Origin of the sequence: Pandoraea anapnoica, assembly GCF_902459765.1 — a bacterium.
In the GTDB taxonomy this organism is placed as follows: domain Bacteria; phylum Pseudomonadota; class Gammaproteobacteria; order Burkholderiales; family Burkholderiaceae; genus Pandoraea; species Pandoraea anapnoica.
Genome location: NZ_CABPSP010000016.1, coordinates 1 through 57,671 on the forward strand (window position 1 = coordinate 1; position 57,671 = coordinate 57,671).

Here is a 57,671-nt window from a genome sequence, read left to right on the forward strand (position 1 = left end):
TTGTCCGGCGGCGAGCAGCAGATGCTCGCCATGGCGCGTGCGTTGATGAGTCAGCCCAAGCTGTTGCTGCTCGACGAACCGTCGATGGGTCTCTCGCCGATCATGGTGGAGAAGATCTTTGAGGTGGTGCGTACGGTGTCAGGCGAGGGTGTGACGGTGCTGCTCGTGGAGCAGAACGCGCGTCTGGCGCTGCAAGCGGCACACCGTGGCTACGTGATGGACAGCGGGCTGGTCACCATGACCGGCGACGCGAAGGACATGCTCGACGATCCGAAGGTGCGCGCAGCGTATCTGGGGGAGTGAGTGTCGAACTCGCGTGACCGGCTGACGGCGATCCGTCGCCAAGTCGGTCGGTGAATAAGCAAAGGGCGCCGAAGGCAACTTCAGGCGCCCTTTGTCTTTTCACGACATTCGATGACTGCGAGACGCAGCGCTTACTGCGCCGTCGCCGCTAGTGGCAGCCGCTTGCCGAGGCTTACGACATCGTCGGCGGCGTAGCCGTGTGCGTTGTAGAACGCGAGGGCTTCGCGCGACTGCGTGAGCACTTGCAGATTGAGCTTGAGACAGCCGCGTGCGGCCAGCGCGATCTCGGCGTGATGCAGCAACGCGCTTGCCACACCGCGACGTCGCAACGCATGCGAGACGGCCAGCGAATAGACCCAGCCGCGATGTCCGTCGTAACCGGCCATGACAGTGCCGACGATCTTGCGTTCGCGCACGGCGACGAAGAACAGGTCGTCCTGCATGGCCACCTTGTTGGCAATCGAGCGACGTGGTTCGCGATGCGGCTTGTCGGCGCGGTTGTACTCCGGAAAGGCTTCGCGCCAGAGCGCGATGACGGCGTCGGTATCCGCGTCGCCGAACGTGCGGATATGGATGTCGGCGGGCATGCGATTCATGGCGCTTCCTGTTGGCCGGTGTAGATGTCGGGCCGGTGAATCTGCATCATCTTGTTCACCGCGCCGAGCGGTTCGAAGCCATAACGCGAGTAGAGACTGGCGGCATCGGTCGTGGCGAGTAGAAAGCGGCGCAGCCCTTGCAGTGCCGGGTGCGCGAGCACATCCTCGCACAAGCGCTTACCGATCCCCAGTCCTCGCATGGACGGATCGACGAACACGTCGGCCAGATAGGCGAACGTGGCGTGATCGGTGATCACGCGGGCGAAGCCGACCTGACGCGCCGGGCCGCCCTCGACCTGCGTTGCATACGCGCCGAAACAAAGCGAATGCGTGATTGCGCGCATGAGCGTATTGCGCGGAATGCCTTGCGCCCATGCCGTTTGCGTCGACAAGGCGTTGTGGATGAAGCCGATGTCGAGCCGTGCGGGATCGGCCGAAATTTCGACGATGGCGTCGGCGGGCGGTGTCGGGTGGCCCTGGCTCATGTCGTTCATCGATGGAGTCTCCATGAGAATGTCGTTCGTACTCGCCCGGGCAAAGGTCAAACGAAGTCCGGGCAAGTGTCGTGATGCGATGGTTGAGTTCAGGCGTGCTTCGCGAGCAGCGTGTCGAGCATCGAGAGCATCTGGTCGATCTCCTCGCGGCTCACATTCAGTGCGGGCATGAAGCGCAGCAAGTTCGGACGCGCCGAGTTGAGCAGTAGCCCGTCGGGTGTCATGTCGCGTGCGGCTTCGACCAGTTGCGGACCGATGTCGCGACCGAGCAGCAACGCACGCAGCAGGCCCGCGCCGCGTTCCCCCTGACCGCCGTAGCGCGACGACAGATGCTGCAATCCGGCGCTCAGATAATCCGCTTGAGCGCGCACGAATTCGAGGAAGCCCGGCGAGCTGACCGTGCGCATCACGGCGAGGCCGACGGCGCACATCAGCGGGTTGCCGTTGTACGTGCCCCCCTGGTCGCCCGGTTGGAAGACGGCGAACTCGTCGCGGCACAGCATGGCGGCCAGTGGCACACCGCCGCCGATGCCTTTGCCGAGCGTCATGATGTCGGGCACGATGCCCGACTGCTGGTACTGGAAGAGGGTGCCGGTGCGTCCGCAACCGGTCTGGACTTCGTCCACGATCAGCAGGAGCCCGCGTGCCGTCGTCAGCTCGCGCAGCGCCTTCATGAACTCAGGCGTTGCGGGCACGACACCGGCTTCGCCCTGAATCGGTTCGAGCATCACGGCCACCGTCTCCGGCCCGATGAGGGCTTCGACCGATGCGATGTCGTTCAGCTCGGCCTTCGGAAAGCCCGGCACCTGCGGCGCGAAGATCGTATCCCAGCCGGGCTTGCCGCTTGCGGACATCGTCGCGAGCGTACGGCCGTGGAAGGCGTTCTTGAACGTGATGATTTCGAAGCGTGCCTTACCCGCGTTGTTCGGGTGCAGTTGTCCCCACTTGCGGGCGAGTTTGATGGCGCTTTCGTTGGCTTCCGCGCCGCTGTTGGCGAAGAAGACCTTGCCGAGGCCGGAGAGATTGGCGAGCAGGTCGGCCAGCTCGATCATCGGCAGGTTGTAGTAGGCGGGGCTCGGGTTGAGCAGCAGCGAGCCTTGGGTGGCGAGGGCGTCGCGCATGACCGGGTGGCAATGGCCGAGGCTGTTCACGGCCCAGCCCTGAATGAAGTCGAGATATCGCTTGCCTTCGTGGTCGTACAGCCAGCCGCCCTTGCCGTGCGTGAACACGAGTTCGGGACGCGTAGTGATGGGCAGCAGTGCCTGCGTGGGCAGATCGGCGAACCTGGCGTGGCGTGCCGCCTTGGGCGAGGTTGACGATACGGCGGCGGACGGTTGAGCAAGCGACATGACGGTCTCCGAAGGTAGGTGAGAAGAGACTGGGGGAATAAAAAAAGCCACGGGGGGTGCCCGTGGCTTCGCTGTGCTTGAGAACTTGCGTGTTATCGCAGTCGATAGCGTGCCGCGCGGCATCCCGGTTGGGGCAGCGTATGGCGACGTCGGATCGAGGCGATGGTAATCAGGTTCATGTCGGCAAGCATAAGGCGGTGACGCGGCGCTTGTCAAAGGGAATGCATGCGGTGTGGTTTGCATGCATCTTTTGCGCATCCCTTCGATGGCCGCCGGTCGTCACTGCCCGATGGTCATAAGGTCATTGTCCGCCGCCGGGGTTATCCGCTTCGGTGGTGAAGGCATCTGCGAAGAAAGCGTCCTCCGGCAACTGGTGATGAGCGATGAAGTCGCGACGGGCCGATTCCACCATCACGGGCGCACCGCAGGCGTAAACCTCGTAGCCCGACATATCGGGCAGGTCTTCGGCGACGGCGCGGTGTACGAAGCCCGTACGACCTTGCCAGGCGTCTTCGGGGGCGGCTTCGGAGAGGACCGGCACGAACTTGAAGCCGGGGATCTCACGGGCCCATTGCTCGGCCAGTTCGCGCAGGTAGATGTCTTTCAGCTGACGAGCGCCCCAATAGAGCGTCATCGGGCGGTCAAGGCCCTTGTGCGCGGCGTGTTCGACAATGGCCTTGATCGGCGCGAAACCGGTGCCCGAGGCGAGCAGTACGATCGGCTTCTCGGAGTCTTCCCGCAGGAAGAACGTGCCGAGCGGGCCTTCGAAGCGCAGGATTTCGCGCTCCTTCATGTTGTTGAACACATGATCGGTGAAGACACCGCCGGGCATGTGGCGCAGATGGAGTTCGAGGAAGCCTTCCTCGTGGGGCGCGGTGGCCATCGAATAGCTGCGGCGTTTGCCGTCTTTCAGGATGAATTCGATGTATTGACCGGCGAGGTACTGGAAGCGCTCGTTGGCGGGCAGTTGGAGGCGCATGACGATAACGTCGTCGGCGCGGCGCTCCAGCGCGTTTACACGGCAGGGCAGGCGCTTGACCGGGATGTCGCCGATGCCCTTGACCTCACGCGACTCGATGACGAGATCGCCTTTCGTGTGGGCGCAGCAGAGCAAGGCGAAGCCACGGGTTTCCTCGTCCTTTGAGAGAGCGGAGCTGGCGTGTGCGCCGTGTTCGACGGTGCCTTCCACCAGTTTGGCCTTGCACGAGCCGCAACCGCCGTTTTTGCAACCGTAGGGCAGGCCGATGCCCTGGCGCAGTGCGGCGGAGAGGACGGCCTCGCCATCTTCGATCTGGAACTCGCGCCCGCTCGGCACGAGGGTAACGTTGTAAGCCATACTACAATCCGAAAAATGAAAAAACCGTCCAAACCTCTCGGTCGCCCGCGCCTGCTGGTCGTGGGCTGCGGCGACGTCGGCATGCGCGCACTGCCGGCTCTCGTCGAACGTTTTCGTGTCTTTGCCGTGACGTCCAGCGACGCGCGCCATGCAGCGTTGCGTGCGGCGGGCGCGGTGCCCGTCGTTGCCAATCTGGATGACGCTGCGAGCTTGCAACGCGTGGGCCGTCTGGCCTCACGGGTGTTGCATCTGGCACCGCCTGCCGGGGTCGCAGGCAGCGGCACGCAGGACCTGCGTACACGCCGTTTGCGCGCTGCGCTGAACCGGCCGTCGAAACGCAATATTGTACCCGAGGGTGGGCTTCATACCCTGTCAGCCCTGGCTCGTCTGGCCCCCGCGCCGCGCCGGATTCTCGTCTACGCGAGCACCAGTGGCGTCTACGGCGATTGTGGCGGCGCGCGGGTGGACGAGACCCGCACGCCGGCCCCGCGTTCGCCTCGTGGGCAGCGTCGTGTCGATGCTGAGCGGACCGTTCGCACGCTGGGCCGTCCTTCCTTCCACGGCCGTCATCCGCGACGTGTATTGACGACGGGGGCTGCGCGCGCGCGTGCGGCGTCGGTGTCCGGTACGAAGGCGTCGTGGCGTCGGACGGTCCATGCACGGGTGTCCTGGCGGGCGTCTGTGATACGGATTCCGGGGATCTATGCGGCCGAGCGTCTGCCGCTGGTGCGTTTGCAGAAAGGCACGCCTGCGTTGGTCGCGTCGGACGACGTCTTCACCAACCATATCCACGCCGACGATCTCGCGGCGATTCTGGTTCGCGCGATGTGGCGGGGCAAGGCGCAGCGTGTGGTGCATGCGAGCGACGACACCGAATGGCGTATGGGTGAGTACTTCGATCACGTCGCGGATGCGCTGGGCTTGCCCCGGCCACCGCGTGTGTCTCGTGACGAGGCGCGCCGAGTACTGGAGCCGACGTTGCTTTCCTTCATGTCCGAGTCGCGACGCCTCGCAAACACCCGGCTCAAGCGCGAACTCGGGTACGCGTTGAAGTATCCCGACGTAGCGGCGCTGCTGTCGACACTGCCGCCGCTTGCGTCGCCAGAGCTGACGCTATCGTTGCCATCCGCGTCGCCTGTCGACATTCCCCCGACCGGCGCGACCGCCTGACGACGAACGTCACACGGACGCCTCAGCTATCGTTCCCCAACGTCCCACCAAGTGCTTTGACGAGCGAGAGCGTTGCGTCGATCTGCGCGAGGCGGGACTGCGCGGCGTTGCGGCGGGCTTGCCGCGCGAGGCGTTGGGCGTCGAGCCACGATTGCAGGTCGATGTCGCCTGCGCGATAGCGAGCCTCCGAGAGTTCGGCCGCTCGTTGCGCCAGGGCGGCGGCGCTGGCGAGCGACGTGTACTGCGACGTCGTTCGCGCGCGTGCCGACAGGGCGTCTTCGACTTCCGTCAGCGCGGTGAGTAACGTGTTGCGAAACGTCGCAACCGATTGCTCGTAGTCGTTGCGGGCGAGCGCCGTCGTGAAGCGTGCCGTTTGCACCTGAAGGAACGGCATCGCAATCGAAGCGGCAAGGGTGCCGACCGGATTAGCGAGCAGACGCGAAAGCGACTCGCTGGTGGTTTGCGCGGTGCCGGTGAGCGTGAGCGACGGATAGAACGACAGACGTGCGGCGTCGACATCTGCCAGACGTGCGCGAACGCGCGTCTCGGCGGCGGCGAGGTCCGGGCGCTGTGCGAGGAGCGACGCAGGCAGACCGGGCGCGACCTCGGGCAACTGCGCGACGACGAGCGAACCGCGCTCAGTGAAGCGTGTCTGCGCCGGACGTCCGAGGGCATTCGCCAGCGAGTGCCGGGCGGTGTCGCGCAATCGTTCCCATTCTGCAAGTGCGCCTGCGACGGCGTCGCGATCCTGCTGTGCCTGCACGGGATCGAGAGCCGACACCGACCCGGCGCGACGACGTGCGGCGACCAGCGCAACGGCGCGCTCAGCTGCGGCGAGGTCTTCCGTCGCGCTGCGCACATTCTCGTTCAGATAGGCGACGCGCCAGTAGAGCGAGGCGACCTGGCTAGAGAGCGAGAGGGCGGCGGCGCGGCGGTCCCATGCGCTGGCGGCGGCTTGCCAGTTGGCGGCGTCGCGTTGCGCGGCGAGTTTGTTCCAGAGATCCACTTCGTAGCTGATGCCGACGCTTGCGCCGGATGTCGTCTGAGTCTGTCCGTTCAGACGTTGTGCTGCCTGTCCGCCGTCGAGCGCGCGCGACTTCGAGCCGGTGATATTGGCGGAGAATTGCGGCCAGCGATTGGCGTCCGTCAGTCCGGCCTGGAGCGCGTCGCGATCCGCTTGCAGGGCTTTGAGAGCGAGTGCGGGGTTGGCCGCGAGCGCCTGAGAAATGAGCGAGTCGAGCTGAGGTTCGCGAAACGCGCGCCACCACGGGGCAATATCCGCGTCGTCTGTCGTGCGTGTGCTTTCCCCTTGCGCTGTACCTGACCGGGTGCCGTCGATGGGCGTCTGGAATTGCGACGGGACGGGCAACGCCGGGCGTTCATAGTCTGTGCGGGTCAGGCTGCAAGCGCTGAGCATCATGCAAACGGCGACCGCAACGAGCGACGGAGCGACGCCCGGATGCTGCCGGAAAAATCCTGAAGGGCAATTCATCGAATCTGTCAAAAAGACCCCCGCGCGCGACACCGAATCGCGCGCGGGGTATAAAAGCCATCCCGAGCCTAAAGGGGGGCGCAGCGGGACGGCGGGGGCAATCATTCACGGGCCAGTGCATCCACCGGATCGAGACGTGCGGCACTGCGTGCCGGGAGCCAGCCACTGAGCATGCCGATGGCGCAGGCGCAAGCCACGGCTGCCGCAAACGTATTCGTCGAAAAGACCACCGAGACCTGCGGCACGAACGTCGCGACCAGCCAGCCGATGGCGTAAGACAGCACCACGCCGACCGCACCCCCCATCAGACAGACCAGTACGGCTTCGATGAGAAACTGTCGGAGGATGTCCTGACGGCGCGCGCCGATCGCGCGACGGATGCCGATCTCACGAGTGCGTTCCGTCACTGAGACCAGCATGATGTTCATCACGCCGATGCCACCGACCACGAGTGAGATGAGGGCGACGAACGAGAGCAGCAGCGTGAGCATCTGACTCGTGCGTGAGATGGACTTCACGATCGTGTCCATGTTGAACGTGAAGAAATCCTTCTTGCCGTGGGCGCGCGTGAGCAGGCGAATGATTCCGGCTTCGGCGGCGGCGGGCGGGTGCCCGTCGAGAATGCGGACCGTGATCGATTCCAGATGTTGCTGACCCGCGAGTCGGCTCGCGACCGTCGTCCACGGGACGTACACATTGAGCGAGCGGCTGACAAACATCGACGCGCGATCGCGCACAACACCGATCACGCGTAGCGGCAGCGAGCCCGCGAGCACGATTTGGCCGATAGGATCGCCGCCGTTAGGCAACAGCTTGCGAAGCGTGTTTTCACCGAGCAGGGCAACTTGTGCCTGACGCTCTACTTCGCTGGCGTCGAAGCTGCGTCCGCGGGCGAGTTTCAGACCGTTGGCGCGCATGAAGTCGGCGCTTTCACCGTGAACTTGCGCGTCCGTATCGATGCGACCGAAGCGCATGCGGGCCGTGCGCGGGCCGACTTGTGCCGTCACGCTGTCCGTGTAGGGCTGGGCGGCGAGCAGATCGGCGTCGCGGGGCAGGAGCGTACGAATCTCTGCGGCTTTGTCGTCGTTGAAGTCCTTGCCGCGCAGCACCGTGATCGTGTTCGGGGCGATGTTGCCGATATCGTCGAGTACGCGCCGTTTCGTCCCTTCGCCGATGGCTGACAGCGAGACGACCGAAGTGATGCCGATGACGATGCCGAGCATCGTGAGACCGGTGCGCAGACGGTGCGAGGCGAGTGCGTGCCATGCCATCGACAGGCTTTCCGCAAACGTCGGCCAGCCACTCATCCAGCGAGTCAACGAATTACCGCGCGACATTTCCGGCGCATCGGCTACGCGTGAGTCCACTGAGCTTTCGGGACCGGACGACACATTGGGCGTCTCGCGCGTCACCGATGCCTCGGCCGCGTGGAGTGTGTCGTTCATGCGATCGCACTTGATGCGTCCGTCGGCGATTTCAATCACGCGTTGCGCCCATGCGGCGACGTTCGGATCGTGGGTGACGAGGATGATCGTGTGCCCGCGCGCGTGGAGTTCGCGCAGGATGTGCATCACTTCCAGTCCGCTGTGGCTGTCGAGTGCGCCGGTGGGTTCGTCGGCGAGGATGATGTCGCCGCCGTTCATGAGGGCGCGGGCAATACTGACGCGCTGTTGCTGCCCGCCGGACATCTGCGAGGGCCGGTGCGAGAGATGCTTGCCGAGCCCGAGACGTTCGAGCAGCGCGGCGGAGCGCGAAGACCTTTGCGAGCGCGGGATACCGGCGTAGACGGCTGGCACTTCCACGTTGCCCTGCGCCGAGAGATGGCCCATCAGGTGGTAGCGCTGGAAGATGAAGCCGAAGTATTCGCGGCGCAGTTTTGCGAGCGCGTCGTCCGAGAGTGAGGCGACATCGTGCCCGTCGATTTCGTAGCGTCCCTGGGTGGCACGGTCGAGGCAGCCGAGCACGTTCATGAGCGTCGACTTACCCGAGCCGGACGGCCCCATGATCGCGACCATTTCACCGCGCTCGATGACGAGTTCGACGTCACGCAGGACCGTGACGGCACCGTCACCCTCGCCGAAAGCGCGAGAGATGCCGGAGAGCCGCAGGAGCGGGGCGGAGGCGATCGTCACAGGAGCGTTCCTGCGTCGTTGCTACCGGACGGCGGCGCGTCGGTCGGATCTGCGGTCACGACGCGGTCGCCTTCGGCGAGTCCGTCGAGGGCTTGCGCGGTGAGGCGGTTGTCGAGGCCGACCTTCACCCAGCGTGGGTGGGCGACACCCTTGTCATCGAGCACGCGAACGCGATATCGGCCGTCGGCGCGCTTCTCACCGAGGGCGACGGAAGGAAACGTCAACGCATTCGAGATACGAGCACTCACGATAGACACTTGCGCGGTCATATCCGGGCGGAGGACACCGGCTGGATTGGGCACATCGAAGAGCGCGTTAAAGAAGATCGCGTTATTGATCTTCTCGGGTGAGGGTTGGATGACGCGAAGCTTGCCTTCGTAGCGCTTTTCGGGAGCACCGAGGATCGTGAAGTAGACGGGAAGACCTGCGCGGATGCGTACGACATCGGCTTCGGAGACCTGAGCGCGAATCGTCATCATCGAGAGGTCGGCGACTTTCAGGATCGTCGGGATTTGATAGATCGCGGTGACCGTTTGTCCTTCCTGGGTGGTGATGGCGGTGACCGTGCCGTTAATGGGCGCGGTAATACGCGTATAGGACAGATTCGTGCGTGCCTTATCGACTTTGACCTTTTGTTGGCTTATCTGAGAGTCGAGTGAGGCGAGTTCGGCGGTGAGGGCATCGGCTTCCGTGCGTGCCTTCTCCAGGTCGCGGGGCGAGGTAGCGTCGTCGTGGGCGAGTTGTCGTTGACGGGCGAGTTCGCGAGCGGCTTGTGCGTGGCGAATGGCTTTGGCGCGTCGGTCGGCGGCGAGTGTGGTGAGTCCGGCGTTGGCTTCGCGCAGATCGTTATCGCTGGATGTCGGATCGATTTCAGCGAGCAGTTGCCCTTTCGAGACGGCATCGCCGAGCACCACCTTGAGAGAGCGAAGTTGCCCGTTGGCTTGCGAACCGACCTCGACTTGCTTAATGGGTTGCAGGACGCCCGTGGCGAGGACGGCGTCTTCGAGATCGGCGCGGGCGACCTTAGCGGAGAGATAGGCGGGCGGCGTGGGTTGGGGCCATTGCCAAGCAACGAGGGTTGCGAACAGGACGACGACGACTGCGCCGATCTTGCGACGTCGGGTAAAGCGAAAAGAGGAGAAGCGAGAAAAGAGGCGCGTCATCGATGGAAAGAAATGGCGAAAGCCGTCGCGGGGTGAAGCGAACGTGAGGGGGATGCTAAACAAAGGAGTGGGGACAAACTGTTTTCAGTTGTTGAGACTTTGTGAACAGAGATAACGGGAAAGAAAAAACAAAGAAAAGCGATCGAAGGAGACAAAAAGAAAGAAACAAAAGAGGGGGGGAGAAAAGAGGGGGAAATGAAGTGATTGAAGCGCGCAGAGGGACTGAGAGCAAATGGGGTGGGTAGTGCGTGCAGAGGTACAGGAAAGGTGTGAGCGGCGTCACGTCCGTCCCGCAGCAGTTGCGGAGCACGTGCGGGGCGGATGTGGCGTCGCGATGGTGCTGGAGAAGAGCGGTGTCGACGGGACCAAGTGCTTCGGTCAAGGAAGCGAGAAGCGGGCGGTATCGGTTGAGGCACTGAGTGCATCGAGGGAGACGGACCGGGGCCCCTTTCTGCAGCGAGTTGGGTTTATGTCTGAGCGGCGGAAAGGGGCCCCGGTCCGTTAGGGGGAGGGTGTTAGGGGGGAATGTGGAGAGAAGGAAAGGGGGAGGAGCGGGTTGTGGTTTTGGTGTGGGAAAGGGCTTGAGCGCCTTATTCCGTAAGGGCGAGAGGGGTATCGGGGGAGCTGAGGACGTGGTGACGGAATGTCTGCACAGTGTGAAGATTGTGAGTCGTCGTCGGGGGGGCGGCGTCGATCCGCGGGGAGTCATGCGAGGTGGCCGAAGCGATGTGGGGTCACTAAATTGGCTATAATTTCGTCTTAAATCGCTTAACGTCGACGAAATATCGATTCTCGAGCCTTCGGTGCCGTCATAAGGTCCTGAGATGGCCTCAGTCAACCTTACCAATCCTTTCTGAAATAAGGATTGGACGCCATTCTGTTGGATGCTTCGGTCAACGCTTCGCTGGACGGGCGCGCAAACTGCGGTGTATCTCGTCACGCAGAGGTACAAAGCATGGCCATTACCATTGGTTCGCCGGACGCGGCGGTGCATCGTGCCTGGCGCTTGCCGGGACAAGGGGCGGCTTCGACGGTCGGCACACACCGTGCGGCGTCGGGAGCAGATCGATATGCCAACGCGCTGCGGGCGCTCTCCAGTACGCCGGAGCCCGTGTCCGTCACGCAAGACGATGCAGTGAAACTGTCGCAAAACGCGACGGCATCGCGCGCAACCTAATTTACCGAGAAATATTCATGAGTCTGCATGTTCTTCTGGTCGATGACGATCCCGTCGTTCGCGACCTATTGCGCGAATTGCTGCACGCCAATGGCATGCAGGTCTCGGTGCTTCACAACGGCGCGTCGTTGCTGCGCCGGTTAGAGCTCGAACGACCGTCCGTCATTTTGCTCGACATCATGATGCCGGAGCGCGACGGCCTGCGTGCATTGCAGGACTTGCGTGCGGCGGGCGAGGATATCCCCGTCATCATGTTGTCGGCGCGTGGCGGCCCGCTCGATCGCGCGCTGGGCCTTGAACTGGGTGCCGACGATTACCTTGCCAAGCCGTTCGACCCGCGCGAGTTGCTGGCGCGGATCCACGCGGTGCTGCGCCGCCGCGGCCCGGTCGTGGCCAGCGCGCCGGACGCCCGTGCACCGTACCGATTCGGCCCGTTCGAGCTGGATTACACGCTGCGTACCCTCCAGCGAGAGGGCGAGCGCCTGCCGCTGCGTGATACCGAATTCGCGATGCTCAAGGCGTTCACCCAGCATCCCATGCAGGTGCTGCCTCGCGTCAAACTGCACGCCATGCTGTATGGCGACGGTATTGCTTTTCGCGACCGTAGCCTCGATGTGCCTGTGTGGCGCCTGCGTCGCCTCATCGAAACCGACCCGTCGGAGCCGCGCTACATCCAGACCATCCGTGGCAAAGGCTACGTGTTCGTGCCGGGCGGCGAGCTGACCGAGGGCGCGACGTCCGAGGCCCGCGAGCGCGCTGACGGAATGGGCGACGCCGGTGATATCGGCAGTGTCGGCGACGACGGTATGTCGCTGGCTACCACGGCTTCGGCAGGCAAGCGCACGGTGCGCGGCTGGCGGGAGTCCGCTGCGTGAATTTGCGTTGGTTGCTGCGCGACTCCCTGTTCGCGCGCATGGCTTGGCTGGGCATTGCCGTCTTGCTGGTGATGCATCTCGTGTGGAGCGCGCTGGTGTTCTACCAGCGCCCGCGTCAGCAAGTCGACGGCTTCGCCCGAGGCTTGTTGGTGGCCATTCAAAGCGTCGATCAGCGGGCTGTCGATCCTGGCAGCCTCGCGCCGCCGCATGCCGTACGTCGCGTCCCTGTGGCGCAAACGCCGACGTTCACCAACGAAGTCGACGACGAGCGCGGTACGCGTCTTCGTCACGAACTGCTCTCGCGTCTGCCGCCAGGCACCCAACTCCATATCGTCAACGAACGCAAACGCAGCAACATCTGGGTGCTGCTGCCGCAGCGTGATGAGTGGATCGTCATCGGACTCGATCTTCCGCCGATGCCCCCGTTCGTGCGCGAGACCGTTGGTATTCTTATCGGTGCCGTGCTGCTCGCGCTGCTGGTCGCGTGGCAGATGCAGCGCCCCATTGCCCGGCTTGCGCATGCGGCCCGGGTGATCGCTCGCGGGCGGCGTCCCGCATTGTTGCCCGAGCAAGGACCGCACGAGCTGCGTGACCTGACCCACGCGTTCAACGAGATGGCCAAGCGGCTGGCTGAAGCCGAAGACAATCAGGCCATCATGCTCGCGGGCATCGCTCACGATCTCAAATCGCCGCTCACGCGTTTGCGCCTGCGCGCCGATCTCATCGACAGTGAGCATTCACGCGATGGCTTCGTGCGCGACATCGCGTCCATCGACCACATCGTTCAGCAATTCCTCGCCTATGCGAGAGACGAAGCGGACACCAGCCCGATGATCGGCGTCGATGCGTTCCTGCGCGAGCAGTTTCCGGCAGACGAAGAAACCTCCGATTCCGCCTCTGTCACCAGCCCCATCGAGCGCACCACCGAAGCGACCGATGATGCCTCGCTATTCGTCAGCAACTTGCGCGCAGGGCCTGAATTCATGCTGCCGCGCACGCTGCTCGACCGGGTGATGTCGAACCTCGTCGACAACGCGCTGGAGCACGGTGAGCCCCCCGTGCGTTTGGCGACGTGGCGCGACGAGGCGACGGGACACATCGAAATCAGCGATTGCGGCAAGGGCATTCCGGACGATCAGGTGGCGCTCGCCATGCGCCCGTTCGTGCGGCTCGATGCCTCGCGCGGTGGCGAAGGCCACTGCGGTCTCGGGCTGTCGCTCGTCGTGCGGCTCGTGGAAGGGCTGGGCGGCGCGGTGCGTCTCGACCGATCGCCCAGCGGAGGATTGCGTGTGACGCTCAAACTGCCGATGTTCAGTAAATCTCCGGCACGATGATTTCCGACGGCACAGGGTGACGCATGTAGCTTTCGCTACGGGCGCGCTCGGGTAGCACCACCTGCGAGCGCTCCACGTCGTGATACGGCACCTGGTTGAGCAGGTGATGAATGCAGTTCAGACGCGCGCGCTTCTTGTCGTCGGCCTGCACCACCCACCACGGCGCTTCCGGAATGTGCGTGCGCTCGAGCATCACTTCTTTCGCGACCGTGTACTTTTCCCAGCGCGTGCGGCTCTCCAGATCCATCGGGCTCAACTTCCACTGCTTGAGCGGATCCTGAATGCGGGCCATAAAGCGCGCTTCCTGCTCCTCGTCCGAAATCGAGAACCAGTATTTGACGATCTGGATGCCGCTGCGCACCAGCATTTTCTCGAACTCCGGCACCGAACGGAAGAACTCCTCGTACTCGTTCTCCGTGCAAAAGCCCATCACATGCTCGACACCGGCGCGGTTGTACCAGCTACGGTCGAACAGCACGATCTCGCCGGCGGCCGGCAGATGCTGGACATAACGCTGGAAATACCACTGCGTGCGTTCGCGATCGTTGGGCGCGGGCAGTGCAGCTACACGGCACACGCGAGGGTTCAGACGCTGCGTGATGCGCTTGATCGCGCCGCCCTTGCCTGCGGCGTCGCGGCCTTCGAAGATCACCACGAGACGGTGACGGCTGCGGATCACCCAATCCTGCAACTTCACCAGCTCGCCCTGAAGGCGGAACAGCTCGCGAAAATAGTGCAGACGGTCGTCGCGCGCCTCCGCGCTCAGATCGTTCAGGCCGGGCAGACGCAGATCGTCGATTTCCATCTCGATCTCTTCGTCGTAACTGTCGATCAGGTCATCTTGGAGACGACGCGCAAGCATTGCGTCGTGGTCGGCGTCGGAATCGAATTTAGTCATGGCGACGATCTCTTACGGCCAATAAACACAAAAGGCACCCCGTATTGTCCGGGGGATGGCGAACGGACAAAATACGCGCCCGATGATGCGTTTCAGTATGCGACGATTTTATGACACCAGCATGGCGTTGACGAATGCTATGTGACGTAGTTCCCGCGTGCGCCCCGCCCGACGGTGCTGCCACCGTATTCAGTAGGTTTCGCGAGTACGCCGAAATTGTCACAAAAATGAAATATGACATTGTCATGATGGCAAGCCCCACCGTGCTGCGGTGCGGTTCACGTCCGTCCCCCACGCCTCGCCACAGATACCGCGCGCATGTTCGCCGAATTAGCTCACAACGCATATGGCTGCGATCAGGCTGGCCTGATCTACGGCTATCGTTTCACCGATGGCGCGCCGCCGCAACCGGTCGATTCGACCGAGGCGCTGGCGTGGCTAGCGAAGGGCGAGCGGGCCGACGGCTTCCTCTGGCTGCATTTCAACTTCGCGCACGCCGCGTGCGAGAAGTGGCTCAAGCAGCAGATGCACCTGCCCGAAGAGTTCTACGAGAGCCTGAGCGAAGGATCGCGCTCCACGCGCATCGAACATTCTGACGATTGGCTGCTAGCCGTCATCAACGACGTGATTTTCGCGTTCGACATCGCGCAGTCCGAGATTTCGACGCTGCGTGTGGCGGCCAACGCCCGCCTGCTTGTGACCGGACGCGTAAAACCGCTGCGCTCCATCGACAAGCTGCGCGCGTCCGTCAAACGTGGCGACGCTTTCCGCTCGCCGCTCGCTTTGCTAGTGCACCTGCTACGCGATCAGGCGGACGTGCTTGAGCGCATCGTGCGCGAGACGAGCCGCCGCGTGGACACCGTCGAAGACCGCCTCTTGCAGCAGCGTATCGAGAGCAACCGAGCCGACCTCGGGTCGTTGCGCCGGGTGCTCGTGCGCCTGCAACGTCTGCTCGCACCGGAGCCGGCGGCGCTCTTTCGTCTGTTGAGTCGCCCGCCGATATGGGGCCACGCCGACGACGTTCAGGAATTCCGTCAGGCAACCGAGGAATTTGCCGTCGTCCTCAACGACTTGTCGGCGTTGCTGGAGCGCATCAAGTTGCTTCAGGAAGAAATTGCGGCAATGGTCAGCGAGCGCACCGACCGCACCATTTACACGCTGACGGTCGTGACCGTACTCGCGTTGCCCATCAACATCGTGGCGGGTTTTTTCGGGATGAACGTCGGCGGCATTCCGCTCGCGGATCATCCGCATGGCTTCTGGGTGCTCGTTTTTATCGTCGCGACAGGCACTGCGGCCGCTGGCTGGTGGGCGTTCCGGCGGCGGCCGGACTGAGGTCCAGACCGCCGCTGCCCGAAGGGATGGGGGACTCCGGGGACTAATTGCACTGTCGCATCAATGCCAGAACTTCATCAACAGCGTTGCGATCACCACCATTCCGGCACCGCCGATACGCGTGGAAATCTGCGCGAACGGCATCAGTCCCATGCGATTGGACGACGACAGAATCGCCACGTCGCCCGTGCCGCCCAGACCGCTATGACAGGCGGTGACGATGGCAGACTCGACCGGGAACATCTTCAGCCACATGCCGACGAAGAACCCAGAGACGACCATCGCGATCACCGTCGATGCGCAGATCACGAAATAGGCGGTCGAGAACGCGCCGACGAGTTTGTCCCACGACACGAACAACGTCCCGAGTCCGACCAGAATCGCAAACGTCAGGTTCGTCGACATGAACTTGTACATCTGATACGCGCCGGTCTCCATGCTCTCCGGTATCAGGCGCGAGACCTTCAGCACCGCTGCTGCGACGATCATCAGCACCGGCCCCGGAATGCCGGTCACGGGCGCAAGCAATGCGCCGAGAATGAACAGCGTGCAGGCCAGCAGCAAACCGTGTCCCATCAGACGCAGATCCAGCGCTTGTTCTGCGTTTTGCCCTTCGAGCAGCGCGCGATCTTCACCACTGCGCACGAGCATGCCGTTGCCGTTGTACTGCGGACGCTTTTCGCCGAAGCGCTTGAGCAGCCCCGCCGAAAGAATCGCCACGACGTTGCCGATGAGCGCGGCGGGGACCATCGTCGCAATCAGATGCCCCTGCGTTTCGCCCGTAATCTCCGAATAGCCGATCGACAACGGAAGGATGCCCTCGCCGATACCGCCGCCGAGAATCGGCATCACGATGAAGAAGAACGTGTGACGCGGGCTGAAGCCGAACAGCAATCCTGTGAGACATCCGGCGGCAATCGCGGCGAGCGTGCCGATCAGCAGCGGCACGAACATCTTCAGAAAGCCCTGAATCAGGATCTTCCGATTCATGCCGAGCATGCTGCCCGCGACCAGACACGCGATGTAGAGATATTGCAGATTGGCCGTCTTCATCGTGACGGTAATGGCTTTGAGGATCGCGTCGTCCATCAGCCCATTGCCGAGCAATGCGGCCGGTACGAACAGACAGAGGATCGCGGGGCCGCCGATGTGCTTGAAGACCGGAATCGCGCCGCCGATCTCGCCGAGCAACATGCCTGCGATCATCAGCACCGCGAAGCCGCCGATCATGTCGGCGGGCAGGCGTCCGGTGACTGCCGCAAGACCGGTGATGACGGCAATGGCGACGAACATCGGCAACGGTGCGCCACCGATGGTGAATTTCGACATCGGAGAGGGGGTGGCGAGCGACGTCGCGCTCGCCTGAGCGGCCTGGCTTTTCATGGTGTCTCCTGAAAGGATGGAATACCTGTCCGGGTGAGGGCGCTTGCGGCACTGACTCAATGCCGTGCGCCTCTTGTCACTCAGGCGGTACGTTGTTGTCTGGGCAGATCGATTTGCATCCAGGGGAAATCGGTGCGGTGACGGGCTTCGAATGCGGCGATGGCATCGCTGTCCCTGAGCGTCAAGCCGATCATGTCGAGGCCTTCCACGAACATGCGTTTCTGACGCAGCGGCAGATCGAATGCGAACGAGTCGCCGCTTGTCGTCACCACACACTGGCGCTCGACGTCGATGCTCAGCGCGTTCTGCGCGGGATCGCTCACCGTCCCGGTCAGCTTTGCGATGTCCTCCGGGGCCAGCACGATCAGCAGCAGACGGTTGTTCTGCGCGTTGAAGTAGAAGATCTCGCCGAAGCTCGGTGCGATGACCGCGTCGATCCCCGATTGCTGCAAACCCCACACTGCGTGCTCACGGCTCGACCCGCAACCGAAGTTGGCCCCGGCCACCAGGATGCGAGCGTTGCGATACGCGGGACGGTTCAGAACGAACGTGTCGTTGGGCGTGCCGTCGGCATTCGTGCGCAGGTCGTACAGCACACCGCGCGCGAGGCCGGACTTGTCAATGCCGAGCAGAAATTGCTTGGGCATGATCTGGTCCGTATCCAGATTGTTCAACGGCAGCGGGGCGGCCGTACCGGCCACGATCGTGTGCTCAGCCATGAGCGGTCTCCTTGCGAATATCGACGATGCGGCCAGCGATGGCGGCAGCGGCGGCCATGGCGGGGCTCATCAGATGCGTGCGTGCGCCGCGACCCTGACGTCCCTCGAAATTGCGGTTGGTGGTCGACGCGCATCGCTGACCGGGCTTGAGAATGTCGTCGTTCATGGCGAGGCACATCGAGCAGCCCGGCTGGCGCCATTCGAAACCGGCGTCTTTCAGCGCGTCGGCAATGCCTTCACGCTCGGCCTGATCACGTACGCGGCCCGAGCCCGGCACGACCATCGCCCGCACGCCGTCGGCCACCTTGCGACCCCGCACGATCTCGGCAATCGCGCGCAGGTCTTCGATACGCGCATTGGTGCAGGACCCGATGAAGACATGATCGATGGGCAAGCCGTCGAGCGATTGACCGGCGTCGAGCCCCATGTAGCCCAGCGCCTTCGACGCGTTGTGCCGTTCGACCTCGTCTTCCGACAGCGAGGGAATCCGCGCGTTGATCGCAATGGCCTGATCCGGGCTCGTGCCCCACGTCACGAAGGGCGCGACGTCGGTGGCATCGAAACGGTGTGTGACGTCGAACGCCGCATCCTCGTCGGAGCGCAGCGCGAGCCAGCGGGTTTTGGCATCTTCCAGCGCGTCGCCGGACAGATCGCGAATGTGATCGCCGACGTATTGCAGCGTGGTGGCGTCCGGTGCGATGAGCGCGCCGCGGGCGCCCGCTTCGACGGTCATGTTGCACAACGTCATGCGAGCTTCCGAGGACAGCGCCTCGATGGCCGCGCCCGTGTATTCGACGACGAAGCCGCGCGCGCCTTGCGCACCGATACGGGCAATGATGTACAGCACGAGGTCTTTCGAGGTGGTACCGCTCGCCAGCGCGCCGTCGACGTGGATGCGCATGTCGCGTGCCACGCGGTAAATGAGCGTTTGCGTCGCCAGCACGTGCTCGACTTCCGATGTGCCAATGCCGAAACCCAGCGCGCCGAGCGCGCCGTAAGTGGTCGTGTGGCTGTCGCCGCAAAGCACCACCATGCCGGGACGGATCAGCCCCAGTTCGGGGGCCACGACGTGTTCGATGCCTTGCTCCGGGTCCGTCACGTCGAACAGGTGAATGCCATGTTTCTGGCAGTTGCGTGTGAAGTTCGCCGCCTGATGGGCTGCGGCGTCGATCACGATGGTGCGTTTGTCTACCGGTACCGGGTGCGTGGGAATGACGTGATCCACGATCCCCATCTGCTTCTCCGGGCAGCGCACCGGCAGGCCCTTCTCGGCCAGTCCTGCGAAGGCTTGCGGGCTCGTGTACTCGTTCATGATGTGCAGGTCGGCATAGAGCGCGACGTGCTGCGCATCGACGTCGAAGGCCGTGTGGCTTCGCACGATCTTTTGGTAAAGCGTTTGTCCCATGAGGTACTCCACGAAGGGGGCGGTCGTCGTTTTGCTATGTCTCGCAACCTTGCGTGCAGTCTAATTCGTTCATAGAATCGCAAAATGTATATTCGCTTAACCTATTTTTAAGTTTAATTTAATAATGGATGCCATCGCCGATCTGGAATTCTTCGCCCGTCTGGTGACCTTAGGCAGCCTGTCGGCGCTGGCGCGCGATCTTGGCGTGACGCCGCCGGCAATCAGCGCGCGGCTGAGCCAGTTGGAGCGACGGCTGGGCGTCAAGCTGCTGAACCGCACCACCCGTCGACTGGCGATGACGCACGAGGGTGAGCTGTATCTCGGAACCGGATCGAAGATCATCGAACAGGTGCAGGAGCTGGAGCGCATGGTGTCGAGCAGCCGCGATTTGCCGCGCGGATTGCTAAAGGTGAATGCCACGTTCGGCTTCGGACGCCGCCACGTCGTGCCCGCGCTGTCCGAGTTTCGCGAGCAGTATCCCGAGGTCGAAGTGCAACTCGATCTGACGGATCGTCCGATGAATCTGGCCGAGTTCGCGTTCGACGTCGGTATTCGCTTCGGCGAACTACCCGACCAGCGCGTGGTGGGACGCCGCATCGCGGCGAACCGGCGGTTGGTGTGCGCGTCCCCGAAATACCTCGCACGCCACGGCGTGCCGAGGGTGCCCGACGATCTGCGCAATCACCTGTGCATCGTGCTGCGCGAGAACGATACGGCGTACGGCACGTGGCATTTCACCAAAGGTAAGCGCCACGAGTTGGTGAAGGTGCACGGGGCGATGAGCAGCAACGACGGCGAAGCGACGCTGCGTTGGGCGCTCGACGGGCACGGTGTGCTCGTGAGATCGGAATGGGATGTGCAATCCGCATTGGCTTCGAATGCCCTGAGGCAATTGCTGAGCGACTGGGCGTTACCGGCCGCCGATATCTACGCGATCTATCCGGAGCGGCTCAATCTCTCGGCCAAGGTACGGCTTTTTGTCGAGTTTATGGAGCGCTATCTGGCGCGTGAATTGAATCGGGATGTCGGCGGCACCGCGCATTGAATTAAAAGCATTCGCGTATATCGATTACGCAAATGGTGCGTGACATGCTTCGTGATTTGCATGCAATTCCCAGGTTCAAATAAAAATTCCAAACGGTCGTGTGAATGTCTGGTGGGAGCATTTGAGCGGGGCGGCGGCGTGGCTTGTCACCATTGGGCACTGCGCCTCAGATGTTAACGAACCGGTATCGGAATCCGTCGGTAATAAGATTTGTATAACGAACAATCCGAAGGCATGAATTCCGGTCTTCCCCTTATAATCCGCTGAATCGGACGTCGAATATCCGGGCGGTCGCGCGCAAACCTGCGAAGTCATCACGGGGTGCATGGCGTTGCGCGCATCAATCACCGGTTTAAGTGACGCGGAATAACACCGAGCTGAACTTGGTGCTCGTGTTTTGCGCGTCGTCATAACGGCACCCGAAGTTGTCCATCAAGCCGCTTTCAGGCGAGGAGACCGACGATGAAGTGTCCCGCTGTATTGCCCATGGAAACGGAAAGGCTGGCTGCACTGGCGGATTATGGCCTGGGCAGTGAACGCCCGCTTCCGAGCCTCGATGCCGTTGTGCATATTGCAGCGCACATGTTTGGCGTGCCGGTGGCGGCCGTCAACATGGTGGGCAACGATCACGTATTTTTCGCGGCGGCCACAGGTTTTTCATGCACCAACACCGATGTCGACATGAGCCGCGACGCGTCTTTCTGCGCGCACGCGATTATTGGTGACGGTGTGATGGTGGTGCCAGACGCCGCGGCCGACGAGCGCTTTCACGACAACCCGCTGGTCACCGGCCACGCGCAGGTGCGCTTCTACGCGGGCGTGCCGCTTATGTCGGTGGACGGTCACGCACTCGGCGCGCTGTGCGTCATCGACAACAAGCCGAATCACACATTCTCCGAAGTGGATCGCGAGCGTTTGCGCGAGCTGGGACGCATGGCGTCCGACCGTCTGGAGTTGCGTCGCGTGGAGCTGTTCATCGAGCGCGAGCGGCGCACCTTTGCCGAGCCGGAGCGCTATTCGCCCACGGCGATGATCCGCTTCGACGCCTTGGGCGAGATCCTCGACTGGAACCATGCGGCAGTGACGATGTTCGGCCACGCGATGACCGATGGCCCGGGCCGCTCGTTGGAGACGCTGTTCGCCGGGCGCAGTCGCTCGGCGCTGCGCGATCAGATCACACAGGCTGTCAGTGCTGGCTCTGTCGACGGCATGACGATGCCCTCGGAGGTCTACGGTCTGCGTCGCGACGGGCGTGAGTTTCCAATGAGTCTCTCGCTGTTCTGCTGGGTCGAGAACGATGTGCAGACGTTCAACGCGCACGTGCATGACCTCAGCACGTTGCGCGAGGGCGGTGAAGTGTTACGCCGACTCGCGAGCACCGATGTGCTGACGGGCATCGCGAATCGCGCGAGCTTCTATCGCGACGCGGAAGTGGCGTCGGTCTGTCTGCGAGGCGCAGCCGTCGCGATATTCGATCTCGACGGTTTCAAGGACATCAACGATACGCTGGGCCATGCGGTCGGCGACGGCATTCTGTGCGAAGTTGCGCGACGTTTGACGTGTCTCGTGCGCACGGTCGACACGGTGGCACGCATCGGTGCGGATGAGTTTGCGTTGCTCCTGTGGGGCGTGACGGATGCGGTGGAGGCACGTCGCCGCGCCGATGCAGCGCTGGCGGCCATCGCAGAACCGATGGTGATCGACGGGTTCGACGTGCGCGTGAGTGCTTGCTGTGGCATCGCGGTCGTCCCGCAGCAGGCGGAGGAGGCGCTGAGTCTGATCAGCAACGCCGATCTGGCGCTGTCGCGGGCGAAACAGCATGGGGCCGGGCAGACGTTCGTCTTCATCGACGCGCTGCGCATCGAAGCGGCGGCGCGGCGCGTCTACAACATCGAGCTGCATCGTGCGGTGAATGACGGCGAGTTCGTGCTCTTCTATCAACCGCAGGTGGATTTCACCGATGGCTCGCTTACCGGGGCTGAGGCGCTGATCCGCTGGCGACATCCGCAACGCGGACTGCTGTCGCCCGCTGCGTTTCTACCGGCGCTCGAACGGGGGCCGCTGGCGGCGTCGGTGGGTGCGTGGGTGCTTGACGAGGCGTGCGCGCAGGCGGCGTATTGGCGACGCAACGGTGCGCCGTGTTTCCGGATCGGCGTCAACTTGTTCGGACTGCAATTTCGCATCGGCAGCATCTTCGACGAGGTGGTCGCGGTGCTTAACCGGCACGGGCTGCCGCCGCAGGCACTGGAGCTGGAGGTGACGGAAAGCATCGTGCTGGATGACGACGTCGTGCTCGAAGCGTTGCAGCGTCTGCATGCGTACGGCGTGAGTATCGCTTTCGACGACTTCGGCACCGGCTACGCGTCGATCAGCATGCTGCGACGCTATCCGTTAAGCCGTATCAAGATCGACCGGTCGTTCGTGCAGGGGATGATGGAGTCGGAGCGCGATGCGTCCGTGGTGCGTGCGCTGGTGGACATCACACGTAGCTTCGATCTGCGCACCATTGCCGAGGGCGTGGAGACGGAGCAGCAGCGCGACAACCTGCGTCGACTCGGTTGTGACGAGGGGCAGGGATACTTGTTCGGGGTGCCCATGCCCGCGGTGGAATTCGGGGAGATGTTCGACGTGGGACGTCAGTTGAATCAAGCGTGAGTGCGATGCAACGATGCGCCGCTTGCTCGACGAACGCAGTCAGCTACGTGCTTTCGCGGGCATGAGGGCTGACGGCGCAGGGAAGGTGTGGGTAGTTTAGGCCCAACGCCTATCCGGCGTCCGGTGTCCGAAGCATCCCTGGCACACGATCCACCGCCGATAACACCGCATCCGGCGTAATCGACGTCGTGCATTCGAAGGCGCGTTCCGTGCCCTTGTGGCGCGGGCAGAAGTGGAAATCGTCGTGGTTGTAGCGGATGGCGGGATCGTGCCAGCAGCCGGTGCAGACGTCGGGGTTGATCACGCGGTACGGGGTCGCGAACTCGTTGTGCGGCAGGGTGAAGCCGGAGATCAGGACCGTCGGTGTGTTCATCGTCCACGCCAGCCACGACAGGCCGCTCGACAGGCCCACGAACGCGCTCGCGTGCATCAGCCAGCGCGCCCGTTCGGTCAGCGGCAGATCGCCCGTCGCATCGATGGCCCCCTCGGGGATCGACTGCCAGAAATCGTTCTTGCCGTAGCGCGGCTTCTGATCGACGCACACCACCTGAAAGCCACGCTCGCGCAAGCCTGCAACGACGGCATCCCATCCCCCGGGGTGGTTCCAGTATTTGCACTGGGCCGTACTTTGCACGGCGATACACACATAGGGCTCGGCCATCGGACGTGACACATCCGGCAACGCCGTCTTCGCCCGTGCCTCCGTGTCGTCGACGCCGAGAATGTGCGCGGCCGTGCGGTGCAGTCCCGTCTCACGAAAGTCGCGTGGTTGCTGGGTGAACTCCTTATCGTCGAAGAACAAGCCGATGTTGTACGTCGCGTAGTACTTGCGTCGCTCCACCTTCTCCTGTGCAACGAATTCGACGTCCGGATGTGCATCGCGGAACAGCGCGGCCACTGCTGGCGTAACCACGCACGCCAGACGGCAGCCATGCACGTCCTTGAAGCGCAGGGCGTACGGTATCCATCCCAGCACATCGCCCAGGGCCGCCAGCGGAATCTGGATCAGCACGTCCTGATCGCGCAGGTCGAAGCGATGCTCGAAGACCATCACGTCGTTCAGCCAGATCGTGATGCCATACGGCACGTAGTACTTCGCGGGGCTGCGCACCACGCCCGACGACAGCGAGACTTCCGTGAGCGTGCTGTCATCGCGCAAATCGCTGATGCGCACTCGCCACGGCAGCGGCTGACCGAAGTCAGGGATGACCACGCGCGCGCCGTCGTTGAAATCGAAGCGCAGCCCCGCAGGGCCGACCTGCGTAGGTAGCAACGCCGGAGCCAGAAAGATCTGGTGCGGAGATGCGACGAACGGCGTGGTGGGCGGCGTGGTGGGCGGCGTGATGGGTGGCGTGATGGGTGGCGTGATGGGGGGGGTGACAAGCGGCGTCCCCGCCGATGCAGGGGCGGCCGATGTTGCGGTGTTCTGAGGGGAGAGGGAAACGGCGTCGTTCATGGACCACACGATACGACGGACACAAATCGGGCAATCGTGCGGGAAACGAGCTGAAAAGGCCTCATTTCCCGAAATTCGCCGGTTTTGACGGCAAAGGGACTTTCAACGCCTTTCCGGTGCCGGCTCAGGAAGTCCCGGCCATCAACTGATACTGGGCGCGCAGCGCCTGCGTAAAGAGACGGTGCGTCTCGCGCGGGTTCTCGCGGCGGGTGAACATGGCCACGGGCGGCAGCGTCCACGTGAGCGACCACGGCACGATGGCCACGCCTGCAATACGTACCAACTCCTCGGCGATATCGGCGGGTAGTAACGACACGGCGCGCTCGCTGCTGGCCAGCAATTCGCCCGTCAGCCGGGACGAAAAGCTCTCCACCACCGGCACCGGCGGCACCACTCCGGCATGCAGGAACAGGTCGGAGAGCTGGTCGCGCATCGGCGTATTCGGTGCGCCCATCACCCAGTCGAGTTCCGCCAGTTGGGCCCACACCGGGGCGCTGCGCCCCAGCCGGGCCGCCAGACGGCGGCTCGCCACCACGCGCGGAGCCTGATGGTGCAGGACTTCGAACTGCACCTGCGTGACGTCGACGTTCGCCGCCGCGCGAGCGATTACCACGTCCAGCGTGTGATCGCGCAATTGCGCCATGAGCGATTCGCTCGTGCCTTCATGCAGCGTGACGGTCAGGCGTTGGGGAATCTGGGCCAGCGTCTGCTGGATGGCGGCGGAGAGGGTCTTGCCGGAGATGTACGGAATCACGCCGACCTGAAGGCGGGCTGCATGCCCGGCCATGACAGCTTCGATATCGCGGGTCAGATGGTCGAGATCGTGGACCATCGCCTGCGCGCGGGCCAGCACGACGTCGCCAAGCGGCGTCGGCGTCATGCCGCGCGGGGTGCGGTCGAAGAGCGGGCCGCCCAGCATGCTTTCCAGCTCTGCCAGCGCGCTGGTCACGGCGGGCTGGCTCGTCGCCATGTGCTCGGCCACGCGCGTGAGCGAACCGTGCTGCTGAATCTGCAACAACAGCACGAGATGACGCATCTTGAGCCGGGTCGTCAGCCGCCGGACCACTTCCCCCGTATCGAAAGGCACCGCCACCATCTGTCCTGAATCCTCTGAAACCCCCGATGTTCGGGGTTTATATCGAAAATATGATGCCCCCATAGTAATTCAGAATCGCCCCCCGCTGGCGGCTCCCTAGAATGGTCTCACCGCTGCGCGACAGGCCCTGGAACGGTTCGCCGCGCAAAACAGAGCGAGACACAAGTTCAGAGAACCTACGAGGACGACATTGCCATGAGCAACAGCAACGATCACCAGGCCGCCCTGGAGTATCACCAGTTTCCGACCCCGGGCAAGATCTCCGTGACGGCCAGCAAGCCGCTCGTCACCCAGCGCGATCTGGCGCTCGCCTATACCCCGGGCGTCGCTATCCCGTGTCAGGAAATCGCGGCTGACCCGTCGGCTTCGTTCAAGTACACCGGCCGTGGCAACCTTGTCGGCGTGATCACCAACGGCTCCGCCGTGCTCGGTCTGGGCAACATCGGCGCGCTTGCCTCCAAGCCGGTCATGGAAGGCAAGGCCGTCCTCTTCAAGAAATTCGCTGGCATTGATGTGTTCGACATCGAAGTGACCGAGAGCGACCCGGACAAGCTGGTCGACATCATCGCCAGCCTCGAAGCCACGTTCGGCGGCATCAACCTCGAAGACATCAAGGCACCGGAGTGCTTCACGGTCGAGCGCAAGCTGCGCGAGCGCATGAAGATCCCGGTCTTCCACGACGATCAGCACGGCACCGCCATCACCGTGAGCGCCGCGTTCATCAACGGCCTGAAGGTCGTGGGCAAGGACATCCGCGAAGTGAAGGTCGTGACCTCGGGCGCGGGTGCGGCGGCCCTGGCCTGTCTGGACCTCATGATCGACCTCGGCCTGCCCCTCGAGAACATCTGGGCGACGGATATCGACGGCGTGGTGTTCGAAGGCCGCACGGTCGGTATGGACCCGGACAAGGCGCGCTTCGCCCAGAAGACCGATAAGCGCACGCTGGCCGAAGTGATCGACGGCGCCGACGTGTTCCTCGGTCTGTCCGCCGGTGGCGTGCTCAAGCCTGAAATGCTCAAGAACATGGCCGCCCGTCCGCTGATTCTGGCGCTGGCCAACCCGACCCCGGAAATCTTCCCGGAAGATGCCCGCGCCGCCCGTGAAGACGTGGTGCTCGCGACCGGCCGTTCGGACTTCCCGAACCAGGTCAACAACGTGCTGTGCTTCCCGTACATCTTCCGCGGTGCGCTCGACGTGGGTGCCACCACCATCACGCGCAACATGGAAATCGCCGCCGTGCATGCGATTGCCGGACTTGCGCAGGAAGAACTGAACGATTCCGTCGCCAATGCCTACGGCGCTTACGACCTGTCGTTCGGGCCGGAATACCTGATTCCGAAGCCTTTCGACTCGCGTCTGATCGTGCGCATCGCGCCGGCAGTGGCGCGCGCGGCGATGGAAGACGGCGTGGCCACGCGTCCGATCACCGACTTCGACGCCTACGCCGACCAGTTGCAGCAGTTCGTGTACCACTCGGGCGCGTTCATGAAGCCGATCTTCTCGGCCGCAAAGCAACTCGTGCGTGATGGCGGCAAGTCGCGCATCGTGTTCGCTGAAGGGGAAGAAGAGCGCGTGCTGCGCGCCGTGCAGGTGATCGTCGACGAGAAGCTGGCGCGCCCGATTCTGGTCGGTCGTCCGGAAGTGCTGCTCGCCCGCATCGAGAAGTTCGGTCTGCGTCTGCGTCTGGGCGAAGACGTCGAAGTCACCAACCCGTACTACGACGAGCGCTTCCATCAGTACTGGACCAGCTACTGGGAACTGCGTTGCCGCGACGGCATTACCAAGGAAATGGCGCGTGTCGAGATGCGTCGTCGTCTCACGCTGATCGGCGCGATGATGGTGCGTCTGGGCGACGCCGACGGCATGATCTGCGGCACGGTGGGTGCCTATCACGACCACCTGCGCTTCGTCGATGAAGTCATCGGCAAGCAGCCGGGCGCGAACACCTACGCCGCGATGAACATCCTGCTGCTCGACAAGCGCACGGTGGCACTGGTCGACACGCACGTGAACGATGATCCGACGGCCGAACAAATCACCGAGTTCACGCTGGCGGCCGCCAAGCAGATGACGCGTCTGAACCTCAACCCGAAGGTCGCGCTGCTCTCGCGCTCGAACTTCGGCTCGGGCAGTGCGGCGTCGGGCACAAAGATGCGTCGTGTGCTGGAGATGGTGACGGCGCAAGCGCCGGATCTGGAGATCGACGGTGAAATGCACGGCGATTGCGCGCTCGACGAAGGTCTGCGTAGCCGCATCCTGCCGCAGTCGAAATTGAAAGGCGCCGCCAACCTGCTGGTGTGCCCGAACGTGGACTCCGGCAACATCGCCTACAACCTGCTGAAGACGGGCGCGGGCAGCAATGTCGCCGTCGGCCCGTTCCTGCTGGGCGTGGGCGCACCGGTCAACGTGCTGACGTCCAGCTCGACCGTGCGACGCATCATCAACATGACGGCGCTGACCGTCATCCAGGCCAATCGCGACTGAAGTCCACCTGGCGTCGATGTTCCGGAAGCGCTTCCGGGGTGCGACGCCGGTCGCGATGCGCCAGACGGCTTAACCGTCGGGTGAGTCTTGCAAGCCCCGGCGGGGTTGGCAACCGTATCGATACGATGCGCTGCCAGCCTCGCCGGGGCTTTGTCTTCGCGTCTGCCGGATCGCTTGCTTGTGGTTGCAGAGGTTTGCCGAGCAGCGTCGTGCAAAGCCATTCGAGCGCTGTGCACATCACGAAGTAGATCAGCGCGACGAACGCGAACACTTCTGCCGGGTAGACCATCAGCCGACTGTTCACCTGTGTGGCGACGAACGACAACTCCGCCACGCCGACGATGTACGCGAGCGAGGTGTCCTTCACCAGCGAAATCCACTGATTGACGAACGACGGCGTCATGATGCGCAGCGCCTGCGGCAGCACGACGTGGCGCAACGTCTGCACGCGTGTGAGGCCGAGCGACATGCCCGCCTGCCATTGCGCCGTGCCCACGCCGCGAATCCCCGCGTAGACCGTGTGCGAGAGATACGCGCCGCCGATCAGTGCGAGCGCGCACGCCACGGTGGCGAGCCCCGGCACGTCGACGCCGAACAGGATCGGCAGCAGAAAGTACGTCCAGAAAATCAGCATCAGCACCGGAATGGCGCGAAAGAAGCCAATCACGAAAGTCAGCACCCAGCGTGCCGGGCCGCCGAGCATCGCGAGGGCGATGCCACCCGCCAGACCCAGTACACCGGACACCACTGCGCTCACCGTGGCGAGCACCAGCGTGAGCGCGGCACCGGAGAGCGGGCCGTCGGGAAAGTCGCCCCAGAGCAGGTAGGGCAGGTTGTCGAAGACGGCGGAGAAATTCATGAGGACGTTGGGGGAGGTCGCTGGCGTCGGGCGCGGTGGGATCGGCGAAATCAGCAAAAATCAGCGTGAAGGGGCAGTGGCGTGCCGATGCGTCGTGACCATGCTGACGGCTTCGATCAGCGCAATCGCGCCGACGTAAAGCAGCGTGGCGATGCCGAACGCCTGAAACGTCTTGAACGTTTCCGTCTCGACCTGACGCGAGGCATATGAGAGTTCCGCGAGGCCGATCGCCATCGTCAGCGACGAGTTCTTCACCACGTTCATGTATTGCCCGAACAATGGCGGCATCGCGATGCGCACCGCCTGCGGCAGCACGACATGACGGAAGATCGCAAAGCGGCTCAGGCCGAGTGCAGCGGCCGCGTGCGTTTGTCCGGCAGGTACCCCTCGCAAGCCCGCGCGAATCTCTTCGCCGATGAACGCCGTCGTGTAAAGCGTGAGGCCGATGAAACCGGCGAACGTCTCCAGCGTGGGCCAGCGAATATCGAACAGCACGACATGCCAGACATGCGCCTGCGAGAGCCATTGCACGGCACTCGCAGGCAGCAGCGCTGCGACGCCGAAGTACCAGAAGAAGAGCTGGACGAGCAGCGGCGTGTTGCGCATCAGCGCAACGTATGCGGTCGCGGGGCGGGCGAACAGCGCGCTGTGTGAGTTACGCGCCACGGCCAGCCCGAAGCCAAGCAGCGTCGCCGTAGCGCTGGCCGCGACAGCCAGTGCGACAGTGACGCCGAAGCCCGTAAACAGCCAGTCGAGATACTTCGGAGCGAGCCAGTCGGTCACGCCTTGTCGCCGATCTTGAACAGACGCGGCAACGGCTGGGCCGACTTCGGGCCGAACCAGCGGTCGTAGATGTTGGCGGCGGTGCCGTCCTTTTCCAGATCGCGCAGCGTGTCGTTCACGAACGCGGTTAGCCGCGCCTCGCCCTTCGGTACGCCCACGCCCATGTAGTCGTTCGAAATCGTGAAGGCAGGGATCTCGTAGTTCTGCTTGTCCGGCACATTGGCGAGCAGCCCGACGAGCTTCGGCCCATCCTGGGTGATAGCTTGCACGGTGCCCGTACGCAGCGCGGCGAAAGCGAACGGTGTGTCGTCGAACGCGACGATGGTCGCTTTCGGGAATTTCTCACGAAGCGTGATTTCGTTCGTCGTGCCCTTGTCTGCACCGATGCGCAACGCGCTCAACTGATCCGGCGAAGACAACGTGCCTTTCTTCGCGAGGAACTGCTGGCCCGAGGAGAAATAGGGAATGCTGAAGTCGACCTGCTTGGCACGCTCGTCAGTGATCGTGAAGTTGGCCAGTACGAGATCGACCTTCTTTGACGTGAGGAACGGAATCCGGTTGGCCGGGTTCGTCGGTTGCAGTTCGAGCTTCACGCCGAGCTTGTCGGCCAGCGCCTTCGCGTAATCGACGTCGAGACCGACGATCTTGTGCGACTTCGCGTCGACGTAGCCGAACGGCGGATTGCTGTCGAACGTCGCGACGCGCAGCACGCCGGCCTTCTTGATATCGTCGAGCTTGTCGGCGTGTGCAGCGAGCGGCGCGAGGGCTGTGACGCTCAGCAGCGCCGCAGCAATAGAGGAAATGGCAAGACGTGTGCGTGGCTGGCGAATATTGTTTTGCATGGCCTGTTGGGCTCCGATTTTCGTAGATCGTTGCGGATAGCAGCGAGCGGGTGTCTACGATAACGGCGTGCGTGCTCGCGCCCAACCAACCGATTTTCCTTAGCAAAACGCCGGCGCTGATAAGCGCCGGCGTTTCGATGCTACGTCTTGAATCAGTAACGATTACCCGTGATAGCGGTCATGATCGTGGTCGTGATCGCCGTGGTCGCCGTGGTCGCCGTGACCGCGATTGTCATGACGGTCCGGGCCGCCGTGATCCCATCCGCCACGGTTCAGTTCCCAACCATGCGGGCCCTGATGCCAGGCCGGTGCACGGTAGGCGTAACCCGGGCGTGCCGGTTCCCAGTGACCGGCGCGCCAGTCATGACGATGGCCGTCCCAGTCCCAGAAGCCCGGAGCCCAGACGTAACCCGCACGCGGCGGCGGGACCGGTTCATAACGCGGCGGCGGTGGTGCGCCGATGCTGATGGACACGCCCACCTGAGCGTGAGCCGGTGCTACGGCAAAGCCGCCGAGCGTGGCAGTAACGAGCGCGATGGTCAGAGTCAGTTTTTTCATTTTCGCCCCCTTGCAAGCGAAGTTTTGGTACACCTTCATCGTACGAGGGGACGTATCGGTTACGAAGCTAATAGTCGTAAGAAAATGTTGAAATTGTTTCGATTCATCCCGCAAAAAGCCGCGTCAACATTGGCTTCGGTGACATTGACCATCGGTCGGCTTTGCGCACATTCCGCCTTACAGAGAGGGCGCACGTTGATGCCGGTACTCCTGCGTGCGACCGCCATAGCCATACGCGGCAGCACGCGCGTCGATCACATGGATGTACGAGCATTCGTGCACGTTGCCGAGCAGGCCGGACAGCGATTCGAAGATCTGCGAAATGAACCGCGCCTTCTCGGCTTTCGTATTCGTTTCGTCGGTCACGCTGATATCCAGATGGAACGCGTTCTTGCCTTGCTCCGAGAGCGGCGCGCCGCCGATGAACCAGCGTTCGTGCGGAATGTAATCGACGGTCACGGCAATGACTTCCGGCGCCTTGTGCAAGGTGTCGACAGTCAGTTGCGAGACGATGCGAACGGCATTGCGCGAGAGCGTGTCGTCGGGCGTGCCGGAGAGTTGCAGGACGATGTGCGGCATGGTGAACCTCCTTAAGAGTGAGAGTCGGTGCAGTGAGAACGACTTCAGTCTAGGGAGATGTTTGACATCGGAAAAGCGGGAGTATACGATTTCATCCATCGGTTTCCTCAATGGATGAGATCATGGCCCCCGGATTCGATTTCGACCAGTTGCGTACCTTTGTAGCCGTTGCCGAGGCTGGCAGTCTGTCGGCTGCGGCACCGCGCGTGTTTCTTTCGCAATCCTCTGTCAGTGAACAGATGCGCAAGCTCGAAGAGCGTATCGGCGTGACATTGTTCACGCGCGGTAAGCAGGGCGTGGCCACGACGCCGGCTGGCGAGCGGCTGCTCGGGCACGCGAGACATCTGCTCGCACAGTCGGAGAGCGCATGGCACGACGTGCGCGGTTTTTCGCTCTCGGGAGAGTTGCGGCTGGCGATCACCGACTACTTCCGTCCCGGCGATGTAGCGCGCATGCTCCGGCATCTCGGTGTGGCGTATCCGTCGTTGCGCATCCACGTGACGATTCTGAAAAGCGGCGTGATCGAGAGCGGTTACGACACGGGTGACTTCGACATCGGCTTGTCGATGCGCATTCTTGGCAAGTCGCTGGGGCGCGATGCCGTCGCAGGCACCCGGCCGCTCGGCCGCGAGTCGCTCGATTGGGTGGCGTCGTCGGATTTCGTGCTGGATTCGGATGCGCCGCTACCGCTGCTGGTGCTGCCCGACACGTGCGCGCTGCATCGCTTCACGACGCAATGGCTCGACGAGCAGCAGGTGCCATACACGATCGCGCATGTGGCGTCGGGCGTGGCGGGGTTGCAGTTGGCGTTGAGTGCGGGGTTGGGCGTGGCGTGTCTGAATACGTCAGCGGCGGGGCCCTCGCTCGCGCGCGTTGACAAGCTGATGCCGGGGCGGCGCTTGCCGCCGCTGCCGGAAGCCGAGTTTCATCTGCTACCGGCGCGGCGTGGTGAGCCCGAGTGGGTAACGCAGGCCCGCGACGCGCTGGCCGAACATCTGACAACGACTACGTCGCTGACGGCACCGGCGGCGCTTACAACGCGTTGAGCGGAATCTTCAGATAGCGCGTGCCGTTCGCCTCCGGCGCGGGCATGTCGCCTGCACGAATGTTCACCTGCACGGCGGGCAGGATCAGCGTCGGCATGTCGAGCGTGCGGTCGCGCGCTTCGCGCATGGCGACGAAGGCGTCCTCGTCGATGCCGTCATGCACATGGATGTTCGCGCGGCGCTGCTCGCCTACGGTCGTCTGCCAATGCGCCGTGCGCCCGGCGGGCGGATAGTCGTGACACATGTACAGACGCGTCGATTCGGGGAGGGTCAGCAGGCGACGGATCGAGCGGAACAACGTGTGTGCGTTGCCGCCGGGGAAGTCGCATCGCGCGGTGCCCACGTCGGGCATGAAGAGGGTGTCGCCCACGAAGACGGCATCGCCCACCCGATACGCCATGTCCGCCGGTGTGTGGCCCGGTACGAACATCGCCTCGGCCTGCAATGTGCCGATGGCGAAGGTCTCCCCATCTTCGAAAAGGTGGTCGAATTGCGAGCCGTCGGGTGGCACGTCCGCGCCCAGATGGAAGAGCTTCTTAAAGACGTTTTGTACGTCGCGGATGTGCGCGCCGATGGCAATGCGCCCGCCCACGTGTTCTTTGAGCCAGCGGGCCGATGACAGATGGTCGGCGTGCGCGTGCGTCTCGAGAATCCAGTCGACGCTCAGCTTCTGCGCAGCGACGAAGTCGAGCACGCGCTCGGCCGATCCGGTGTGCGTGCGTCCGGCCTTCGGGTCGTAATCGAGTACTGGGTCGATGATCGCCGCGCGACCGCCGGGCGCATCGAACACGACGTAAGTCACCGTGGCAGTGGCCGTGTCGAAAAAGGCTTCGATGTGTGCTGGCGAGGCTGACATGACCGGCTCCTGCAAAAATTTATCGATTCATATATTATAAATCAGTAAAGTGTACGCATTGCGCGTGACATCTTGCGAAAGCGCGCGGCATCTCGTCGCGGTCCGATTTCCTGATTTGCATCGATCCTGCCATGCCACGAGTCACTGCGCTATCCCCCGTTGCGCCTGTCGACCCTCCTGCGGCTGTCGTCCGGGCAGCTTCGCTTGACCTCGCGCGCTTGCGGACCGCTGCGCACGACGCGACGGCGCTGTTGCGTGCCCTCGCCAACGAGGACCGTCTGCTTATCCTGTGTCAGCTCACACGGGGCGAGTTATCGGTGGGCGAACTTGAAGCGCAGCTCGATATTCGGCAGCCAACGCTCTCTCAGCAACTCGCCGTCTTGCGCAGCGAAGCGCTGGTGACGACCCGGCGCGACGGCAAGCGTATCTACTACGCCGTGACCGACGGCGCGGTGCTCGCCGTGCTGGCTTGTCTCCACGATCAGTTCTGTCCGAAATCCTGATTCCACGACGGAGCCTCTGCTCATGACACTCGACACCCTTCATTTCACGCCGTGGGCATCGCTTGCTGGTGGCGTGCTGATCGGCATCGCGGCCGTCTGGCTGATGTTGTCTGCCGGACGGATTGCAGGCATCTCAGGCATCACGGGCGGGTTATTGCGGCCTCGTGCGGGCGACGTGGCCTGGCGTGTCGCATTCATCGTCGGCCTGATGGCTGCGCCGTGGGTGTACCGCGCTGTGGCGATCGTGCCCGACGTGCAGGTGGAGGCGAGTACTGCGATGCTCGTCGCTGCGGGCCTGCTGGTCGGCTTCGGCACCCGACTCGGCTCGGGTTGCACCAGCGGACACGGTGTGTGCGGGCTGTCGCGTCTTTCTTGGCGCTCGCTCGTCGCAACGCTGTGCTTCATGGCGACGGGATTCCTGACGGTGTACGTCGTGCGCCATGTGCTTCACGTCGGAGGCGCCGCATGAAGAAGATTCTCTTCGCGCTCATCGGCGGTCTGGTGTTCGGATTGGGACTGATCCTCGCGGGCATGGCGAATCCCGCGAAGGTGCTCGGATTTCTGGACATCGCAGGCCAATGGGACCCGTCGCTCGCCTTCGTCATGGGCGGTGCGGTCGCGGTGGGACTCGTGGGGTTTCGGCTTGCACACTCGCAGGCGCTGGCGTGGACCGGCGAGCCTCGCGTCTGGCCTGCCTTGACTGGGCTCGACAAGCGGCTGGTGGGTGGTGCGTTGCTGTTCGGCGTCGGCTGGGGGATCGCCGGGATTTGCCCCGGTCCCGCGCTCGTGCTGCTTGGCGCGGGATCGGGTAAGGCGCTGGTGTTCGTCGTCGCGATGATCGTCGGCATGGCGGTCCATGCCGTCGTCACTTCTGGCCATTCGGCCAGGTCTGCAAGCGGGAAGGGGGCGAAGTAGCGTCCCCCGCGTTCAGTGCTTGCGTGCGAGCTCCATACCGGCGTCCGCGGGCAACTGACGCGTGACGGGAATGGACAGCCACGAGAAGAACCCGATCACCAGGAAGGCGGGGAGGAAGTCGCTGGCTACCAACTCCGTGTGGCCGGCCAGTCGGCTGCTCGCCTGAAGCACCATTCCCGAAATCGTCACCCCAAGCCCCAGCGACAATTGCTGCACGACGCTGGCGAGACTGGTGGCGCGACTCGCATCCTCGCTCGCGATGTCGGCGTAGACGATGGAGTTCAGGCAGGTGAATTGCAGCGAAGGGAAGAAGCCGCCGAACGCCACGACGCCAAGCATGACGATGACCGGCGTGTTGTGTGTGAAGAGGCCGTATGAGGCGAGCGCCAGCCCTGCCAGCCCGGCGTTCACGATAAGAACCTGACGGAAGCCGAATCGCGCCAGCACCCGCTGGGCAATCGCCTTCATGAAAATCGCGCCGAACGCTGAGGCGCAGGTGATCATGCCGGACTCGAACGGGTCCATGTGCAGACCTTCCTGTAACGCCAGCGGTAACAGGAACGGCACCGCACCCAGGCCGATGCGAAAGAGCGAACCGCCGACGACGCTCGCATGGAACGTAGGGATACGCATCAGACGGAAGTCCAGCAACGGCGCTTCGACGCGATTGGCGTGTCGCCAGTAGGCGTAGGCGAATACGCCGCCCAGCACACACATAGTGATCACGACTGTGTCGCTGACCTGATGCTCGCCGATCATTGCCAAGCCCAGCATCAGCAGGCCGCTGCCGAGCGCCGAGAGGACAAAGCCTATCGCGTCCAGCGGACCTGCATCGCCACCGCGCTCGTTATCGATGTACTTCCCCGCGAGATAGATGCCGAGCAGACTCACGGGAATATTGACGAAGAAGATCCAACGCCAGTGCAGATAGGCGGTGATGGCGCCCCCGAGCGGCGGGCCGATGACCGGGCCAAGCAGGGCTGGCATGGTCAGATACCCGATGGCTTTCACCAGATCGTGCTTGGGCACTGCACGAAAGATCACAAGCCGGCCGACCGGCACCATCATCGCGCCGCCCACGCCTTGCAGAAATCGGGCAAAGACGAACGTCGGCAGCGAAAACGACACCGCGCAGAGAATCGAACCTGCCATGAAGATGCCGATGGCGGTGCGGAACACATTGCGCGCGCCGAAGCGGTCGGAGACCCATCCGCAGATCGGAATGAAGATGCCCAGCCCGACCACGTAAGCGGTGAGCGCCATCTTCAGTGAAATCGGATCCTGATGGAGGTCGCGTGCCATGGCTGGCAGCGAAGTAGTGATCACCGTGGCGTCGATGTTCTCCATGAACAAAGCGCAGGCGATGATGAGCGGGATGATGACGGCGCGCGACACGATGGGGGGACGGCTGGCGCAAAGAGTCGCATTCTCCCACGATTTAAGCGTCTGCTTCAATCTCGCAAGCGACGTTCATCCCTTGTTTGCCGCCAATCGGCGGCGTCCAGCCGGTAAAGCACGTGACGGCGCAGCCGGTGACCGGGCGGAATCAGCGGGTGCAGAAAGTCTTCGTCGGGACAGTGGCGCATGCCGATGCGTTGCATCACGGCGCGTGAGCGAACGTTGGCAGGCACGGTGAAGGAGACGAGATCGTCCATGCCCAGCGTCTCGAAGGCGTAGCGGGCTGCGGCGTTGGCTGCTTCCGTCGCATATCCCTCCGACCACCAGGCGCGGGCGAGCCGCCAGCCGATTTCGACGGCCGGGATGAAGGGCGCGTCGAACCCGACACACATCAATCCGACGAATCCCGCGAACGGCGTGACGCCAGGGATCTCCAGCGCCCACGGGCCATAGCCGTGGGTGTCCAGATGCTGCGCCAGCCGGAGCGCGACTGCGTCGCTCTGTGCTCGATCGAGCGTCGTCGGAAAGTGGCACATGACTTCTCGATCGGCGTTGAGCGCGGCGAACAGAGGCAGGTCGCTGGTGCGCCACTGGCGCAGGATCGTGCGGCCGGTCGTGATCGTGGGTGCCTCGGTGTCGAAAGGCGAGCGCGAATCCGAGGCCGTCGTCGATGTCGTCGTGCGTTCCTTCATGCGTCCCAGTCCGGTAGGAGATCGACGCCAATTCAATTCGGGAATTGGCAATTTCGGTTAATCAGCAAAGGCTTAATTCGACTGTCGGGGGTTATAGCATTTCATCCGGGCGGCCCGACAGTGCTGGCTTTGGCAGGCATCGGGCTGCGGGTGAATTAGCTTATCTTACGAAAACTTCCCGGATTCGTGAAATCAGATTCCCGTATGAGTTTGACGTATACGTCAACAAAAAATGACAGTTTGCCGAGCATCGCAATTTATCCCTATGCCGACTTGTGGACGCTCTTCGCCCGTAATGCGGACGATTCGTCGGCGCATTTCGCTAAATCCTCAACGCAACTTATCCGTAAATTGCGGCAGTCGGTTGAGAATTTTCCGAATGATTGCAGTGCTTCGGATAACAGAATGATCGGATTGCGCTTAAATATTTGTGATCGTATATTTTGATGCGTCGATTTATGTGAAAGCGTGATGCACCGGGCAACTTGGCAGGATAGGTGGGGAAAGCTTTCTCACCCTTGCAGTATGAAGCGTGAACCAATAGTGCCGTGTGGAGTCCTCATCACCAGCCTGTGGATTCATCTCATATTGCGAGGAAATTGACGGTGACCCCAACTTGTTTTCGGAGGGGTTATGGGGCGAAGGACTGTGACGGTAATCCCGGATATATGCCCCGATTCTGTGCATTTTCTGAAGTGTCCCTCGGACAATTCAATGCAATTTCGGCGTCCACAGACTCATTTGATGGAAATGCGGTTTTCAAATTATTAAAACTCGTGCTATTTTAAGTGGCGATCCATTTTTAACAAGGTAAGGACACGCCAGATGGCAAGCTATAAGGAACTCGTCGCGCAACGCGACAAAATCGAAAAGCAGATCGAAGAGGCCCGCGCCCGTGAAGTGGCTCAGGTCATTGCCGCAGTCAAACAGAAGATCGAGGAATACGAGCTCACCGCGAAGGATCTCGGTCTCGCTACGACGGACGGCCGCCGCCGCCCGGCCCGTGCGCCCATCGCTCCGAAGTATCGCAACCCCGAGACCGGCGAAGTGTGGTCGGGCCGTGGTCGCGCGCCGAAGTGGATTGGCAAGAGCCGCGAGAAATTCCTGATCGCGAAGTAATTCGCCGGCGTAAGCCGGACTGGCATTGCCGGTCACATGCCAGGGAGGCTGGGGAGTCAATATGGATGTGCCTTACTCGCACAGTCTTTGCCATCTCCGTCGTGTCCCTGTGAGCAGTAAAGCGCAGCCCAGTAGTCGCATTGCCCCCCATCCCGGATCGCCTGGCTGTGGCTTGATGTGATGCAGTGCCGTAAAAGTCAAAACCCGCCGTTCGTTAATCGACGGCGGGTTTTTTCATTGACTGGGAATTGGCGCGGGCGTTGGGGTGTTCAAAGCGCTTTGCCCCCGTCCCTTGTTCTCTTATCCCTCGGCACCGGGATCGTCAGGCGGGAACATCAACGTGACTTGCAGGCCCCCGGAGGCGCGGTTGGCGAAGGAGACGCGTCCGCCGAGCTGCTGAGTGAGCTTATCGACGATAGCGAGACCGAGACCGCAATGGGCATTGCCGCCGCGCGCCGGGTCAAGTCGCACGAACGGGCGCACGATGCGATTGATGTCTTCGTTGGGAATGCCCGGGCCGCTGTCCTCAATCACGAGACGCCAGCCACCTGCGTCTTGCGACGTGCGGATCGTCAGCGGTGCGCGGCCGTACGTCACGGCGTTATCGAGCAGATTGTTCACGATGCGCTCCAGATACGTCTGGCGCAGCTTGAAGCCCGGCCCGGCCTGCAAGTCCAGGTCGATGATGTATCCCTGATCGAGGAACGGCGCGATCAGCGACGGGATACGAGCTTCGACCGGCGAGGCGGCGCTATCGAGCTCGACGCCACGCGCGAACAGCAGGAACTGGTCGACGATGCGCGTCATCGATTCGGCGTCGCGGGTGATGCCTTCGCTCATTTGTACGTCGTCGAGCATCTCGGCACGCAGACGCAGTCGTGCGAGCGGCGTTTTCAGGTCGTGTGCAATGCCGGCGAGCATCGTATTGCGCTCACGGTCGGTTTGCACGATGTCCTGACTCATGCGATTGAAACGCTCCGTCAATTGCCGCAGCTCCAGCGGGCCGCGCTCTTTGACCTGCGTTCGAACACGATGGGTCGCCAGTTGTTCGGCGGCGGCCGCCATGTCCCGCACCGGGCGCTGCAATTGCCACGCAGCGAACAACGCGAAGATGACAGTAATCCCTAGGACGGCGGCCAGACCCGGCAGAATCGTCGCCGTCCCCGGTGGATTTCGTACGGACAATACGGGGGTCGCAATCCAGTAGTCACGGCCCGGCAGACGCGCCCAGATCCGTGGCGGCGGCGTGCGCTCCACGCGTAATTGCGTACCAGCGGGCAGACGGCGGGCGAGTTCGGTCGTCAGGCGCGCGCTCTTGCTGGCCGGTTCGAAAACATCCCCATGAGCGAACGAGACGGGAACGACCTGAACGAGATCGGGCAGCGTGAGCGTCGAATTGCCTTCGTGGACCTCGGACGCCGCCTTGATGATGAACGCCATCTGTTCGGCGGCGTTCTGCACGCGCATCTCGTCGTGATCGCTGCGAAGGATCGTGAGATACGAGAAATGACTAATGACCAGCGCCGCGATGATGAGCACCGCGAGCCGGCCGAACAGCGTGTCAAAACGGCCTTTCATGCGGTGGCCATGTCGGCGCGTTGGCCGTCGGGAACAAAGATATAGCCGCGCCCGCGCACAGTCTGAATAAAGCGCGGGCTTTGCGCGTCCTCGTCGAGCAGACGGCGCAGGCGCCAGATCTGCACGTCGATGCCGCGATCGTTCACGTCGCTGTCGGCCCCATAAAGCAATTCGATAATGCGTTCGCGCGACAAGACCTGCATCGCGTGGTTCACCAGCAGCCGCAGCAGGCCGTATTCGCCATCCGAGAGCGTGAGCAATTGCGAGTCGCGGGTCAGCGTGCGACTGCGGAAGTCGAGCATGAACGGGCCGAACGCGTAATTCTCGCGCTGCTCCGGCACGGCGGCGTCGGGCGTCTTGCGACGGCGCAGCACTGCGTTAATGCGGGCGAGCAGTTCGCGCGGGCTGAAGGGCTTGCCAAGATAGTCGTCGGCCCCGATTTCCAGTCCGACGATACGGTCGATTTCGTCGCTGCGTGCGGTGAGCAGAATCACCGGCACGTCGTCGTTGCGCGCGCGCAGGTCGCGCAGCGCGGTCAGACCGTCCACCTTGGGCATCATCAGGTCGAGCACGATCAGGGCGGGACGCTCGCGCTCAAGGCGTGCGGCCAGCCCTTCGCCGTCGTGCATGACTGCGACGGAGAAGCCGTGGCGGCTCAAATACTCGCGCAGCAGGTCACGCAGATCGGGATCGTCGTCGACAACAAGAATCTTCATATTCGCTCGGACAGGTTGTGTCGTCATGATAGTGGCCTCGCTGCGCGGCTTTGCACGTGTTTTGTTTCCGGAAATTACAGTCTTGGTCGCCTGTAACGATGCGTAATAATAGTGCGAGCCGCGATAACACAGGAAACGCACACGAATTTCACCAGCGTCGAGTAAGCTTCGGTCTCTTAATCAGACTGCCTGATTGGCCCTGACGGAATCGGTTTTGCCAGTGTTTCGTCGCGCGTCATCCATAACAGGCGGTCGGTCTGGCAGTAAATCGCACACCCAAGCGCACGTCCCACCTCACGAGACGCTGCGCCAAGGCACTGCACAGCGATGCACGGCAAGGCGATGCAAGGCATCGATGGACAAGATCGGCGGGCAGGTGCGAACCATCGTTCGTCCGCCCGGTCATTTAGCAGCGTCGGACAATTCCGATCGACGGCACAGAGGAAACTCTTGTAACAAGCTATCCCATCGAGCTGTTACAACCGTCTGCTATGCTGGTCAGCCAATGAGGTGCATGCCGCTGTTTCGGGGCTTCCCGGGCAGTTTGCCGCGCCGCAGCAAACCAAAGAAAAGAACGTCGTCCCCATTGGACGAATCCGCCAACTACTCCGCTGTTACGAGGAAGTCATGACCGAGCACGGTCCCCACGGTTCCGAAAAACCGAACGGTTCTGAGCGCTCCCCTGCCCCGCAGGTGCCGCCAACGCCCCCGGTTTCGCCGACATCCACCGAGCCGTCGCGCAAGCGCCGCTGGCTAGTGCCGGGCTTCCTCGGACTGATCGTCGTGCTTATCGCCGGGGGTGTCTACTACCGTCTGCACTCGCAGAACGCGCAGGGACCGGCACAGGCCGGTGGACGCCGGGCCGGTCCGCCAGCAGGCATGGCAGGCGCAGGTGCACCGGCTACACCGGTCACGGCAGTCGTGGCGAAGACCGGCGATCTGCCGGTGTTCCTCAACGGGCTGGGCACGGTCACGCCGACGCGCAGCGTCACTGTGCACTCGCGCGTCGACGGCCAGCTCATGAAGGTGCATTTCAAGGAAGGCGATCTTGTCAAGGCGGGGCAACTGCTCGCCGAGATCGATCCGCGTCCGTTCCAGGTGCAGGTTACCCAGATGGAAGGCCAGTTGGCGCGCGATCAGGCGCTGCTCAAGAATGCGCAGCTCGATCTCGCGCGATACGAAACGCTGCTCAAGCAGGATTCGATTGCCACGCAGACGGTCGACACGCAGCGCGCGCTCGTCAAGCAGTACGAAGGGACCGTCAAGTCCGATCAGGGACAACTCGATAGCGCCCGCCTGCAACTGACCTATGCGAGCGTCACGGCTCCGGTCTCCGGCCTCGCAGGCCTGCGTCAGGTCGATCCGGGCAACATCATCCACGCTTCGGATACCAACGGGATCGTCATCATCAACGAAGTCACGCCGATCACCGTCGTCTACACCATTCCCGAAGACAACTTGCCGAAGGTCGTTAAGCGCTCGCGCGGCGGCGAGACGTTGCCCGTCGAGGCGTTCGACCGGGCAGGCAAGACCAAGCTGGCCGACGGCAAGCTCGCCTCCATTGACAACCAGATCGATACGACGACGGGCACGGTCAAGCTCAAGGCCGAGTTCGCCAACGCCGACGGCATGCTGTTCCCGAATCAGTTCGTCAACGTGAAGATGCTGGTGGACACGCTCAAGGGCGTGACGCTTATCCCGAGCGCTGCGGTTCAGCGCGGCACGCAGGGCAGCTTCGTCTACACCGTCCAGCCGGATCAGACGGTCAAGCTCAAGACGGTGAAGCTCGGACCGACCGACGGCACGAACATGGCGGTGGAGTCCGGGATCGATCCGGGCGAGAAGCTCGTGATCGACGGCATGGACAAGCTGCGCGATGGCGCGAAGGTCGAAGTGATCACTGCAGAGAGCCGAGCCGCAGCGGTTGCGCCGCGCGCCCCGGGCGAGAAGCGTAACGGCAACGGCGGTGCGCATCGCCGTCAGGCGCAGTGAGCTAGATTAACGTCGCTAATGAATCCGTCACGTCAGTTTATTCTCCGACCGGTCGCCACATCGTTGCTGATGCTGGCGATTCTGCTCGCCGGTTTCGTCGCTTACCGGCTGTTGCCGCTCTCGGCACTGCCCGAAGTCGACTATCCGACCATTCAGGTCGTCACGCTATATCCGGGCGCGAGCCCTGATGTGATGACCTCATCGGTGACCGCGCCATTGGAGCGTCAGTTTGGGCAGATGCCGGGACTGAACCAGATGTCGTCGACCAGCTCGGGCGGTGCGTCGGTGATTACGCTTCAGTTCTCGCTTGACCTTGGCCTCGACGTGGCCGAGCAGGAGGTGCAGGCCGCGATCAACAGCGCCAGCAACCTGCTGCCGAGCGATCTGCCGATGCCGCCGATTTACAACAAGGTCAATCCGGCGGACACCCCGATTCTGACGTTGGCGATCATGTCGAAGACCATGCCGCTGCCGAAGCTGCAGGATCTGGTCGACACGCGCGTGGCGCAGAAGATTTCACAGTTGCCGGGCATCGGTCTCGTAAGTATTTCCGGCGGGCAGCGTCCGGCCGTGCGGATTCAGGTCAACCCGCGCGCCATCACGTCCTATGGGCTGAACATCGAAGACGTTCGTACTTCGATTGCGGCCGCCAACGTCAATCAGGCGAAGGGGAGTTTCGACGGTCCGCTGCGCGCTTCGACCATCGACGCGAACGACCAACTGGCGTCGGCAGACGAATACCGCAATCTCGTCATCGCCTATAAGAATGGCGGGCCGATTCGTCTGTCCGACATTGCCGATGTGATCGACGGCGCGGAGAACACGAAGCTCGCCGCGTGGGCCGACACCACCCCGGCCATCGTGCTGAACGTGCAGCGCCAGCCGGGTGCGAACGTGATCGAGACCGTCAATAAGGTCAAGGCGTTGCTCCCGCAATTGCAGGCGGCACTGCCGGGCAGCATCGACGTGCAGCTGCTCACCGATCGCACCACGACGATCCGTGCGTCGGTTTCGGACGTTCAGTTCGAACTGATTCTTGCCGTCGCTCTGGTAGTGATGGTGATTTTCGTTTTCCTGCGCAACGTATCGGCCACCATTATTCCGAGTGTCGCCGTGCCGCTCTCGCTGATCGGGACTTTCGGCGTGATGTATCTCGCTGGCTTCTCGATCAATAACCTGACGCTCATGGCGCTGACCATTGCGACCGGTTTCGTGGTCGATGACGCCATCGTGATGATCGAGAACATCGCCCGGTATATGGAGCAGGGTGAGAAGCCGTTGCAGGCGGCGCTCAAGGGCGCCGAGCAGATCGGCTTCACCATCATTTCGCTCACGTTCTCGCTGATCGCCGTGCTGATTCCGCTGTTGTTCATGGGCGACGTGGTGGGGCGTCTGTTCCGCGAGTTCGCGGTTACGTTGGCGGTGTCGATTCTGATTTCGGCCGTGGTGTCGCTGACGCTGACGCCGATGATGTGCGCCAAGTTGCTGCGTCACGTGCCTGATGAGAAGCAGGGCAAGTTCTATCGCAAGACCGGCGAGTTGTTCGATCGCATTATTGCGAAGTACGGCGAATGGCTCACGTGGGTACTCGACCGTCAAGCGGCCACGCTGCTCGTCGCGCTCGGCACGCTGGTGTTGACGGTGCTGCTCTATATGTGGGTGCCGAAGGGCTTCTTCCCGGTGCAGGACACCGGCGTGATCCAGGGCATTTCCGAAGCGCCGCAGTCCATCTCGTTTGCGGCGATGGGCGAGCGTCAGCAGGCACTGGTCGCCGAGGTGCTCAAGGACCCCGCAGTCGAATCTGTGTCGTCCTTCATCGGTGTTGATGGCGTGAACGCAACGCTCAACAGCGGGCGCCTGCTCATCAACCTGAAAGACAAGGCAACACGCGGGATCGACGCCTCCGAGGTGATTCGCCGCATTCAGCCCGAAGTCGCGAAGGTCCCCGGCATCGCGCTCTATATGCAGCCGGTGCAGGATCTGACGATTGAAGACCGTATCAGCCGCACGCAGTATCAGTTCACGTTGCAGGATCCGAGTCTGGATACGCTGGGCGTCTGGGTGCCGAAGCTCGTCGACAAGCTGCAACACGTGCCGCAGCTGGCCGATGTGACAAGCGACTTGCAGGTCAACGGCTTGCAGGCGTATGTGGAGATCGACCGCGATACGGCGAGCCGTCTGGGCGTGACGCCTGCGGCCGTCGATCAGACGCTATACAGCGCTTTCGGTCAGCGTCTGATTTCCACGATCTATACGCAGGCGTCGCAGTATCGTGTGGTGCTGGAAGTGGCTAACGACTTCCAGCGCGGGCCGGATGCGCTCAAGGGCATTTACGTCGCGTCGACGACTGGCGTGCAGGTGCCGCTCACGTCGTTCGCGAAGATTATCGAGAAGCCCACACCGCTGGCGATCAACCATCAGGCGCAGTTCCCGGCGGCGACGATCTCGTTCAATCTGGCCAAGGGGGCATCGCTCGGTGAAGCGGTGAAGGCGATTACCGAAGCGGAACAATCCATCGGCTTGCCGGTGAGCACCCAGACGACTTTCCAGGGCGCTGCGCAGGCGTTCCAGGCGTCGCTGTCGAATACGCTGTGGCTGATTCTCGCGGCGGTCGTCACGATGTATATCGTGCTGGGCGTGCTCTATGAGAGCTACATCCATCCGATTACCATTTTGTCGACGCTGCCGTCGGCGGGCGTGGGCGCGTTGCTTGCGCTCATGGTCTCGGGCAACGACATCAGCATCATCGCGATCATCGGCATCATTCTGCTGATCGGTATCGTGAAGAAGAACGCCATCATGATGATCGACTTCGCGCTCGAAGCGGAGCGCGAACACGGCATGGCACCGCGCGAGGCAATTTATCAGGCGTGCCTGCTGCGTTTCCGGCCAATTCTGATGACGACGATGGCCGCCGTGCTGGGCGCGCTGCCGCTGATGCTCGGCTCCGGTGTCGGCTCCGAGTTGCGTCAACCGCTCGGTATCACGATGGTCGGCGGTCTCATGGTCAGTCAGGTACTCACGCTCTTCACCACGCCGGTGATCTACCTGTGGTTCGACCGCTGGGCGATGCGGGCGCGCGCGTGGCGCGCGCGCCGTTTCGGACCGTCGGATAGCGCGGGCCACGACGATCATGGCGGCCCGGGTGGTTCCGGTCCCGCTGGTGCGGTGACCACGGACGGTCCGGCACGATGAACCTGTCGGCCGTCTTCATCAAGCGCTCGGTCGCGACCGTTCTGCTCACCATCGGGGTGACGCTGGCGGGCATCGTTGCCTTCGGGCTGTTGCCTGTCTCGCCATTGCCACAGGTGGACTTTCCGACGATCTCGGTGTCGGCGTCGCTGCCTGGCGCGAGCCCGGAAACGATGGCGGCCAGCGTGGCCACGCCGCTGGAGCGTTCGCTCGGGCGCATCGCCGGTGTGACGGAAATGACGTCGAACAGCTCGCTCGGCTCAACCCGCATCACACTGCAATTCGATCTTTCGCGCGATATCAACGGTGCGGCGCGCGATGTGCAGGCGGCGATCAACGCGGCGCGCAGCTTGCTGCCGACGGGATTGCCGAGCAATCCAACCTACCGCAAGGTGAACCCGGCGAGTGCGCCGGTGATGATCATTGCGCTGACGTCCGAGAGCATGACGCGCGGCCAGATGTACGACGCGGCATCGACCATCCTCGCGCAGAAGATCTCGCAACTCGAAGGGGTGGGCGATGTGACGGTGGGGGGCAGCTCGCTGCCGGCCGTGCGCGTCGAGCTCAATCCCACGGCGCTCAACAAGTATCAGATTCCGCTTGAGACGGTGCGTACGGCGATTCAGGCCGTGAATGCGAACCGTCCGAAGGGCGCGCTTGAAGACGGCGATCGCCGCTGGCAGATCCTTGCCAACGATCAGGCGAAGACGGCCAAGGAATACCTGCCGGTTATCGTCGCCTATCAGGACGGGCGGCCGGTGCGGCTCTCCGATATCGCCGATGTAGTCGACTCGGTGCAGGACGTGCGCAATGCCGGTTCCGCCAACGGCAAGCCTTCGGTGCTGCTCATCATTACGACGCAGCCGGGCGCGAACATCATCCAGACGGTCGACGGCATCAACAAAATCCTGCCGAACCTGCGCGCTTCGATTCCGGCGGCGATCAATCTCGACGTGGTGATGGACCGGACGCCGACGATTCGGGCGTCGCTCAAGGAAGTCGAGCGCACGCTGCTGATCTCGATTGCGCTCGTGATCATGGTCGTGTTCCTGTTCCTGCGGAACTGGCGCGCCACACTGATTCCGAGCGTGGCCGTGCCGGTCTCGCTGATCGGCACGTTCGGGATCATGTATCTGTGCGGTTTCAGTCTCGATAACCTGTCGCTCATGGCGCTCACGATTGCGACCGGTTTTGTCGTTGACGACGCCATCGTGGTGCTGGAGAACATCTCCCGGCACATCGAAGAGGGCTTAAGTCCGTTTGCGGCGGCGCTCAAGGGAACGCGCGAAGTCGGCTTTACCGTGCTCTCGATGAGCATTTCACTGGTGGCGGTGTTCATTCCGTTGCTGCTCATGGGCGGCATCGTCGGTCGCCTGTTCCGCGAGTTTGCGGTCACGCTGTCGGCGGCGATCATGGTCTCGCTCGTTGTGTCGCTGACGACTACGCCGATGATGTGTGCACGGCTGCTCAAGGGGCGGGCCGCGCCGGGTGTGCCCGCCGGCACCGCGCCGCTAGCGCCTGAACCGCCCAAACCACCGTCCATCTGGATGCGCATGGGCAATTGGACCGAGCGCATGTTCGAGGCAATGCTGCGCGAGTACGAGCGCTCGCTCGCGTGGGCGCTGCGCCATGGTCCGCTCATGCTGCTGATTCTGCTGGCGACGATCTGTCTGAACGTCTGGCTCTACATGGTGGTGCCGAAAGGCTTCTTCCCGCAGCAGGACACCGGACGCATGATCGGCTTCATTCAGGCCGACCAGGCGATCTCGTTTCAGGCCATGGAGAAGAAGCTTGCGGACTTCATCAAGATTGTGCAGGCCGATCCCGATGTCGCAACGGTCACGGGCTTCACCGGCGGTTCGAATCGCAACGGCGGTTCGATGTTCGTCACGCTCAAGCCGTTGGGCGAGCGAAAGATTACGGCCGATCAGGTGATTGCGCGTCTGCGGGGCAAGCTGGCCAAGGAACCGGGTGCGATGCTGTACCTGCAATCCGTGCAGGACATTCGCGTGGGCGGGCGTTCGAGCAATGCGCAGTATCAGTACACCTTGCAGGCGGACGACCTCCAGCAGTTGCGAGAGTGGGAGCCGAAGGTGCGCAACGCGATTTCGCGTCTGCCGAATCTCACCGACGTGAACACCGATCAGCAGGACAAGGGCCTGCAGACTACGCTCGACGTCGATCGCGACCAGGCGTCGCGGCTCGGTCTGACGATGAGCCAGATCGACAACGTGCTCAACGACGCGTTCGGTCAGCGCCAGGTTTCGACCATCTACAACCCGCTCAATCAGTACAAGGTCGTGATGGAAGTGGCCCCGCAATGGTGGCAGAGTCCGGAGTCGCTCAAGGACATCTACGTGGTGACGTCGGCGGGAGCTCAGGTGCCGCTTTCGGCTTTCGCACGTTATCGTCCGACGAATACGGCATTGGGCGTCTCGCATCAGGGCCAGTTTGCCGCGAGTACGATTTCGTTCAACCTGCCGGCGGGCGTCTCGCTTTCGCAGGCGCAGGCGTCGATCAACGATGCGGTGGGGCGTCTTGGTATGCCGACGTCGGTGCAGGGCAGCTTCCAGGGCACGGCGCAGGCGTTCCAGTCGGCATTGTCCTCGCAGCCCATCCTGATTCTGACGGCGCTGTTGACGGTGTATATCGTGCTGGGCGTGCTCTATGAGAGTTACATCCACCCGCTCACGATTCTGTCGACGTTGCCGTCGGCGGGTGTTGGCGCGTTGCTGGCATTGCTGCTGTTCAATACCGAGTTCAGCATCATCGCGCTCATCGGTGTGATTCTGCTGATCGGTATCGTGAAGAAGAACGCGATCATGATGATCGACTTCGCGCTCGATGCAGAGCGACGCCAGAATCTGCCTCCGCGCGAGGCGATCTTCAAGGCGTGCGTGCTGCGCTTCCGCCCGATCATGATGACGACAATGGCTGCCATGCTTGGTGCAATCCCGCTGGCGCTGGGCACGGGCGACGGCGCGGAACTGCGCCAACCGCTCGGCATTTCCATCGTGGGCGGGTTGTTGGTGAGTCAAGTCCTCACGCTCTATACGACGCCGGTCGTGTATCTGTATCTCGATCGTGTGCGGCTACGCTGGATGCGTTGGCGTGCGCGTGGTAAGACCGGCCACAACGATGTGGGGGAGGTTGGCCATGGCTGATGCAATGCGCAATGCGCTCTCGTCGAAGGCTGCCGTGGCTCCACTGACTCCCGGCGCTTCCTCACCGTTTGAAGCTTCTGCAGTCTCAGTTAATTCAGTGACCTCTGTTGCGGCCGAAGGGCCGATGTCCGCCATGCCTCGTACCGTGAATCGTCAAATGTCCAATGTTCGCTCCCACGCCGCTGCCGTGAGGATTGCGAATGTGCCAGGGCGTGGTTTGGGAATGTCGCCGAGCGTGCGTCGTTCGGCAATGTTCCTCGCGGCGAGCGCGGTGCTGTGGCTTGCGGGCTGCGCGCTTGGGCCTGACTATGTTCGCCCGGAAATCGACACGCCCGCGGCGTTCAAGGAAACCGGCGACTGGAAGCTGGCCGAGCCGAACGACGCGGCCGATAAGGGCGACTGGTGGGCCATTTATCAGGATCCGGTGCTGGCCGATCTGATGTCCCAGGTCGACATCAACAACCAGAACATCAAGCTGGCCGAGGCGAACTATCGCCAGGCGCTGGCGGTGGCGGGGCAGGCCCGCGCTGCCTTCTTCCCAACGATCGGCGCCAATGCTGGTGTGACGCGCAGCAGTTCGCGCGTGAGCAATACGGCCGTCAGCGGATCGGGTGTGGGGGGGATTTCCAACAGCTACAGCTTGTCGGGGACGGCAAGCTGGGAACTCGATATCTGGGGCAGCGTGCGCCGGTCGGTGGAAGCCGGGAACGCGAGCGCCGAGGCAAGCGCGGCGGATCTGGCGAATGCGCGTCTGTCGGCGCAGGCGTTGCTCGCGCAGAACTACTTCGACCTGCGCGTGACGGATGCCCAAAAGGCGTTGCTTGAGCGCACCGTCGCGGCCTACGAGCAGACGCTGAAACTCACGCAGAACCAATATGCCGTGGGCGTCGCGCAACGCTCGGATGTCATTCAGGCACAGACTCAACTGCAACAGGCTCAGGCGTCCGCGCTCGATATCGAAGTGACGCGCGCCCAACTGGAGCACGCCATCGCGTTGCTCGTCGGCAAGGCTCCGGCCGTGTTCTCTCTGACGCCTGCGCCGTTGCGCGCCGCTTTGCCGCCCGTGCCGGTCAGCTTGCCGTCGAAACTGTTGGAGCGTCGTCCCGACATCGCATCTGCGGAACGTTCGGTGGTCGCCGCGAACGCGAAGATCGGTGTGGCGAAGGCCGCATTTTTCCCGACGCTTTCACTCTCGGCCACGGGGGGATTCCAGAGCAACAGCTTTGCCGACTGGCTGACATTGCCGAGCCGTTTCTGGTCTGTCGGCCCGGCACTGGCGGCCACATTGTTCGATGGCGGCTTGCGACGCGCACAGACCGACGCGGCGATTGCCGCCTACGACGCGCAAGTCGCGACGTACCGCCAGACCGTGCTCACGGCATTCCAGGCCGTCGAGGACAATCTGGCCGCGCTTAACTATCTGGGACGCGAGGCGGCCGTACAGAATCAGGCGGTGCAGTCAGCTCAGGAGGCGGCGCAACTGATCCTCAATCAGTACAAGGCAGGGACCGTCGGATTCCAGAATGTGCTGACGGCACAGGCGACTGCGTACACCACGGAGCGTACGGCCCTGACCATTCTCGGCCGACAGTTCACGGCGAACGTGTTGCTCGTGACGGCTCTCGGCGGTGGCTGGCATGGACTGCCGCATGACGGCGCGGCAGCAAGCGGCGCGGCCAGCAGCGGGACCGATGCGCCGAACGGCGGCAAGGCGTCGGGGCCCGCCGCGCAGGAATAACTACGCATCTCGGGAGGCGTGCAACGCGCCGACCATTAAATCCAGCGCAGGTGTTTAAGGTAATTCCGACTTTCGCAATCGGAATGCCGGAAACTCACGCTGCGAATCTTCCGAATGCCGGTGACGCGAGTAGCACAAACTCTCATGTTGTGTGGTTGTGCAAATTCACGTCCATGCACGCCGCGTCAAGTAGTTAGCGTGCAGTACCCGCTCTATCGGGCAGCATGCGGGCTTCTCGTGGATGGACCACACCGCGTGGCACACCGCTGCGTCCGATATGACTATGTGACGTTTCCCATCCGATCGGGGTGTTCCCTTTTTGCCAGAATGGACCCGCTTCGTTGTGACGGCCGACGCGAAGCACCGCGTGCGTCGCGCGGTCACAACGGTCTGCCAAACGAAGAGAAGGGGGACACAATGACGATCAATGTCGTGGTCGCTGACGACCATCCGATTGTGCGATTTGGAATACGACGTCTGCTCGAAGAGCGGGACATGATCCATATGGTCGGGGAGGCGGGAAATTCGTCGGAGCTGGTCAATCTGCTAGCCAAAGCGCCGTGCGACATCCTCGTCACCGACTTCTCTATGCCCGGCGGCAACTTCAAGGACGGGCTCTTTCTCATCGGCTATGTGCGCCGTTACTTCCCCAACATCAAGATTATCGTCGTCACGATGCTGGAGAATCTCGCCATTCTGCGGGGCATGCTCAAACTTGGCGTGCACTCGATCCTCTCGAAGCTCGATGAGCAGAGTTCGATTGCTGACATCGTGTGTGTGGTGGCAGATGGCAGCCGTTATATTCCCGCAGGCCTGGCGACACGCCTGCATGACTCCGTGATCGACGATCTCGAAATCGATGCGTCGAAGCTCTCGGGGCGAGAAGTCGAAGTGGTGCGCTTGTTCGTCTCCGGGCTGACCATCAGCGAGATCGCGTTCCAACTGAGTCGCAGCGTCAAGACCGTGAGCTCTCAGAAGACCAACGCCATGCGTAAGCTGGGATTGGATCGGGACGTCGATCTCTATCACTACGCGACGCGAACGGGCATCACCTGAAGCACAGGTGAGCCGGTCCGGCGCGGTGTGACGGGTTCACGCGGGCAGACGAATGGCCCGCATGTCGCGCAGAATCAGCTCGCCCGCTCGCAGCATTTGTTTGAGCTGATGCACGACCTGCTTGATCTCCTGTACGTGAGCGTCGACAGCGTCGGGCTGCTGTTCCTGTGCGACGACCAGGGCATCGAGACGCTTCGTGTAATCGCGCATCGCTTCGGTGGCGGCTTGCGTGTCCGTCGGCACGGACGCCGCCGGTGCGGCGACTGCTTGCGAGAGCAGGTCACTGATTGCGGCAACCACCTGCCCCAACTCCCCGCTCTTGTCTGCCGCGATCTGCCGCGGCAGCACATCCGACAGGCCCGTGATGTACGACGCCATCACGTGGTTCTGCACCAGAAGATCGTTCAGCTCAGCGACTGCGACCTGCTTGGACTTCGGTTCGAGCATCATCCGCTTGAAGGCGGCACCGAAATTCCCGAAGGCAATGTGCATGTCCTTGCGCGCCATGCGATAGGCGAAGTCGTCGCGTTTGCCGTCCAGCGCGGCGCTCGATTCGAGATAGGTGCGCGTGGACTGCACCGCATTACGGATCAGCGGCCCCATCAATCGGTATTCCCAATACGGGAACAAATACGAACACACCAGTGCAATCGCCGATCCGATCAGCGTATCGATGGCGCGCTCGCCGATCACCGAGAGCGAGCCCGGCAACAGGAAGTGGAACAACAGCAGCACATACGAGGACATAAAGACAACAGACAGGCCATAGTTGAACAACGACAGGCTGTTGCCCATGACCATGCAGAAGAACATGAGCGCGAGCAGAATCCAGGCCTTGTGAACGAAGGACAGAATTACCAGTACGCTCACACAGCCGATCAGCGTGCCGGTCAGACGCTGCGCGTTCTTCTGCTTCGTCAGGCTGAAACCCGGCTTCAAAATCACGATGATCGTGAGCAATACCCAGTAGCTGTGATCTTGCCCGGCGAGCAACGACCAGTTTTCGCAGATGAGCAGCCCGGCGGCGATGGCAATCGTCACCCGCAACGCGTGGCGGAAACTCGGTGACGAAAAAGTCAGATTCTTCCAGAGAAGTTTCGGAGAAAAGCTCTGGCGCGAGGTAAAGCGTTGCAGGGCCTGATCGATCTGCACTTCGGTCGCGTTGCCTGCGGTGCTCACATCGGTGTTGCGGTGCATCCGTTCGACGATACGCGTGGTGCTCCAAACTCGGCGGAACGTGCTGGTGAGCGCCTGATAGGCTTCCGGGGATTTCAGTTGCAGCGACTGCTTGCGCATGAGTTCGATTTCGTACTCGATGGCCCGGAATTCTGCACGCCAACTGCGTTGTGCCCGCGAGGGCTCGTTGGTCGCAATGGCGTAGCCAATCGCATCCACTTCGATGGCGATCTTGCGAATCATGTCGCGGAAGAACAGCAGCACGTCGTTGTTGGCGAACTCGCGGCGCAACATCGGATAGTCGGTATGCACCGATACCACCGTCTCATGCAGGTCGACGATATTGATGAACAGATTGAACAGCATGGTGCGCCGCGGCTCCAGCGCACCGATGCGCAGACGGGGCAGGTTACGCAGAATGATCTCGCGCGCCGCCTGCTGTTTTTCCACCACATTGACCTGTGCGGCAATCAGACGGCGGTAGCAGTCGTCGATGTCGGTCGACGTATCGTAGAAGGCCGCTTTCGCTTCCAGATACTCGGACGTGACGAAGAAGCACTCCGCCAGCGTTTGCTGCTCGATGCGAAACCACCAGATGCGACAGACGAACAGGCTGAAATAGGTGTACCAAAGCCCGCCGGCAAGCACGGCCCCGGCGTCGAGCACCGCCTGATGACGAGTGAGGTCCGCTTCGACGTTGAGGACCATCATCATGAGACAGGCAAAGCTGACGAGCGACGCGCGTAACCCATAGACCACGAGCATCGACAGACCGAACGTCAGAATCAGCGAGGTGATCCAGAGTTGCCACGGCTGTGCGGCCGTCGCCATGCCGGTGATCAGTACCGTAAGCGCACCGAGGAGTGTGCAGCTCAGCAGTTCGGTGTGCTTGTGACGCAGCGGCCCGTTGATGTCGACCACGCTCGCGCAGAGCGCGCCGGAGGCGACCTCGATGCCGAGCAGGTGCTGATCCATTCCCCAGAACAGGACGAGCGCAGGCAGGATGACGCCGACTGCCTGCCGGGTGCCGCTGAAAAAGTAGTGGCTATAGAGAAACTTCTTGATATCGGTCTGGTAGTCCATGCGTCGGGTGCGAGGGTTCCGCAGCAAAGCCGGCCACGCGATGGGGTAGGGCGCGGCGCAGTGAGAGTCTAGCCGATGCCCGGCGTGCCGCGAAGTGGGGATACCGCCGGTTACACGCGGGCCGCCTATGGGGGCCGGTCGTGTGCGCCGGGCATGGCGTTGGGTCGCCGTCACCCCGCCGTCGCCTCGCGGTCACCCATGACGGGGTAAGCTTTCGGATCTGTCCGATGGGCTTTGGCACAGGGCATTTGTTATGCTTGCGAACAGACTCGCTCAGCCGCCACGCCCGCATGCTCCATCTATTCTTCTCCAACCGGTTCACCACGCTCGAAGCCGCCCTGTTGCGCGACATCGCACAGGCACCTGACGCGTTGGCGGGGGCAGGAAATCCCTTCGAGACGGAAACCATCGTTGTGCCCAGCGTGGCGGTGCGCCGCCGACTCGAACTGGACTATGCGGACGTCTTCGGCGTGTGCGCAAACGTCCGCCTGACGTATCTGGCGCAATGGCTCTGGGATATGGCAGGCAAACTGCTCACCGTGCCGGAAAGCTCGCCGTTCGCGCCCGACCGGCTGGTCTGGCCGCTGTATCAGTGTCTCGCGCAGCCGTGGGTGGACGCGTCGCCGCGCCTGGCCGGTTATCTGGCCGGGGCAGACGACGTCATGCGATTCGAGTTGGCCGACCGACTGGCCCACATCTACGATCAGTACCTGACTTACCGGCCGGACTGGCTGGAACGGTGGCAATCCGGCGAAGTCATTTCGCCGGGGGCGTCGACGGCCTGGGGCGACGTCCAGCGTGCCGACGAGGCTTGGCAAAGCGCCTTGTGGCGGCAGGTGCTGGCGCATCTGGAGATTCGCGAGCGCCACCCGACGCTGCGGGCCATCGACCGGATCGAACAGCTTACGCCTGAGACCGTTCCTGCAGGCTGGCCGTCAAGGGTCTGCGTGTTCGCGCTGTCGTCGATGCCGCCGCTTTCAATGACGTTGCTCAAGGCGATGTCCCGCCTGATCGACGTGCATCTTTATGTCCTCAATCCCTGTGAGAGCTACTGGTTCGACATCGTGCCGCCGTCGCGGCTGTCGTATCTGACCCAACGTGACGGCAAAGCGCACCGTGAGGTGGGGCACCCCTTACTGGCGGAATGGGGACGGCAGACGCAGTCGCACATCGATGCGTTGTACGCGGACCTTGCGCCGCAGGCGGTGGAGGACCGGGCGTTGTTTCAGCCGAATCCTGAGCCCACGCTGCTGGCCGCCTTGCAGAACGGCATTCTTTCCCTGGACGATGGTCGTCACGGGGCGCCCAACGGCGTCGCGGCCGATGGCTCGGTGCAGGTGCATGTCTGTCATAGCCTTGCGCGTCAGATCGAGGTCCTGCACGACCGCCTGCTGGCGTGCTTCGACGAAATCCCCGATTTGCGTCCCGACGATGTGCTGATTACCGTGCCGGACCTTGGCCGTGCGGCACCGCTCATCGACGCCGTGTTCGGCACTGCAACGCCCCGCATTCCTTATCTGGTGACCGGCCTGCCGCCGACGCGGACCAACCCTGTCGCACGCGCTTTCGCGTCGATTCTGGCATTGCCGCAGCAGCGGGTGGCGGCGTCGAGTCTTGTCGAACTCGCACGTACAGAGGCGGTAGCGCAGCGTTACGACCTGGGCGGCAATGTGCTCGACGCGATTCAGAACTGGCTGCACAGTGCAGGCGCACGCCGGGGCTGGCGCGGAGACGCCTTGCTGCGGCTTGACGGTACCGGACAGACGGCGCGTGATGGCGCGATGGCCGGAGCGGGTGCGGACGTAACTCCTGCGTTGGAGCGCCATACGCTGGGCGACGCCATGATGCGGCTGTTCCTTGGCTATGCCTTGCCGGACGACGCCATGCCGGTCGACGACTGGCTGCCTGTCGGCGGGATCGAAGGCGGCAGGGCAGAGTTGCTGGGGCAACTGGCGCGACTGATCGACGATCTCGATCTGACGGCAGTGTCGCTCCAGACCGAGCGGACTGGCCTCGCATGGCGCGATCAGTTGCTGGCAATGCTGGAACAGTTCTTCTCGGATGAGCCGCGTTTTGCCGATGACGTCGCCGAAGTGCGTATGGCCATCGAACAGATCGGCACAGCCATTGCCGACGGTGCGCCTGAGGTGCGCGTGCCGGTGGAAGTGGTGGCGCGCGTGCTGGCCGACGCGCTCGACGATCCGACGCGCGGCGGGGTGCCGTCGGGACGCGTGACGTTCGCCGCGATTCCGAGCTTGCGTCTGTTGCCATACCGCGTGGTCTGCATGATTGGCATGGATGATGGCGTGTTGCCCGGGCGCGTGCGCGCCGACGAGTTCGATCTCATGCGCGCGCTACCACAACGGGGCGACCGCCAGCGTCGCGATGACGAACGCAATCTGTTCCTCGATTTGATGCTGAGTGCGCAGGACCGCTTTCTCATCACCTATACGGGGCGAAGCGTTCGCGATAACGCGCCGTTGCCGCCGTCCACCGCCGTGGACGAATTGCTGGACTTCACGGGGCAGCTGCTCGCGCCGGCATCGCAGGGATTCGACCTCGACGAGCAACGCAAAGCCCGTGAGACGCTTATTGTCCTGCATCCGCTTCAACCGTTCTCACCTGCGTACTTCGACGGGCGCGAGCCGTCGCTGTACAGCTATGACGTTGCTAACGGCGAGGCGGCTCAGCAACTGGTTGGTCAATTGGCATCCCCTGCGTCAGACGCAGCTGCAACGCCATTCGTCCATGAGCCGTTGCCCGCCATCGCGCAGACGCATCTGACGCTGGACGACCTGCTGCGCTTCTGGCGTCACCCGGGGCGGGCGTGGGCGCGCGATCGGCTGGGCCTGTCGCTTGGCGACATGCTCACCGAAGTCGAAGACGAAGAGCCGTTCGTACTCGACTGGTCGGGGCGCGACGCGCTCGCCGCGCGGCTGCTGCCGCGACTGTTGCGCGACGACGCTCAGGATGCCCGCGCTCAGGCGGCGGCGATCGAACGCATTGCGAACGTTAGTCATGAACTGCCATGCGGTGCGACGGGGGCCGTATGGCGTCGACGTGAACTCGGTGGATTGCGCGCACTGGCCACACGAGTGAGAGAAGCGCAGGCGGAGGGCACGCAGGAATTACTCGTGACGCTGCCGCTCAAGCCCGCGCTCCCACCGTCGTGGACCGGATCGACGGATACGATCTGGCACGGTGATGCAACGTTGTCCGCAGACTGCTTGCTGCAAGGGCGTCTGGCCCCGGTGTCGCGCCACGGACTCGTCATGTATCGCTATGGCAGCATGCGTCCGAGCGATCTGCTTGCCGCCTGGCTCGCCCACCTCGCGCTATGTGCACATTTGCAGCAGCCGGAACATGCGGGGCTTGAGGTCGCACCACGAACGCTCTGGTATGGAGAGGACGAGACATTTGCGCTGCGTCCGGTTGACGATGCGGCCGCGCTGCTCGCGCAATGGGTGGCGTTGTATCGCCTTGGGCAGACCCGGCCGTTGCCGTTTTTTGTACGGAGCGCGTGGAAACTGGCGAGCACCGGAAAAATGACAGATGCCGAAAGCGCATGGTCCGGCTCTGCATTCGCTCGCGGCGATGCCGATGACCCCTATACCAAGCTGATCTGGCGGGGTGTGGAAGACCCGCTGGCGTCGCCGTTCGACTTGCTGGCGAACACGATGTTCGGACCGATGGTGCAGCACCTTGAAATCGTGGAGGGCGCATGACGCAGCTCATCGACCTCGATGTTTTCGGTTGCGATCTCGATGGCGTCTGCCTGATCGAAGCCTCCGCCGGTACGGGCAAGACGTGGAACATTTGCGCGCTCTACGTACGGTTGTTGCTGGAGAAGCAACTGACCGTCGAGCAGATTCTGGTCGTGACGTTCACGAATGCCGCAACGGCAGAATTGCGTGAACGGATTCGGGGGC

At 62.8% G+C, this 57,671-nt stretch carries 43 protein-coding genes and 2 pseudogenes (1 of these 45 running past the window's edge); 21 read left to right on the forward strand and 24 right to left on the reverse strand.

The window, feature by feature from the left end:
- Positions 1-303: ATP-binding cassette domain-containing protein (locus tag PAN31117_RS22465; protein WP_150662406.1), on the forward strand; the 303-nt coding region annotated here is incomplete at its 5' end.
- Between the two features lie 131 nt (positions 304-434).
- Here PAN31117_RS22465 and PAN31117_RS22470 read toward each other — a convergent pair.
- The 4 genes from PAN31117_RS22470 to PAN31117_RS22485 all read right to left on the reverse strand — a co-directional run bounded on the left by PAN31117_RS22470 (position 435) and on the right by PAN31117_RS22485 (position 4,078).
- The gene (locus PAN31117_RS22470; protein ID WP_174991078.1) at positions 435-899 is read right to left on the reverse strand and encodes a GNAT family acetyltransferase; all 465 of its coding nucleotides are present in this window, start codon (positions 897-899) and stop codon (positions 435-437) included.
- Positions 896-1,393 carry a GNAT family N-acetyltransferase gene (locus PAN31117_RS22475; protein WP_150740171.1) on the reverse strand — a complete coding sequence of 166 codons (498 nt, stop codon included), beginning with the start codon at positions 1,391-1,393 and terminating at the stop codon, positions 896-898. The genes PAN31117_RS22470 and PAN31117_RS22475 overlap by 4 nt, the downstream gene beginning before the upstream one ends.
- Positions 1,394-1,482: 89 nt before the next feature.
- Positions 1,483-2,742, reverse strand: a complete 1,260-nt coding sequence (locus PAN31117_RS22480; protein ID WP_246189218.1) for an acetylornithine transaminase — start codon at positions 2,740-2,742, stop codon at positions 1,483-1,485.
- A 301-nt stretch (positions 2,743-3,043) separates the two neighbouring features.
- Positions 3,044-4,078 carry a CDP-6-deoxy-delta-3,4-glucoseen reductase gene (locus PAN31117_RS22485; protein ID WP_150740172.1) on the reverse strand — a complete coding sequence of 345 codons (1,035 nt, stop codon included), beginning with the start codon at positions 4,076-4,078 and terminating at the stop codon, positions 3,044-3,046.
- A 15-nt stretch (positions 4,079-4,093) separates the two neighbouring features.
- On the opposite strand from PAN31117_RS22485, the gene PAN31117_RS22490 reads away from it, so the two are divergent.
- Positions 4,094-5,248 (forward strand): Rossmann-fold NAD(P)-binding domain-containing protein, encoded by a 1,155-nt coding sequence (locus PAN31117_RS22490; RefSeq protein ID WP_246189219.1) that lies wholly within the window; start codon positions 4,094-4,096, stop codon positions 5,246-5,248.
- A gap of 22 nt (positions 5,249-5,270) precedes the next feature.
- Here PAN31117_RS22490 and PAN31117_RS22495 read toward each other — a convergent pair whose 3' ends face one another.
- From PAN31117_RS22495 to macA, 3 genes are all read right to left on the reverse strand, one after another.
- Entirely contained in the window at positions 5,271-6,668 is a 1,398-nt protein-coding gene (locus PAN31117_RS22495) for an efflux transporter outer membrane subunit (protein ID WP_174991079.1), read from the reverse strand.
- 173 nt (positions 6,669-6,841) lie between these two features.
- Complete coding sequence (locus PAN31117_RS22500) at positions 6,842-8,872, reverse strand: MacB family efflux pump subunit (protein WP_246189220.1); 2,031 nt, start codon at positions 8,870-8,872, stop codon at positions 6,842-6,844.
- Positions 8,869-10,035, reverse strand: a complete 1,167-nt coding sequence (gene macA, locus PAN31117_RS22505) for a macrolide transporter subunit MacA (RefSeq protein ID WP_150740174.1) — start codon at positions 10,033-10,035, stop codon at positions 8,869-8,871. Before macA ends, PAN31117_RS22500 begins: the two co-directional genes overlap by 4 nt.
- A 955-nt stretch (positions 10,036-10,990) precedes the next feature.
- Here macA and PAN31117_RS22510 point away from each other — a divergent pair.
- From PAN31117_RS22510 to PAN31117_RS22520, 3 genes and pseudogenes are all read left to right on the forward strand, one after another.
- A complete protein-coding gene (locus tag PAN31117_RS22510; RefSeq protein WP_150740175.1) occupies positions 10,991-11,212 on the forward strand; it encodes a hypothetical protein in 222 nt (73 codons plus the stop codon).
- Between the two features lie 17 nt (positions 11,213-11,229).
- Positions 11,230-11,958 (forward strand): annotated as a pseudogene (locus PAN31117_RS22515) (response regulator); the annotation flags it as partial.
- Between the two features lie 125 nt (positions 11,959-12,083).
- The gene (locus PAN31117_RS22520; protein ID WP_246189221.1) at positions 12,084-13,421 is read left to right on the forward strand and encodes an ATP-binding protein; all 1,338 of its coding nucleotides are present in this window, start codon (positions 12,084-12,086) and stop codon (positions 13,419-13,421) included.
- On the opposite strand, the gene ppk2 is transcribed toward PAN31117_RS22520, so the two are convergent.
- Positions 13,399-14,319: a polyphosphate kinase 2 gene (gene ppk2, locus PAN31117_RS22525; RefSeq protein WP_150576280.1), complete on the reverse strand. Its 921-nt coding sequence runs from the start codon at positions 14,317-14,319 to the stop codon at positions 13,399-13,401. The two genes, PAN31117_RS22520 and ppk2, sit on opposite strands and share 23 nt — an antisense overlap.
- 318 nt (positions 14,320-14,637) lie before the next feature.
- Between ppk2 and PAN31117_RS22530 the strand changes: the two genes are divergently transcribed.
- On the forward strand, positions 14,638-15,654 hold the full coding sequence (locus PAN31117_RS22530; RefSeq protein ID WP_150664335.1) for a transporter: 1,017 nt from the start codon (positions 14,638-14,640) through the stop codon (positions 15,652-15,654).
- Between the two features lie 60 nt (positions 15,655-15,714).
- Here the strand turns inward: PAN31117_RS22530 and PAN31117_RS22535 are convergent, their stop codons facing one another.
- From PAN31117_RS22535 to leuC, 3 genes are all read right to left on the reverse strand, one after another.
- Entirely contained in the window at positions 15,715-17,037 is a 1,323-nt protein-coding gene (locus PAN31117_RS22535) for a 2-hydroxycarboxylate transporter family protein (RefSeq protein WP_150740177.1), read from the reverse strand.
- Positions 17,038-17,117: 80 nt separating this feature from the next.
- Positions 17,118-17,756 carry a 3-isopropylmalate dehydratase small subunit gene (leuD, locus tag PAN31117_RS22540; RefSeq protein WP_150740178.1) on the reverse strand — a complete coding sequence of 213 codons (639 nt, stop codon included), beginning with the start codon at positions 17,754-17,756 and terminating at the stop codon, positions 17,118-17,120.
- Entirely contained in the window at positions 17,749-19,161 is a 1,413-nt protein-coding gene (gene leuC / locus PAN31117_RS22545) for a 3-isopropylmalate dehydratase large subunit (protein ID WP_150740179.1), read from the reverse strand. The genes leuD and leuC overlap by 8 nt, the downstream gene beginning before the upstream one ends.
- A gap of 124 nt (positions 19,162-19,285) precedes the next feature.
- On the opposite strand from leuC, the gene PAN31117_RS22550 reads away from it, so the two are divergent.
- On the forward strand, positions 19,286-20,206 hold the full coding sequence (locus PAN31117_RS22550) for a LysR family transcriptional regulator (RefSeq protein WP_150740180.1): 921 nt from the start codon (positions 19,286-19,288) through the stop codon (positions 20,204-20,206).
- Positions 20,207-20,668: 462 nt separating this feature from the next.
- Positions 20,669-22,861, forward strand: coding sequence for a putative bifunctional diguanylate cyclase/phosphodiesterase (locus PAN31117_RS22555; protein ID WP_150740181.1), 2,193 nt, complete (start codon positions 20,669-20,671; stop codon positions 22,859-22,861).
- Between the two features lie 109 nt (positions 22,862-22,970).
- Here the strand turns inward: PAN31117_RS22555 and PAN31117_RS22560 are convergent, their stop codons facing one another.
- Positions 22,971-24,317 carry an autotransporter strand-loop-strand O-heptosyltransferase gene (locus PAN31117_RS22560; RefSeq protein WP_150740182.1) on the reverse strand — a complete coding sequence of 449 codons (1,347 nt, stop codon included), beginning with the start codon at positions 24,315-24,317 and terminating at the stop codon, positions 22,971-22,973.
- Between the two features lie 124 nt (positions 24,318-24,441).
- Positions 24,442-25,404: a LysR family transcriptional regulator gene (locus tag PAN31117_RS22565; RefSeq protein ID WP_150740277.1), complete on the reverse strand. Its 963-nt coding sequence runs from the start codon at positions 25,402-25,404 to the stop codon at positions 24,442-24,444.
- Between the two features lie 204 nt (positions 25,405-25,608).
- On the opposite strand from PAN31117_RS22565, the gene PAN31117_RS22570 reads away from it, so the two are divergent.
- Positions 25,609-27,897, forward strand: coding sequence for an NADP-dependent malic enzyme (locus tag PAN31117_RS22570; RefSeq protein ID WP_150664326.1), 2,289 nt, complete (start codon positions 25,609-25,611; stop codon positions 27,895-27,897).
- A gap of 216 nt (positions 27,898-28,113) precedes the next feature.
- Here PAN31117_RS22570 and PAN31117_RS22575 read toward each other — a convergent pair.
- From PAN31117_RS22575 to PAN31117_RS22595, 5 genes and pseudogenes are all read right to left on the reverse strand, one after another.
- Positions 28,114-28,756, reverse strand: a pseudogene (locus PAN31117_RS22575) (amino acid ABC transporter permease); the annotation flags it as partial.
- A gap of 60 nt (positions 28,757-28,816) precedes the next feature.
- On the reverse strand, positions 28,817-29,539 hold the full coding sequence (locus tag PAN31117_RS22580; protein ID WP_150740184.1) for an amino acid ABC transporter permease: 723 nt from the start codon (positions 29,537-29,539) through the stop codon (positions 28,817-28,819).
- Positions 29,536-30,381 carry an ABC transporter substrate-binding protein gene (locus PAN31117_RS27365; protein WP_150740185.1) on the reverse strand — a complete coding sequence of 282 codons (846 nt, stop codon included), beginning with the start codon at positions 30,379-30,381 and terminating at the stop codon, positions 29,536-29,538. Before PAN31117_RS27365 ends, PAN31117_RS22580 begins: the two co-directional genes overlap by 4 nt.
- A gap of 162 nt (positions 30,382-30,543) precedes the next feature.
- Positions 30,544-30,939, reverse strand: a complete 396-nt coding sequence (locus tag PAN31117_RS22590; RefSeq protein WP_150740186.1) for a YXWGXW repeat-containing protein — start codon at positions 30,937-30,939, stop codon at positions 30,544-30,546.
- Between the two features lie 177 nt (positions 30,940-31,116).
- On the reverse strand, positions 31,117-31,518 hold the full coding sequence (locus PAN31117_RS22595; protein ID WP_150740187.1) for a tautomerase family protein: 402 nt from the start codon (positions 31,516-31,518) through the stop codon (positions 31,117-31,119).
- 122 nt (positions 31,519-31,640) lie between these two features.
- Between PAN31117_RS22595 and PAN31117_RS22600 the strand changes: the two genes are divergently transcribed.
- Positions 31,641-32,564: a LysR family transcriptional regulator gene (locus tag PAN31117_RS22600; protein ID WP_246189222.1), complete on the forward strand. Its 924-nt coding sequence runs from the start codon at positions 31,641-31,643 to the stop codon at positions 32,562-32,564.
- Here PAN31117_RS22600 and PAN31117_RS22605 read toward each other — a convergent pair.
- The gene (locus tag PAN31117_RS22605; protein ID WP_150740189.1) at positions 32,551-33,420 is read right to left on the reverse strand and encodes an MBL fold metallo-hydrolase; all 870 of its coding nucleotides are present in this window, start codon (positions 33,418-33,420) and stop codon (positions 32,551-32,553) included. The two genes, PAN31117_RS22600 and PAN31117_RS22605, sit on opposite strands and share 14 nt — an antisense overlap.
- Before the next feature lie 131 nt (positions 33,421-33,551).
- On the opposite strand from PAN31117_RS22605, the gene PAN31117_RS22610 reads away from it, so the two are divergent.
- The 3 genes from PAN31117_RS22610 to PAN31117_RS22620 are packed head-to-tail and all read left to right on the forward strand — an operon-like array spanning position 33,552 to position 34,838.
- Positions 33,552-33,923 (forward strand): ArsR/SmtB family transcription factor, encoded by a 372-nt coding sequence (locus tag PAN31117_RS22610; protein ID WP_150740190.1) that lies wholly within the window; start codon positions 33,552-33,554, stop codon positions 33,921-33,923.
- Positions 33,924-33,945: 22 nt separating this feature from the next.
- Positions 33,946-34,392: a YeeE/YedE family protein gene (locus PAN31117_RS22615; RefSeq protein ID WP_150740191.1), complete on the forward strand. Its 447-nt coding sequence runs from the start codon at positions 33,946-33,948 to the stop codon at positions 34,390-34,392.
- Positions 34,389-34,838 carry a DUF6691 family protein gene (locus tag PAN31117_RS22620; RefSeq protein ID WP_150740192.1) on the forward strand — a complete coding sequence of 150 codons (450 nt, stop codon included), beginning with the start codon at positions 34,389-34,391 and terminating at the stop codon, positions 34,836-34,838. Before PAN31117_RS22615 ends, PAN31117_RS22620 begins: the two co-directional genes overlap by 4 nt.
- 12 nt (positions 34,839-34,850) lie before the next feature.
- On the opposite strand, the gene PAN31117_RS22625 is transcribed toward PAN31117_RS22620, so the two are convergent.
- Both PAN31117_RS22625 and PAN31117_RS22630 read right to left on the reverse strand, forming a co-directional pair.
- On the reverse strand, positions 34,851-36,233 hold the full coding sequence (locus tag PAN31117_RS22625) for an MFS transporter (protein ID WP_150740193.1): 1,383 nt from the start codon (positions 36,231-36,233) through the stop codon (positions 34,851-34,853).
- A 56-nt stretch (positions 36,234-36,289) separates the two neighbouring features.
- A complete protein-coding gene (locus PAN31117_RS22630) occupies positions 36,290-36,928 on the reverse strand; it encodes a GNAT family N-acetyltransferase (protein WP_150740194.1) in 639 nt (212 codons plus the stop codon).
- Between the two features lie 825 nt (positions 36,929-37,753).
- Here PAN31117_RS22630 and PAN31117_RS22635 point away from each other — a divergent pair.
- The gene (locus PAN31117_RS22635) at positions 37,754-38,047 is read left to right on the forward strand and encodes an H-NS histone family protein (RefSeq protein ID WP_039400758.1); all 294 of its coding nucleotides are present in this window, start codon (positions 37,754-37,756) and stop codon (positions 38,045-38,047) included.
- Between the two features lie 300 nt (positions 38,048-38,347).
- On the opposite strand, the gene PAN31117_RS22640 is transcribed toward PAN31117_RS22635, so the two are convergent.
- A complete protein-coding gene (locus tag PAN31117_RS22640; protein ID WP_150740195.1) occupies positions 38,348-39,625 on the reverse strand; it encodes an ATP-binding protein in 1,278 nt (425 codons plus the stop codon).
- Positions 39,622-40,341, reverse strand: coding sequence for a response regulator (locus PAN31117_RS22645; protein ID WP_039400753.1), 720 nt, complete (start codon positions 40,339-40,341; stop codon positions 39,622-39,624). Before PAN31117_RS22645 ends, PAN31117_RS22640 begins: the two co-directional genes overlap by 4 nt.
- A gap of 627 nt (positions 40,342-40,968) precedes the next feature.
- On the opposite strand from PAN31117_RS22645, the gene PAN31117_RS22650 reads away from it, so the two are divergent.
- From PAN31117_RS22650 to PAN31117_RS22670, 5 genes are all read left to right on the forward strand, one after another.
- Complete coding sequence (locus PAN31117_RS22650; protein ID WP_246189223.1) at positions 40,969-42,333, forward strand: MdtA/MuxA family multidrug efflux RND transporter periplasmic adaptor subunit; 1,365 nt, start codon at positions 40,969-40,971, stop codon at positions 42,331-42,333.
- Positions 42,334-42,351: 18 nt separating this feature from the next.
- Positions 42,352-45,528 (forward strand): MdtB/MuxB family multidrug efflux RND transporter permease subunit, encoded by a 3,177-nt coding sequence (locus PAN31117_RS22655; RefSeq protein WP_150740196.1) that lies wholly within the window; start codon positions 42,352-42,354, stop codon positions 45,526-45,528.
- Positions 45,525-48,689: a multidrug efflux RND transporter permease subunit gene (locus tag PAN31117_RS22660; protein ID WP_150740197.1), complete on the forward strand. Its 3,165-nt coding sequence runs from the start codon at positions 45,525-45,527 to the stop codon at positions 48,687-48,689. Before PAN31117_RS22655 ends, PAN31117_RS22660 begins: the two co-directional genes overlap by 4 nt.
- Before the next feature lie 223 nt (positions 48,690-48,912).
- Positions 48,913-50,427, forward strand: coding sequence for an efflux transporter outer membrane subunit (locus tag PAN31117_RS22665; protein ID WP_150740198.1), 1,515 nt, complete (start codon positions 48,913-48,915; stop codon positions 50,425-50,427).
- A 417-nt stretch (positions 50,428-50,844) separates the two neighbouring features.
- Complete coding sequence (locus PAN31117_RS22670; RefSeq protein ID WP_150664311.1) at positions 50,845-51,483, forward strand: response regulator; 639 nt, start codon at positions 50,845-50,847, stop codon at positions 51,481-51,483.
- Positions 51,484-51,519: 36 nt separating this feature from the next.
- On the opposite strand, the gene PAN31117_RS22675 is transcribed toward PAN31117_RS22670, so the two are convergent.
- Entirely contained in the window at positions 51,520-53,742 is a 2,223-nt protein-coding gene (locus PAN31117_RS22675) for an FUSC family protein (RefSeq protein ID WP_150740199.1), read from the reverse strand.
- A 290-nt stretch (positions 53,743-54,032) separates the two neighbouring features.
- On the opposite strand from PAN31117_RS22675, the gene recC reads away from it, so the two are divergent.
- On the forward strand, positions 54,033-57,467 hold the full coding sequence (gene recC, locus PAN31117_RS22680) for an exodeoxyribonuclease V subunit gamma (RefSeq protein ID WP_150740200.1): 3,435 nt from the start codon (positions 54,033-54,035) through the stop codon (positions 57,465-57,467).
- On the forward strand, positions 57,464-57,671 hold the beginning of the coding sequence (gene recB, locus PAN31117_RS22685) for an exodeoxyribonuclease V subunit beta (RefSeq protein ID WP_150740201.1). The gene runs 3,659 nt beyond the window's last position; the window shows 208 of its 3,867 coding nt (coding positions 1-208); it begins with the start codon at positions 57,464-57,466; its stop codon lies beyond the right edge, outside the window. The genes recC and recB overlap by 4 nt, the downstream gene beginning before the upstream one ends.

Bases quoted from the DNA above. Each gene is read 5' to 3' on its own strand.
- PAN31117_RS22470 (WP_174991078.1), bottom strand. From the start codon at position 899: ATGAATCGCATGCCCGCCGACATCCATATCCGCACGTTCGGCGACGCG.
- PAN31117_RS22475 (WP_150740171.1), bottom strand. From the start codon at position 1,393: ATGAACGACATGAGCCAGGGCCACCCGACACCGCCCGCCGACGCCATC.
- PAN31117_RS22480 (WP_246189218.1), bottom strand. From the start codon at position 2,742: ATGTCGCTTGCTCAACCGTCCGCCGCCGTATCGTCAACCTCGCCCAAG.
- PAN31117_RS22485 (WP_150740172.1), bottom strand. From the start codon at position 4,078: ATGGCTTACAACGTTACCCTCGTGCCGAGCGGGCGCGAGTTCCAGATC.
- PAN31117_RS22490 (WP_246189219.1), top strand. From the start codon at position 4,094: ATGAAAAAACCGTCCAAACCTCTCGGTCGCCCGCGCCTGCTGGTCGTG.
- PAN31117_RS22495 (WP_174991079.1), bottom strand. From the start codon at position 6,668: ATGATGCTCAGCGCTTGCAGCCTGACCCGCACAGACTATGAACGCCCG.
- macA (WP_150740174.1), bottom strand. From the start codon at position 10,035: ATGACGCGCCTCTTTTCTCGCTTCTCCTCTTTTCGCTTTACCCGACGT.
- PAN31117_RS22510 (WP_150740175.1), top strand. From the start codon at position 10,991: ATGGCCATTACCATTGGTTCGCCGGACGCGGCGGTGCATCGTGCCTGG.
- ppk2 (WP_150576280.1), bottom strand. From the start codon at position 14,319: ATGACTAAATTCGATTCCGACGCCGACCACGACGCAATGCTTGCGCGT.
- PAN31117_RS22530 (WP_150664335.1), top strand. From the start codon at position 14,638: ATGTTCGCCGAATTAGCTCACAACGCATATGGCTGCGATCAGGCTGGC.
- PAN31117_RS22535 (WP_150740177.1), bottom strand. From the start codon at position 17,037: ATGAAAAGCCAGGCCGCTCAGGCGAGCGCGACGTCGCTCGCCACCCCC.
- leuD (WP_150740178.1), bottom strand. From the start codon at position 17,756: ATGGCTGAGCACACGATCGTGGCCGGTACGGCCGCCCCGCTGCCGTTG.
- leuC (WP_150740179.1), bottom strand. From the start codon at position 19,161: ATGGGACAAACGCTTTACCAAAAGATCGTGCGAAGCCACACGGCCTTC.
- PAN31117_RS22550 (WP_150740180.1), top strand. From the start codon at position 19,286: ATGGATGCCATCGCCGATCTGGAATTCTTCGCCCGTCTGGTGACCTTA.
- PAN31117_RS22555 (WP_150740181.1), top strand. From the start codon at position 20,669: ATGAAGTGTCCCGCTGTATTGCCCATGGAAACGGAAAGGCTGGCTGCA.
- PAN31117_RS22560 (WP_150740182.1), bottom strand. From the start codon at position 24,317: ATGAACGACGCCGTTTCCCTCTCCCCTCAGAACACCGCAACATCGGCC.
- PAN31117_RS22570 (WP_150664326.1), top strand. From the start codon at position 25,609: ATGAGCAACAGCAACGATCACCAGGCCGCCCTGGAGTATCACCAGTTT.
- PAN31117_RS27365 (WP_150740185.1), bottom strand. From the start codon at position 30,381: ATGCAAAACAATATTCGCCAGCCACGCACACGTCTTGCCATTTCCTCT.
- PAN31117_RS22590 (WP_150740186.1), bottom strand. From the start codon at position 30,939: ATGAAAAAACTGACTCTGACCATCGCGCTCGTTACTGCCACGCTCGGC.
- PAN31117_RS22595 (WP_150740187.1), bottom strand. From the start codon at position 31,518: ATGCCGCACATCGTCCTGCAACTCTCCGGCACGCCCGACGACACGCTC.
- PAN31117_RS22600 (WP_246189222.1), top strand. From the start codon at position 31,641: ATGGCCCCCGGATTCGATTTCGACCAGTTGCGTACCTTTGTAGCCGTT.
- PAN31117_RS22605 (WP_150740189.1), bottom strand. From the start codon at position 33,420: ATGTCAGCCTCGCCAGCACACATCGAAGCCTTTTTCGACACGGCCACT.
- PAN31117_RS22610 (WP_150740190.1), top strand. From the start codon at position 33,552: ATGCCACGAGTCACTGCGCTATCCCCCGTTGCGCCTGTCGACCCTCCT.
- PAN31117_RS22615 (WP_150740191.1), top strand. From the start codon at position 33,946: ATGACACTCGACACCCTTCATTTCACGCCGTGGGCATCGCTTGCTGGT.
- PAN31117_RS22620 (WP_150740192.1), top strand. From the start codon at position 34,389: ATGAAGAAGATTCTCTTCGCGCTCATCGGCGGTCTGGTGTTCGGATTG.
- PAN31117_RS22630 (WP_150740194.1), bottom strand. From the start codon at position 36,928: ATGAAGGAACGCACGACGACATCGACGACGGCCTCGGATTCGCGCTCG.
- PAN31117_RS22635 (WP_039400758.1), top strand. From the start codon at position 37,754: ATGGCAAGCTATAAGGAACTCGTCGCGCAACGCGACAAAATCGAAAAG.
- PAN31117_RS22640 (WP_150740195.1), bottom strand. From the start codon at position 39,625: ATGAAAGGCCGTTTTGACACGCTGTTCGGCCGGCTCGCGGTGCTCATC.
- PAN31117_RS22645 (WP_039400753.1), bottom strand. From the start codon at position 40,341: ATGAAGATTCTTGTTGTCGACGACGATCCCGATCTGCGTGACCTGCTG.
- PAN31117_RS22650 (WP_246189223.1), top strand. From the start codon at position 40,969: ATGACCGAGCACGGTCCCCACGGTTCCGAAAAACCGAACGGTTCTGAG.
- PAN31117_RS22655 (WP_150740196.1), top strand. From the start codon at position 42,352: ATGAATCCGTCACGTCAGTTTATTCTCCGACCGGTCGCCACATCGTTG.
- PAN31117_RS22660 (WP_150740197.1), top strand. From the start codon at position 45,525: ATGAACCTGTCGGCCGTCTTCATCAAGCGCTCGGTCGCGACCGTTCTG.
- PAN31117_RS22665 (WP_150740198.1), top strand. From the start codon at position 48,913: ATGTCGCCGAGCGTGCGTCGTTCGGCAATGTTCCTCGCGGCGAGCGCG.
- PAN31117_RS22670 (WP_150664311.1), top strand. From the start codon at position 50,845: ATGACGATCAATGTCGTGGTCGCTGACGACCATCCGATTGTGCGATTT.
- PAN31117_RS22675 (WP_150740199.1), bottom strand. From the start codon at position 53,742: ATGGACTACCAGACCGATATCAAGAAGTTTCTCTATAGCCACTACTTT.
- recC (WP_150740200.1), top strand. From the start codon at position 54,033: ATGCTCCATCTATTCTTCTCCAACCGGTTCACCACGCTCGAAGCCGCC.